This is a genomic window from Psychrobacter sp. AOP3-A1-26, assembly GCF_052378235.1.
In the GTDB taxonomy this organism is placed as follows: domain Bacteria; phylum Pseudomonadota; class Gammaproteobacteria; order Pseudomonadales; family Moraxellaceae; genus Psychrobacter.
On record NZ_JBQSXN010000012.1, the window covers coordinates 1 to 53,821 of the forward strand.

At 43.7% G+C, this 53,821-nt stretch carries 40 protein-coding genes and 1 pseudogene; 20 read left to right on the plus strand and 21 right to left on the minus strand.

All coding sequences use genetic code 11. The features are described 5' to 3' along the window. The 4 genes and pseudogenes from ACT3TU_RS03725 to ACT3TU_RS03740 form a co-directional block, all read left to right on the plus strand. A pseudogene (locus tag ACT3TU_RS03725) lies at window positions 1-1,084 on the plus strand (hypothetical protein); the annotation flags it as partial. Window position 1,085: 1 nt separating this feature from the next. Then, on the plus strand, window positions 1,086-1,595 hold the full coding sequence (locus tag ACT3TU_RS03730; RefSeq protein WP_444784029.1) for a type IV pilin protein: 510 nt from the start codon (window positions 1,086-1,088) through the stop codon (window positions 1,593-1,595). Between the two features lie 56 nt (window positions 1,596-1,651). Beyond that, window positions 1,652-2,122, plus strand: coding sequence for a type IV pilin protein (locus ACT3TU_RS03735; RefSeq protein ID WP_444784051.1), 471 nt, complete (start codon window positions 1,652-1,654; stop codon window positions 2,120-2,122). Window positions 2,123-2,434: 312 nt separating this feature from the next. Next, on the plus strand, window positions 2,435-2,917 hold the full coding sequence (locus tag ACT3TU_RS03740; protein ID WP_444784030.1) for a pilin: 483 nt from the start codon (window positions 2,435-2,437) through the stop codon (window positions 2,915-2,917). Window positions 2,918-3,147: 230 nt separating this feature from the next. Here the strand turns inward: ACT3TU_RS03740 and ACT3TU_RS03745 are convergent, their stop codons facing one another. From ACT3TU_RS03745 to mutS, 3 genes are all read right to left on the minus strand, one after another. Next, window positions 3,148-3,684, minus strand: coding sequence for an REP-associated tyrosine transposase (locus tag ACT3TU_RS03745; RefSeq protein ID WP_444784031.1), 537 nt, complete (start codon window positions 3,682-3,684; stop codon window positions 3,148-3,150). Window positions 3,685-3,952: 268 nt separating this feature from the next. Then, a complete protein-coding gene (gene fdxA / locus ACT3TU_RS03750) occupies window positions 3,953-4,276 on the minus strand; it encodes a ferredoxin FdxA (RefSeq protein WP_192524630.1) in 324 nt (107 codons plus the stop codon). A 92-nt stretch (window positions 4,277-4,368) separates the two neighbouring features. After that, on the minus strand, window positions 4,369-7,398 hold the full coding sequence (mutS, locus tag ACT3TU_RS03755; RefSeq protein WP_444784052.1) for a DNA mismatch repair protein MutS: 3,030 nt from the start codon (window positions 7,396-7,398) through the stop codon (window positions 4,369-4,371). Between the two features lie 687 nt (window positions 7,399-8,085). Between mutS and secA the strand changes: the two genes are divergently transcribed. Together secA and ACT3TU_RS03765 are read left to right on the plus strand one after the other, a co-directional pair. Beyond that, the gene (secA, locus tag ACT3TU_RS03760) at window positions 8,086-10,878 is read left to right on the plus strand and encodes a preprotein translocase subunit SecA (protein WP_444784032.1); all 2,793 of its coding nucleotides are present in this window, start codon (window positions 8,086-8,088) and stop codon (window positions 10,876-10,878) included. A gap of 430 nt (window positions 10,879-11,308) precedes the next feature. After that, on the plus strand, window positions 11,309-11,854 hold the full coding sequence (locus ACT3TU_RS03765) for a hypothetical protein (RefSeq protein ID WP_444784033.1): 546 nt from the start codon (window positions 11,309-11,311) through the stop codon (window positions 11,852-11,854). A gap of 267 nt (window positions 11,855-12,121) precedes the next feature. Here ACT3TU_RS03765 and ACT3TU_RS03770 read toward each other — a convergent pair whose 3' ends face one another. The 5 genes from ACT3TU_RS03770 to ACT3TU_RS03790 form a co-directional block, all read right to left on the minus strand. Then, on the minus strand, window positions 12,122-12,781 hold the full coding sequence (locus ACT3TU_RS03770; protein ID WP_192524736.1) for a YsnF/AvaK domain-containing protein: 660 nt from the start codon (window positions 12,779-12,781) through the stop codon (window positions 12,122-12,124). A 214-nt stretch (window positions 12,782-12,995) separates the two neighbouring features. Further along, window positions 12,996-13,844, minus strand: coding sequence for a DUF2382 domain-containing protein (locus tag ACT3TU_RS03775; protein ID WP_444784034.1), 849 nt, complete (start codon window positions 13,842-13,844; stop codon window positions 12,996-12,998). Window positions 13,845-14,307: 463 nt separating this feature from the next. Then, on the minus strand, window positions 14,308-15,489 hold the full coding sequence (locus tag ACT3TU_RS03780; protein WP_444784035.1) for a thiolase family protein: 1,182 nt from the start codon (window positions 15,487-15,489) through the stop codon (window positions 14,308-14,310). 96 nt (window positions 15,490-15,585) lie between these two features. After that, on the minus strand, window positions 15,586-16,974 hold the full coding sequence (locus tag ACT3TU_RS03785) for a homoserine dehydrogenase (protein ID WP_444784036.1): 1,389 nt from the start codon (window positions 16,972-16,974) through the stop codon (window positions 15,586-15,588). A gap of 332 nt (window positions 16,975-17,306) precedes the next feature. After that, window positions 17,307-18,161, minus strand: a complete 855-nt coding sequence (locus ACT3TU_RS03790; RefSeq protein WP_192524578.1) for a DsbC family protein — start codon at window positions 18,159-18,161, stop codon at window positions 17,307-17,309. Window positions 18,162-18,872: 711 nt separating this feature from the next. Between ACT3TU_RS03790 and ACT3TU_RS03795 the strand changes: the two genes are divergently transcribed. Next, entirely contained in the window at window positions 18,873-19,799 is a 927-nt protein-coding gene (locus ACT3TU_RS03795; protein WP_192524577.1) for a DUF808 domain-containing protein, read from the plus strand. Between the two features lie 106 nt (window positions 19,800-19,905). On the opposite strand, the gene ACT3TU_RS03800 is transcribed toward ACT3TU_RS03795, so the two are convergent. Further along, entirely contained in the window at window positions 19,906-24,186 is a 4,281-nt protein-coding gene (locus ACT3TU_RS03800) for an Rne/Rng family ribonuclease (RefSeq protein WP_444784037.1), read from the minus strand. A gap of 1,208 nt (window positions 24,187-25,394) precedes the next feature. On the opposite strand from ACT3TU_RS03800, the gene ACT3TU_RS03805 reads away from it, so the two are divergent. Together ACT3TU_RS03805 and ACT3TU_RS03810 are read left to right on the plus strand one after the other, a co-directional pair. Then, complete coding sequence (locus ACT3TU_RS03805) at window positions 25,395-26,405, plus strand: RluA family pseudouridine synthase (protein WP_192524575.1); 1,011 nt, start codon at window positions 25,395-25,397, stop codon at window positions 26,403-26,405. Between the two features lie 135 nt (window positions 26,406-26,540). Next, window positions 26,541-27,248 carry an HAD family hydrolase gene (locus ACT3TU_RS03810; protein WP_444784038.1) on the plus strand — a complete coding sequence of 236 codons (708 nt, stop codon included), beginning with the start codon at window positions 26,541-26,543 and terminating at the stop codon, window positions 27,246-27,248. A gap of 105 nt (window positions 27,249-27,353) precedes the next feature. Here the strand turns inward: ACT3TU_RS03810 and yihA are convergent, their stop codons facing one another. Next, the gene (gene yihA, locus ACT3TU_RS03815; RefSeq protein ID WP_444784039.1) at window positions 27,354-28,124 is read right to left on the minus strand and encodes a ribosome biogenesis GTP-binding protein YihA/YsxC; all 771 of its coding nucleotides are present in this window, start codon (window positions 28,122-28,124) and stop codon (window positions 27,354-27,356) included. 409 nt (window positions 28,125-28,533) lie between these two features. Between yihA and ACT3TU_RS03820 the strand changes: the two genes are divergently transcribed. From ACT3TU_RS03820 to ACT3TU_RS03835, 4 genes are all read left to right on the plus strand, one after another. Further along, complete coding sequence (locus ACT3TU_RS03820; protein ID WP_192524540.1) at window positions 28,534-28,881, plus strand: c-type cytochrome; 348 nt, start codon at window positions 28,534-28,536, stop codon at window positions 28,879-28,881. A gap of 322 nt (window positions 28,882-29,203) precedes the next feature. After that, on the plus strand, window positions 29,204-29,872 hold the full coding sequence (locus ACT3TU_RS03825; protein WP_192524541.1) for a c-type cytochrome: 669 nt from the start codon (window positions 29,204-29,206) through the stop codon (window positions 29,870-29,872). 246 nt (window positions 29,873-30,118) lie between these two features. Next, window positions 30,119-31,261 (plus strand): hypothetical protein, encoded by a 1,143-nt coding sequence (locus tag ACT3TU_RS03830; RefSeq protein WP_444784040.1) that lies wholly within the window; start codon window positions 30,119-30,121, stop codon window positions 31,259-31,261. After that, window positions 31,180-31,632: an RnfH family protein gene (locus tag ACT3TU_RS03835; RefSeq protein WP_444784041.1), complete on the plus strand. Its 453-nt coding sequence runs from the start codon at window positions 31,180-31,182 to the stop codon at window positions 31,630-31,632. The genes ACT3TU_RS03830 and ACT3TU_RS03835 overlap by 82 nt, the downstream gene beginning before the upstream one ends. A 47-nt stretch (window positions 31,633-31,679) precedes the next feature. On the opposite strand, the gene ACT3TU_RS03840 is transcribed toward ACT3TU_RS03835, so the two are convergent. Further along, entirely contained in the window at window positions 31,680-32,099 is a 420-nt protein-coding gene (locus ACT3TU_RS03840; protein WP_192524543.1) for an outer membrane protein assembly factor BamE, read from the minus strand. Between the two features lie 326 nt (window positions 32,100-32,425). On the opposite strand from ACT3TU_RS03840, the gene fur reads away from it, so the two are divergent. Next, the gene (fur, locus tag ACT3TU_RS03845; protein WP_192524544.1) at window positions 32,426-32,860 is read left to right on the plus strand and encodes a ferric iron uptake transcriptional regulator; all 435 of its coding nucleotides are present in this window, start codon (window positions 32,426-32,428) and stop codon (window positions 32,858-32,860) included. A 136-nt stretch (window positions 32,861-32,996) separates the two neighbouring features. On the opposite strand, the gene ACT3TU_RS03850 is transcribed toward fur, so the two are convergent. Next, on the minus strand, window positions 32,997-34,118 hold the full coding sequence (locus tag ACT3TU_RS03850; RefSeq protein WP_192529580.1) for a PilT/PilU family type 4a pilus ATPase: 1,122 nt from the start codon (window positions 34,116-34,118) through the stop codon (window positions 32,997-32,999). 91 nt (window positions 34,119-34,209) lie between these two features. After that, window positions 34,210-35,265: a type IV pilus twitching motility protein PilT gene (locus ACT3TU_RS03855; RefSeq protein WP_192524545.1), complete on the minus strand. Its 1,056-nt coding sequence runs from the start codon at window positions 35,263-35,265 to the stop codon at window positions 34,210-34,212. Between the two features lie 337 nt (window positions 35,266-35,602). On the opposite strand from ACT3TU_RS03855, the gene ACT3TU_RS03860 reads away from it, so the two are divergent. Further along, a complete protein-coding gene (locus tag ACT3TU_RS03860) occupies window positions 35,603-36,331 on the plus strand; it encodes a YggS family pyridoxal phosphate-dependent enzyme (protein WP_444784042.1) in 729 nt (242 codons plus the stop codon). 88 nt (window positions 36,332-36,419) lie between these two features. Here the strand turns inward: ACT3TU_RS03860 and ACT3TU_RS03865 are convergent, their stop codons facing one another. Both ACT3TU_RS03865 and ACT3TU_RS03870 read right to left on the minus strand, forming a co-directional pair. After that, window positions 36,420-37,697 (minus strand): hemolysin family protein, encoded by a 1,278-nt coding sequence (locus ACT3TU_RS03865; protein ID WP_444784043.1) that lies wholly within the window; start codon window positions 37,695-37,697, stop codon window positions 36,420-36,422. Window positions 37,698-37,935: 238 nt separating this feature from the next. Then, window positions 37,936-39,627 carry an NAD+ synthase gene (locus ACT3TU_RS03870; protein WP_192524558.1) on the minus strand — a complete coding sequence of 564 codons (1,692 nt, stop codon included), beginning with the start codon at window positions 39,625-39,627 and terminating at the stop codon, window positions 37,936-37,938. A gap of 909 nt (window positions 39,628-40,536) precedes the next feature. Here ACT3TU_RS03870 and ACT3TU_RS03875 point away from each other — a divergent pair. From ACT3TU_RS03875 to epmA, 3 genes are read left to right on the plus strand one after another with little or no spacing between them, the layout of a single operon-like run. After that, on the plus strand, window positions 40,537-41,664 hold the full coding sequence (locus ACT3TU_RS03875) for an AI-2E family transporter (protein ID WP_192524559.1): 1,128 nt from the start codon (window positions 40,537-40,539) through the stop codon (window positions 41,662-41,664). Between the two features lie 60 nt (window positions 41,665-41,724). Next, on the plus strand, window positions 41,725-42,861 hold the full coding sequence (locus ACT3TU_RS03880; RefSeq protein ID WP_192524560.1) for a 4-phosphoerythronate dehydrogenase: 1,137 nt from the start codon (window positions 41,725-41,727) through the stop codon (window positions 42,859-42,861). Between the two features lie 59 nt (window positions 42,862-42,920). Next, complete coding sequence (epmA, locus tag ACT3TU_RS03885) at window positions 42,921-43,958, plus strand: EF-P lysine aminoacylase EpmA (protein WP_444784044.1); 1,038 nt, start codon at window positions 42,921-42,923, stop codon at window positions 43,956-43,958. A gap of 274 nt (window positions 43,959-44,232) precedes the next feature. Here the strand turns inward: epmA and ACT3TU_RS03890 are convergent, their stop codons facing one another. The 6 genes from ACT3TU_RS03890 to ACT3TU_RS03915 all read right to left on the minus strand — a co-directional run bounded on the left by ACT3TU_RS03890 (window position 44,233) and on the right by ACT3TU_RS03915 (window position 49,577). Continuing rightward, on the minus strand, window positions 44,233-44,871 hold the full coding sequence (locus ACT3TU_RS03890) for an NAD(P)H-binding protein (protein ID WP_444784045.1): 639 nt from the start codon (window positions 44,869-44,871) through the stop codon (window positions 44,233-44,235). A 349-nt stretch (window positions 44,872-45,220) separates the two neighbouring features. After that, entirely contained in the window at window positions 45,221-45,670 is a 450-nt protein-coding gene (locus ACT3TU_RS03895) for a YaiI/YqxD family protein (RefSeq protein WP_444784046.1), read from the minus strand. Continuing rightward, window positions 45,670-47,043: a 5-(carboxyamino)imidazole ribonucleotide synthase gene (locus tag ACT3TU_RS03900; RefSeq protein ID WP_444784047.1), complete on the minus strand. Its 1,374-nt coding sequence runs from the start codon at window positions 47,041-47,043 to the stop codon at window positions 45,670-45,672. The genes ACT3TU_RS03895 and ACT3TU_RS03900 overlap by 1 nt, the downstream gene beginning before the upstream one ends. A gap of 195 nt (window positions 47,044-47,238) precedes the next feature. Next, window positions 47,239-47,799 (minus strand): 5-(carboxyamino)imidazole ribonucleotide mutase, encoded by a 561-nt coding sequence (gene purE / locus ACT3TU_RS03905; RefSeq protein ID WP_444784048.1) that lies wholly within the window; start codon window positions 47,797-47,799, stop codon window positions 47,239-47,241. A gap of 99 nt (window positions 47,800-47,898) precedes the next feature. Further along, window positions 47,899-48,864, minus strand: a complete 966-nt coding sequence (locus ACT3TU_RS03910; protein WP_192522644.1) for a metallophosphoesterase — start codon at window positions 48,862-48,864, stop codon at window positions 47,899-47,901. 104 nt (window positions 48,865-48,968) lie between these two features. Next, window positions 48,969-49,577 (minus strand): rhomboid family intramembrane serine protease, encoded by a 609-nt coding sequence (locus ACT3TU_RS03915; RefSeq protein ID WP_192522645.1) that lies wholly within the window; start codon window positions 49,575-49,577, stop codon window positions 48,969-48,971. Between the two features lie 388 nt (window positions 49,578-49,965). On the opposite strand from ACT3TU_RS03915, the gene ACT3TU_RS03920 reads away from it, so the two are divergent. Together ACT3TU_RS03920 and ACT3TU_RS03925 are read left to right on the plus strand one after the other, a co-directional pair. Further along, entirely contained in the window at window positions 49,966-51,591 is a 1,626-nt protein-coding gene (locus ACT3TU_RS03920) for a hypothetical protein (protein ID WP_444784049.1), read from the plus strand. 404 nt (window positions 51,592-51,995) lie between these two features. Beyond that, window positions 51,996-53,615: an OmpA family protein gene (locus ACT3TU_RS03925; RefSeq protein WP_444784050.1), complete on the plus strand. Its 1,620-nt coding sequence runs from the start codon at window positions 51,996-51,998 to the stop codon at window positions 53,613-53,615. Window positions 53,616-53,821: the final 206 nt, after the last annotated feature.

Consider the following 53,821-nt stretch of genomic DNA (forward strand, 5'->3'; position numbering starts at 1 on the left):
CAAACACAGCATCGTCACTCAAGTCAGAGCGATAGACCGTAACTACGATGGTCTGACCGATCATATCTACTTTGCTGACTTAGGCGGGCAAGTATGGCGTGCTGATATTAATAACAATAAAGATACGGATACCTTTAAAGTAGACCGAGTGGTAAAGGTGCTAGACGTTAGCGATCAAGCAAGTGGCAATGATGCTGATGCTGATGCGCCCCCACGTATTTATGAGCGTCCCCTTATCACGTTTTATAATGGCAAATACGACTATAACTATGCTGCTGATAGTACCGGCACTTACTCAGGCGTACAAGCGATGATAACGGTAGGGACAGGCGATCGCAGCAATCCAGTATCAGCCGAGAGAGAGACGCCGGATGCGCTATATACCATCATAGACAAAGACATCAGCCGCAGAGATTTGTTTGACTATAGTAGTGATGCAGCCTCTACGATTAGCTTACGTACTCCAGTCATTGAGGTTGGCGATTTTGAGGATGACGCAACAAATAATAAGCTCCAACCGCTGACCTTTACTGAATCAGATAGAGGTACAGACGGCATCAGACAAAACATGATTAACAATAAAGTACAAGGCTGGTATATGCCCTTTACTTACTGGGATGAGGGCGAGGTAACAGGTAGCAAATACAAGCTCAAGATGTTTAACGAGCCGGATGCTATTGCTGGCATATTGATATCCTCGACGTACAACCCTGACGAAGGGCAGGATATCCAATCCTGTAGTGCGGGTGTCATAGGCTCAACCCAGCGCGAGCGCACGTGTCTGCCTTATGGTAGCTGCTCAGAAGATGCAGATACACCACGCTCAACTTTCGTTGCAGGATCAGGTATTGTGGACAACATTATCAGTCAATATAATAATACGTCTGTATTTTCAAGTCTCGTCAATCGCTGTGAGGGCGATGAGTGTGAGCCTGATCTCATTTGCCCAAGTGGCGATTGTAATGACAATAAGGATAAAGATGGGAATGATATATTCAAGGAATGTGTCGGGCCAAATTGCGGTGTGGAGAGTGGTATCAATACCGACAAACGTCTCAACCCATTAGGCTGGTTGGAACATTGATATGTGTATAAAAGCGAACAGCTCTATCACTCGGCAGATGGGGTTTACGTTAATAGAGCTGATGGTCACAGTCGCAATCGTCGCTATCTTAGCAGCGATTGCGCTACCAAGCTATCGCGCTCTTGTCGTTCGCAATGCGGAAGCAGACGTACAGCGCAAGATGCTAGCACTGAGTAACGAGCTTGAGCAATGGCGAGCAAAAGCACTGACCTATAAAGGTTTTAAACCTCAGTCAGATAATATCGCCGACGCTACAGGCGCGATCAATCAGCCAGCGACCAATCCGCGCTACACTATCACGTTAGGTCATCTAATAGGCAATCCACCCTCAGCAACTTTCAGTACTCTACACGAAGGCAGCGGGCGCGCTAACAACTGGATCATGATGGCAACGCCCGTCGATATGGTAGGAGCCGATAGCTTTTTGCTCTCAAGCCAAGGCTTGCGTTGTGCAAGTAGTAGTACTTTTGATATCACAGAAGCTGATTGTACAGGAGCAACGATATGGTAACGTTGTCAGTAGAGACAAAAAAGATCACCCTAGATCGACGTCCATCTACTCAGACAATGCAGCAAGCAGGCTTTACGCTGATAGAGCTGATGATCGTCGTGGCCATCGTCGGTATCTTAGCGGCTATCGCCTATCCCAGCTATCAAGGTTACATCGAGCGTACTAATCGCGCGGATATGATGAGTGAGATGCAGCAGATAGCCAGCCGTATCGAGGCTAATAAGATAAACTATAGGCGCTATGATAGAGTGCCACTTTCCTCTATATTCTCATCTACTGTTGCTACTGATGGTAGCACAAATTTCCCTGTTTCGGGATCTGCGCTATATACAGTGACGATAGGTACAGGGTCATGGGGAGAGACAGACTGGACTACAAGTACGGATACATTAGGAGGCCGTGACTGGACGATTATAGCCACACCAGTCTCAAATCAACGTATGGCGGGTGATGGCACGCTCACCTTATCTAGTGCTGGGCAAAAATGTCGGGGCACAACCTGTGGTACAGGAGATGAATGGAAATAGTCAGTACGGCTGCTTTTTTGTGACAATTATTGTCAGTTATCGTGAGCCAAAGTAGCGGCCATTGACATAAACTGACACTTTTAGGTATGCTTAGCGTAACAATTAGTGTCAGTAGATAGCAGTATGGTAAGTATCTGCACGAAAATATCGATAAATAGCGATAAGAATTGAGCACTTAGCATATATAGCTACTGTGACTAATAATATTGGCACGCTATATGCATCTACTAGGGCATGAAAGACCAATACATTAAATAACAAAAGATAGCGCGAGCGAATATCCGTTATTTTTATCCCTCTAAAGGAGTTCTTATGAACACTCAAAAAGGTTTTACCCTAATCGAACTAATGATCGTTGTTGCTATTATTGGTATTTTAGCGGCAGTCGCTGTTCCTGCCTATCGTTCATATGTGTCTACAGCGTATGGTGCCGCCGCTATGGGCGCGGTAAATAACTATGTGCCAAAAGCGCAAGCCTGTATCCAAACAGGTATTGGCTGTGAGTCATTAAATGGTTCTACTGTTGAGCCTAAGTCTGATCCTGAGCTGGCCACAGCTGCAACCCCTTCTGACATAACTGTAGATTCGCAAACTAAAGTTTATAAAACCAAGGATGTGGCTGAACAGACGGATGTAATATTATATGCAGCTAATAAAGGGTGTCTCATAACAGCTACGCTTACTGCTGCCGGTGGAGCAACCTTTACTGCTACAGATGCGAAAACTGGCAAGGCTACAACTGCCGATGCTGCAGCTACTGAAAAGGAATGCAAGAAAGGTGCTAAGCTTGACTAAGTATAAGTAATTTTAGGCTAGGCTTTAGCCAACTCACAATCTCAATTCGCTACTTGCTACCAAAAAATCCAAACGTTATGTTTGGATTTTTTGTGTTTAAAGAAAATAAAAATTGTTATAGCAAGTGTAGGCAGGGAAAGCAAGCGTAGGCTGGGCTTTAGCCCAGCGCCAAACTTTGCAATATCATAATGCTGGGCTAAAGCCGCAGCCTACCAAACATGTCCTACCTGCTACCTATCATATCGAATGTTGACACCTTTATTATTCACATCCGTTCCCCAATCATCGGGATACACGCCTTTTTTAATCAACTTGTGCAACGTAGAATATTGCCAATCTTGAGGAGTGGTGACGTAGCCATGTTTGACAGGATTATAGTGAATATAATCCATATGGTTTTGATAGTCGATTTCATTGCGAATACGATGTTCCCAAAATCGTCGTTGCCAAATCCCACGTTCTCTTTTTGCTTGTCGTGAGGCAGTAATGGCTTCGGTTTTATTGAATTGTCTAGAGAATTGGCTTTTGATACTCGCCACTATGACAGCGTAATCATCAGAGTCTAACGCTAAAGTAATGAGCATATGCACATGATCGGGAAGCACAACCATTGCGTCTAAATCAAAGTGATGATGTTGAATTGTTTTAGCATAGGCGTCACGAAATTTATCAATATGGGTCAAGAGTAATTGAGAGTGTCGATTGGCTAAATTAAAGGTTAAGAAATAGCAGCCACCTTTAGTTTTATCACGAATGTAGTTGCTCATAGTGGGTTCAGTGTGTAGGCGAGGTTATAGATGTAGGTAGGCTGTGGCTTTAGCCCAGCGAATTTGCGTAGATCGTTCAATGCTGGGCTAAAGCCGCAGCCTACGAACCATTCAGCGTAATGCTGAGACACGAAAAAGGCTAGGTAGTTGAGGTAGGCTGGGCATTTTGCCCAGCTAAGTGATATAAAAAAGGCCGTAGCAAAAGCCACAGCCTTAAATTAGAAAGCATAAGCAAATACTATATAAGTAATTGCTGCCTAAAAAATAACTACTTCTCTAAATACTGAATCTTACCTTCCACACCATCCCACTTTTCAGCCTCTGGCAACTGACCTTTCATCTCGGTGATATTTGGCCACTTTTGTGCCAGCTCTTCATTTAATTGGGTAAATTGCTCTTGGCCTTTGGGTACTTCATCTTCTGAGAAGATCGCATTGGCGGGACATTCTGGCTCGCATAGCGCGCAGTCGATGCATTCATCAGGATCGATGACTAGGAAGTTTGGCCCTTCATAAAAGCAGTCCACAGGGCAGACTTCCACACAGTCAGTGTATTTGCAACGGATGCAGTTATCTGTAACGACGAAGGTCATAGTGCTGTCTACCTGTTATTGGCTTAAGGCTAAATAGAATAGTTTGGAATAAGGCATATTTTAACGCTTTTAGGGCGATTTGACAAACCCCTTTACTGACTAATGATTTTCTTCAGATGATACAATAAATCGTGCGCCTGTTTGGGCGTTAGGCTATCGGGATCAATTGCACCCAGCTCATCTTGCAAGCTAAACAATTGATTTTGCTGTGGAATATCCATCGTGCTTTGATCTTCCTTCACGCTTCTATCACTTGCTATCTCTGATCTGTTAGCATAAGCGTGCGAGCTTTTATCTGTTACTGACTTAGCTAAGTCATTTTTGTCATCAAGGTTATCAATAATAACTTTGTCGTTATCCGCTTTAAGGTTGTCAGCCTTTAAGTTATCTATGCTTAAGTTGTCTACCTTTAAGTTATCTAATAAGTAACGCTGGGCATCATTAAGCACCTGGGTCGGGATACCTGCCATTTTCGCCACATGGAGTCCAAAGCTAGAGCTTGCTGCGCCGTCCTTGATTTGATGCAGTAGCAGTAGTTGACCATCGATCTCACTGGCAGCGACATGGACATTACGAATACTGGCGTGGCTTTGGTGTTTATTATTTGCCAATTGCGTTAGCTCAAAATAATGGGTGGCAAATAACGTCAGGCAGCCAATCTCTAGTAGCCTGTTGACGCAAGCATGGGCAATGGCTAAGCCATCAGTGGTTGCCGTGCCGCGTCCAACTTCATCCATCAGTACCAGTGACTTATCGGTCGCCTGATTGAGAATATTAGCCGTCTCTATCATCTCAACCATAAAGGTTGATTTACCGCCTGCTAAATCATCCGCCGAGCCAATACGGGTAAAGATGCGGTCGATATCACCAATATAAGCACTGGCTGCTGGGACAAAGCTGCCACAATGGGCAAGCAGAACAATCAATGCCGTTTGGCGCATATAGGTTGATTTACCGCCCATATTAGGGCCGGTAATCATAAGCAGCCTTTCAGGATGTGCTTTGCTGCCAAGCTGACAATCATTAGCGACAAAATGGCTCGCAGGTTGAATACTGTTGCTCTGATTAATGCTATTAACGGTGTTTTGCGTATTGGCTGGACTTAGCGCCGCTTCGACCACCACATGACGACCTTGTTTAATATCGATACTGGTTTGGCTGTTATTGTTTATATGGTTGTTTGTATTGTTGTTTGCGCTATTGGTTAAACCGTCGTTTTCTAAGCCATGACTCATCACTGGACGCTGCCAGTTATAAACTGTCGCAAGCTGTGCCCAATTACTCAGCACATCTATTTGGGCAATCGCCGCGCTTAACTGTTGTAGCTCGGCCAAATGGCTGTTTAAAATGGATAATAGTTCATTATACAGCTGCTTTTCACGAGTCAATGCTAATGTCTGCGCGCTTAGATATTCGGTCTCGACTTCTTTTAAATCATCAGTGATAAAGCGCTCGCTGCTCTTTAGCGTTTGCCGCCTGATAAAGTGTGCAGGGGCGTTCTTTGCTTGCATCTTAGGTAATTCAAAATAGAAGCCGCTGACCTTATTAAAGCCGACTTTTAGGCTAGGTAATTGGTTATCTTGACGCGCACGCTCTAGCATCTCATCCAATGTTACTTGGATATTGTCATGGAGATGAGTGAGCCGATCAAATTCTTCATCGAAGCCTGCGGCGAGCATACCACCATCGCGGATATGGGCTGGTGGCTCTACAACAATAGCACGCTCAATCAGCTCAGCGACGGACTGTACCGCAGGCAGCTCGGCAGGTAATTGCTGCATAAGCATGGGCAACAGGCCAGACTGCTCGTGGCTAATACCTGAATTCGTCAGTAAAGTCGTGAGCTGTGCACTACTGGCAATGCCATCAGCGAGTTTACGTAAGTCGCGCGGCTTGGCGCTCATCAGCCCGATACGGCTACTGATGCGCTCGATATCACCGATAGCGTTTAGGGTTTCGCGTAAACTGGTAACTAATGGGCTGTTTCCTAAATTTTGGTTGGCTTGTTCAGTTTGATTGTCTTGATTTAAAAGACTGGCTATCGCCTCCAAACGCATATTGATACGCGTGTGTTGTCGCAGTGGGCGCTTCATTTGCTGCACCAGTAAGCGTCTTCCCATTGGCGTTTGACAATGATTGAGCACAGATATTAAGGACGTACCATTAGCACTCACAGGGGTAAATAGCTCAAGGTTTTGCTGGCTATTAGCATCGATAATCAAATAGTCGTTGCTATATTCGACGATGAGCTGGTTAAGCTGTGGTACATGACGCTGCTGGGTTTGCCGTGCATAATGTATCAGTGCCGCGCAGCTAGATTGGGCAAGTGGGACGTCATGAATACCAAGCCCATCAAGGCGTTGTACCTCAAACTGTTGACAAAGGGTTGCGCTGGCATGCTCACGGTGAAAGTCATTAGCCGCCACTTCGATAATAGGGCAGTCAAGATTTTGCCGTAGCCACAACGACCAATTTTCTCCAACTTGTTCGCCGAGTTCTTCACTAATAATACATTCACTTGGCGCAAAGCGTGCCAGCACCGTCAGCATTTGAGCTTGCAAGTCTTCGATATCGTCATTATTAGCGTTTACTGTTTGCGTCGTTAACGTCCCTGCGGCTAAGTCCATTTGGCTAATGGCCGCTTGTAACGGTTGCTTGCTATTCGCTTTTGGCAGCGCAATATCAATCGCAACGACAGTCGGCGTATGATTGGGCGCAATTAGGGCATCATCAGTGATGGTTCCGGCGGTCAAGGTTTTAACCACTTCACGGCGCATGATGCTACCAGCCGCCGATTTACTTTTATCTTTTTTCTGCTTATCGCCCATCTTAGGCGTATTGGACGGGTTGCTAGTAACTGAATCGTCAATTTGCTCACAAACAACCACGGTTTGCCCAGCCACAATCAGCCGCGCCATATAGCTATCGGCTGCATGGAACGGCACGCCAGCCATCGCAATGGTGTTACCAGCTTTATCGGTGCCACGGCGGGTTAGGGTAATATCGAGTATCTGCGCCGCTCGTTTGGCATCCTCAAAAAATAACTCATAAAAATCACCCATCCGATATAGCAATAATGCTTGTGGATAGTTGGCTTTCATGGTCAGATACTGCACCATCATTGGCGTATGGTCTGCTAAATGATAGACGGCATCGCCTATGACCAATGGTGCAGATGACACTGGCACAGATTTTGAATTGTTTCTTGAATTGTTTCTTGAATTGTTTCTTGAATTGTTTCTTGAATTGTTTTTTGAATTGTTTTTTGAATTGTTTTTTGAATTGTTCTTTGATGTCATTTTCGAAGTGTTTTTTAACGTAGTTTTTAATGTATCATCAGTGTGAGCAGAGGGTTTGACAGACATGCAGGATCTCTTATATCGTTTTTATCTTTCTTAAATAAATTTGGCTAAATAGCGAGTTTCAGATATATATAGTTGGTTTACTTTAAAACTGATACGAGTGTTACTGATGCTAATTTTTCGCCGCCTCTGTCGGCGTAGGCACAGCAAGCTAGAAAAATTAGCATCAGTAGCGCGTCATAATATAAGATATCTATTTTATTTGGTATCGACTATATAAGCACTATTTTAACACGTCCAGCTGCCTTTTTACGTCGGCAAATATCTACTAACTGCCCTTGTATCCATCGCCGTCATAACCATATATAATAACGTCACACTTAATTGGGCGATATTTTATTGGACTGTCTTAAATTGGACAGTAACTAGCCAAACAATGAAAAAGCAACGGACGACGCGTTGGCTAATGCGCACTAATTATCGAATATTTCCATAGGTCAAAAAATTATGTTATCAAAAATTATAGGCAGTGTCGTTGGCACTAAAAATGACCGTGAACTCAAGCGTATGCGTAAAGTGGTCAGCAAAATCAACGCACAAGAGGCTGAAATACAAGCCCTGTCTGATGAGAAATTACAACAAAAAACCGCAGAATTTAAAGAAAGACACCAACAAGGTGAAAGCTTAGACGCCTTATTACCAGAAGCGTTTGCCGTCTGCCGCGAAGCATCGTTACGCGTTAATGGCATGCGTCACTACGACGTGCAGCTCATCGGTGGTATCACCTTGCACGAAGGCAAAATCGCTGAGATGAAAACCGGTGAGGGTAAAACCTTAATGGGTACCTTGGCCATGTACCTCAATGCCATCAGCGGCAAAGGCGTGCATTTGGTTACGGTCAACGATTATTTGGCGGCGCGTGATGCGGAATTAAATCGCCCATTGTTTGGCTTTTTGGGTATGACGGTCGGCGTTATTTATTCGCAGCAGCCACCACAAGAAAAAATCGACGCTTATCAAGCGGATATCACTTACGGTACCAATAACGAATACGGCTTTGATTATCTGCGCGATAACATGGTCTTTAGCTTGGCTGAAAAAAAGCAGCGTCCGCTAAACTTCTGTATTATCGATGAGATTGACTCTATCTTAATTGATGAAGCACGTACGCCATTGATTATCTCGGGTCAAGCCGAAGACTCGTCACGTATGTACGCCTTGATTAATACCATTATTCCCGTACTCATTCGCTCAAAAGACGAAGAAGCCAATAAGAATAACGAAGAAGAAGATTTTTGGATCGATGAAAAGAATCGCCAGATTGAGATTAGCGAAAAAGGCTATGAGAAAATTGAGCGCTTCTTAATCGAAGTCGGCGAGCTGGGTGAAAGCGAAAGCTTATATAGCCCAAGTCGTTTACCACTATTGGCGCACGTCCAAGCAGCTATTCGCGCCCACCATGTGTTTGTCAAAAACGTCCACTATATCGTCGATGAAGGCGAGGTGGTCATCGTTGATGAAAATACCGGTCGTACCATGCCTGGTCGCCGCTGGTCAGAAGGCCTGCATCAGGCGGTTGAAGCCAAAGAAAACGTCGAGATTCAAGCGGAAAACCAAACCCTTGCGACCACCACCTTCCAAAACTTTTTCCGCCTGTATGATAAGTTATCTGGTATGACGGGTACGGCGGATACCGAAGCAGCAGAATTTAAATCAACCTATGACTTAGACGTCATCGTTATTCCAACGCACGAGCCGATTGCGCGTATCGATATGGATGACCAAATTTTCTTAACCAAGTTAGGCAAATACAAAGGCATCATCCGCGAGATTAAAGAAATTCAGGACAAAGGCGCACCAGTACTGGTTGGTACGGCGACGATTGAAGCCAGTGAAGAATTGTCTTATCTACTCGATCAAGATGGTGTCAAGCATAACGTCCTAAACGCCAAGCAGCATGAGCGCGAAGCCGACATTATTGCCCAGGCAGGTAGCCCAAAATCTGTCACCATCGCCACCAACATGGCAGGTCGTGGTACCGATATTATCCTTGGCGGTAACTGGCAGTCGTTTATCGAAGATATTGAAGCGGTTAGCCCCGATGAGATGGCGCGTCTAAAAGCACAATGGCAAGTCAAGCATGACCAAGTCGTTGCCGCTGGTGGTCTACATATCATTGGTTCTGAGCGTCATGAGTCACGCCGTATTGATAATCAGCTACGTGGTCGTGCTGGTCGTCAGGGTGACCCTGGTATGTCACGCTTCTTTTTATCACTCGAAGATGACTTGATGCGTATCTTCGCAGGTGATCGCGTGGTTAATATGATGCGCGCCATGGGCCTCAAAGAAGACGAAGCCATCGAGCATAAAATGGTTTCTAAATCGATTGAAAACGCCCAAGGTAAAGTCGAAAGCCGCGATTTTGATGCGCGTAAAAATCTATTGAAATATGATGATGTGGCCAATGAGCAACGTAAAGTTATCTACGGTCAGCGCGATGATTTATTGGCAGAGATGGATTTGTTAGAGGCCATCGAAGTGATGCATCATGAAGTTTATAATGCCATGATTAGCCAGTTTATCCCGCCAGGTTCTATCGATGACCAATGGAATGTCGATGGCTTAGAAGACGAGCTTGAGGAAGAATTTAAGATATCGATGCCAATTAACGACTGGCTCGATGAAGATCGCCGCTTGGATGAAGAAGGGCTGCGTGCCAAAATCATCCAAACCGCGCTCGATCATTATCATGGTCGCCGCGAGCAGATGGGCGAAAAAGATGCCGCTCAGCTTGAGCGTCACTTTATGCTGCAGAGTCTAGATAAGCATTGGAAAGAGCATTTAACCCAAATGGATCAGCTGCGTAAAGGCATTCATCTGCGTGGTTATGCCCAAAAAAACCCTGAGCAAGAATATAAGCGTGAGTCGTTTGAGTTGTTTCAAATGATGCTGGGGGCAATTAAATCTGAGACGGTACAGGATTTATCACGTGTGCATATCCCGACCAAAGAAGAGCTGGAAGCATTGGAAGAGCAGCAGCGTGAGAATGCGGCGCAGATGCAAATGCAGTTTGAGCACAATGACGTTGATAATATGGATAGTAGTGCAGCAGAACAAGCGCAAAATCGCAATGTAGCGGGTAGTGCGGCAGCAGCAGGTGCTATGGCGGGCGCTGGCGGTGCTAATGCTGGCAACAATGCCAATGAGCCAAACCCATACGCGGGTATGAACATCAGTCGTAACGCACCTTGCCCTTGTGGTTCGGGTCTTAAGTACAAGCAATGTCATGGCAAAATATAGTTATACCAAACCCAAAAAGTACGATTAGCTGTGTCAAACTCGTTTAGTCTACAAGGCGTAGTACTTTCACTCCTGTTCCTTAGCTGAATTCTATACAGCCCCTAATAAAAAGTCTCTGTCTATAATAGATAGGGGCTTTTTTTATATGCTGGGTGTTTTATATGCTGAATACTTTATATATATAGTTAAAATACTTTAAAAACGCTACGATACTGCTGGTATAGTTTTTTTGTAGCCTCTGTCTGCGTAGGCACAGCAAGCTAGAAAAATTTATAACAGTAGCACGTGGCTATTTACTTTATTACAATCGCATTTCTTTTATGTTGAACTGGCTGTATTATCGTTGTTGTAGTGATTACTTACAAATTCAGTGTAGGCGAGCATTTATGGACACGCTATAGTGTTTAAGATATTTATTTGGGAGAGTGTTATGAATTTAGAATTATTAAAACAGTTGCGTACCTCTGTGGTTATAACGGGTTTATTAGCTGGCGCCATGACGGTTAGTGCTTGTCAACAAAAACAAGAAACAGACCCAAGTTTAGAAGACGGTATCAGTGAAGAGCAGTCAGTACCAATGTCTGCTGAGCCTGCTGAGCCAAGCGATGTTGTCGTAGATGCACCGGTAAGCGACGTAGAAGATGATACGGTTGCTACCGTAAACAATGATGTGACTCAGATATCCTATCTGTGTGCACCTGAATTAGCAGTCGAAGCGACTTATAAAGATACTGACAACCAAGTAGTTATTGGTACGGCCAAAGGAACAGTCACATTGACCAAAACCAATGATGGCAGCAATCCTGAAGTGTTTGAAGGATCGACAGCTATTGATGGTAACGAAGGCTTTGTGCAGTGGCGCGTGGCCCATAAAGAACGCGAGACAGGTGTGATGCGTACTGCTGGTGCAGATGCCTCTAACGTCAGTACTTATGAATGTAAGAAAACAGAAGAAACACCAGAAGACGCGGTATAAAGTAAGCTTTATCAAACGAGCACGGCCTATAATCAATCTATTATAAAACAGGTACGTTCAAAATAACGTTCTGCTGGGATAAGTTTTCCTCGCTTGTTGTGCGCTTTGCACTCCAGAGGCTTCGAAAAATTTATCCCAGCAGCACTATATTCTTTTTAAGTTGGATTGACTATAGAGTAAGACCCAATAAGAAAAGCAACGTTCGCGTTGCTTTTGTTATGTCCAATTTTTCTTATGTCCAATTTTTAAAACTTGTAGGAAATAGCTTTATTTTCTTTGCGTAGTATCGCGCTCATGTGCCAAGAACCCTTCTTCTGCCACATCTAGCTCTTCGTGCTTAAGTTCTACTTGGATGCTATCGGTATGGGTATGGGTGGTTTTATTAATGTCTACTTCTTGAATCACATGGGTGTCTTTGGTGATAGTGGCTACTTGACGCGATAAGATGATCTCAATCGGCTCATCGCCAACCTCAATCTGTTTGCCGTTCACCGTAACCACGGCCTTACTATCTAACGATGGCTCAACGTGGCGCAGTATGTCTTTATCATCATAACTGCCCGATAATAGATCCTGACTTTCGCTATCGTGGTATTCCGTACGCACTGTAATATATTCTTCTACCAGCTCAATAGGGACCTCGATGGTCTTGGTACGTGCGTGCTTAGTAACGGTAACTTTGCCAACATCCAAGCGTTCCTTGTTGATAACTGGACGCTCTTCTAATAGTTCAAGATGACCACCGCTGCTGGTGTTTGTTAGTGCGTCATTTTGATTGGCTAATACGGTTGGCTCTTGATTGTAGTCTTGTTGCTGATGGCTATGCTCGGCTAACTCATCGAGGTTTGGGGGTACAGATGCCGTTGTGAGTTGATCTTCTTTGTCGACTCTATCATTTATAATGGGTTTATTGTCATCGGTATTCATTATTGTATTCCTTATTGTCAGGCCGAAAAGTTTGGGCTATAAAAGTACTGAGCTGTAAAGCTGTTGGGTATAAAACAGTCGGATATAAAAAAAGACCAGAGGCGTGCTCTGGTCTTATTCACTGAGTTCATAAACTCAGCTGCTAATTGCAATCACATAGCCTTTTAAAATAGCCTTTTAAAACAGATATTCAACTATGTGAACACATTGCTTATTACATACCACGAGCGCGGCGTACATCTTCTGCGGTAATGCCGTCACGGTCTACGATGTTACCTTCACGGTCTACGACGTTGCCATCATTATCAATGTCTAACTCTTCACGCTGGATGGTTTCGACGATAGTTTCAGTATGACGCTCGGTGGTTTTACCAACGTTGACTTCTTCAGATACATAAGTATCTTTACCGACGCGGGCACGTTCAGCTTCTAGCTCCACTTCGACAGTCTCGTTACCAGTCACATCACCGATACGGCGGTCTGTTGGGCGATCTACGTTGGTGCGCTGTATATCGGCATGCTCTTCTTCGAGCTCAACATCGACATTGCGTTCTTCGGTAACCACATGCTTACCGACTTTTACTAGACCTGCAACGATGCGGTCTTTATTAACGGTTAGACGCTCTTCGAGTAGCTCTAGCGTGTTAGGTGCATCATAGGCGGTATCTTTAATTTCCATACGCTCTGCGGTTGGAATAGTATCAGCCGTAAATGCTTGACGATCTTTTTCGTATTGGTCTTTATAGCTGTACTGGTAGTCATGATCATAGACTTCCATGGCTTCAACTTGCGCCTGCGTTAAACTATCAAAGAATACGTCATCACCTACGATACGCGCTAGGCCTGCTGGTACCAATACTTCTTTTGAGCTGAACCAACCACCTGCATCAACGATTAAATAGCGGATGCGACCAGTGGTGTCTTCTACCAGTGCGCCCTCGATTTTACCGATTTTCTCTTCATTGACGCCGTAAGCAGTTTTACCTGATGGGTCATAATAGTCATCACCAATAAGGTCGCGGTGAGTCGCTTGGATGTCTTTTAAACGAATTAGTTGGCTCATTATTATCTTCCTTTTTATGAGTTAATGGTTATTTTTTTAAATATTAAAATTTTTATCAAATCTAAGCGCTGCTAAATTTAAGCGCCATTAAAAATGAAATCAGTCATTCAGTGAATATCAGTTAATGGCTTTTAATAACAATAGCTTTAATAACTTCGTGACTGACCTCTGAATCAACTTGTATTAATCGTAACACCATGATTTTTTATGAGATATATGAGCTAGGTAGCAAAGTGTGCGCTTGAAGTAATTGCGTGTAATAGGCTGTAAGCGGGATAACATAGCTGGGGGTAGAAACTTACGCGTCTTTACACAGAGCAATATTCCACGTGATTTGAGAGGTGACAGACACAAAAAAACCGCAGAGCCATGAGCCCTGCGGTTTTTTAAATATTGAGAAATCTATAATAAATGATAATTACAAAGTCAGTTTCACAATTTTGAACAATAACTTGCTTGAGTATTAAGCAAGTTCGATAGCCACTGCCACGGCTTCACCGCCACCGATACATAGCGTAGCGACACCTTTTTTACCGCCAGTACGTTTGAGAGAGTTGATCAGTGTGATTAAGATGCGAGCACCAGAACAGCCAACTGGGTGACCTAAAGCACAAGCCCCACCTTCGACGTTGACTTTAGCATGGTCGATTTTTAGCTCGTCCATCGCCGCCATGGTTACCATCGCAAAGGCTTCGTTAATTTCCCATAGATCAACATCAGCTATCGACCAGCCAGCGCCAGCCAAGACTTTTTCAATCGCGCCAATCGGAGCAATGGTAAATTCGCTTGGGTGACGCGAGTTCGATGCTGTCGCCAAGATACGTGCTTGATAATCTAAGCCTTCGGCTTTTGCTTGAGATTCTTTCATGACCACGACAGCTGCCGCACCATCAGAGATTGAGCTGGCGTTTGCCGCAGTGATGGTACCCTCTTTGGCAAAGGCTGGGCGTAGAGTAGGGATGCGCTCAGCGTTGGCCAGCGCAGGTTGCTCATCGGTATCGACGGTTTGCTCGCCTTTACGGGTTTTAAAGGTAACTGGCTCGATTTCGTCTTTGAAGTGACCGTCCTTGATAGCGGTTAGGGCGCGGTTGAGTGACTCGATAGCAAACTCATCCATCTGCTCACGGGTATAGCCTTTTTCATCGGCCATTTCTTGAGCGAACATACCCATTAGCTTACCAGTTTCAGCGTCTTCTAGACCGTCTAAGAACATATGGTCTTTGATTTCTTTGTGTCCCATACGGTAGCCGCCACGCGCGCCTGGCATGATATAAGGGGCGTTGGTCATTGACTCCATACCACCAGCGACCGCTACATCGAAGCTACCCGCTTTGATACCGTCGTGTGCTTGCATCACCGCTTTTAGCCCTGAGCCGCACAGTTTATTGATGGTCACAGCACCCGTCGCATCAGACAAACCAGCTTTACGCATCGCTTGACGGGCAGGGCCTTGACCCAAACCTGCGGTCAAGATACAACCCATGATGACTTCATCAATATTATTCGTGCTGACGCCTGAACGCTCAACAGCGGCTTTAATCGCAGCGGCGCCAAGATCTGTTGAGCTCATATCTTTTAATACGCCTTGGAAGCCGCCCATTGGCGTACGTGCGCCGTTTAAAATTACAATTGCATCATTTGACATCGTTATTATTCCTTATTAGGTGTTTTATATAAAAGTATTTCGCTTTGGGTGAAAGGCTTGTTTTTTGATAACCCTCCCACTTTTTAGATGTCTGGCTTACGCAAGCTCATCTAAGCGAATACGTACTACTTTATCAGTAATAGTATCCAGTTTTTCAATTTTTTTGATGGCCAGATTCATTTGACTCTCGACCACAGGCAGCGTCAAGATAATCACCGGCACTTCACCGGCTTTGTGTGCAGGTTTTTGCAAAATAGCATCGATATTAATACCAGCGTCACTCAAGATACGGGTGATATCTGCCAATACCCCAGGACTGTCGTAAGCATGTACGCGCAAGTAATAACCCGTAGTCATCTGCTCAGCGCGCAATATTGGCGTGTCAGATAGCTGCTCGGGAATAAACGCTAAGTGCGGCACATGATGGCCCTTGTTATTTTGATTAGTGTTGTTTTGATCGCTGCTATTTTGATCGCCGCTGCTTTGGTCGTCGTTGTCTTTGCTACCCAAGACCCGCACCAAATCCATGACATCGGCCATCACCGCAGAAGCGGTTGCACCTGCACCCGCACCGTCACCGCAATACAGCGTTTGTCCAAGTGGGTGTGAGTTGACCAGTACCGCATTTTTTACCCCATTGACGTTGGCAAGTAAGGCGTCCTGTGGGATAAGCGTCGGGTGTACGCGCAGCTCAATGCCAGCGTTATCAGCATTACCTTGACCATCACGGCGCACCGCAAAACCTAAATGCTTGATACGGTAGCCAAGCTCTTCGGCATAGTTGACGTCTTGTAAAGTAATCCCAGTAATGCCTTCACAATAGACTTTGTCAAACTGTAGCGGAATACCAAAAGCAATAGAGGCGAGTAGGGCCAATTTATGCGCCGCATCAATACCTTCGACATCAAAAGTAGGGTCTGCTTCGGCATAACCCAATGCTTGAGCTTCGCTGAGCACGTCGGCAAACGGACGACCCTTATCACGCATTTCGGTCATGATAAAGTTGCCAGTGCCGTTGATGATGCCAGCAAGCCATTCGACCTTATTGGCCGCAAGCGCTTCACGCATGACTTTAATAATGGGGATGCCGCCTGCGACCGCTGCTTCATAAGCAACATGCACCTGATGCTGTTCAGCGAAGGCAAAAATCTCATTGCCGTGCTCAGCCAATAATGCTTTGTTTGCCGTAACGACGTGTTTGCCGTTTTTGATGGCGTGCATGATGACGTCTTTTGCTAGCGTAGTACCACCAATAACTTCGATGACGATATCGACATTGTCACTGGCAGCGGTTGCCATCAAGTCACTGTTTTGAATGATATTAGGGTCAATATCATCACGCTGACGGCGGGTACCAACTTCGGTAATGATAATATCGCGTCCGCTACGGCGTTTTAGTTCATTTAAGTTGTCATTGATTAGATTGATCACGCCCGTACCAACGGTGCCCAGACCAAGTATCGCTAGTTTGATGGAATTACTCACAGTATCCTCAAGAGGTTAAATACAGTCAATCCTATATAAATTGGATACAGCGTCAGGCTCGCTTAGTCTACTATTTGTAGTCCTTTCACTTGCTTGCCTTCCTTGTATCCAAAGTATATTTAATTAACTATAGTTGAATAGAAATACTCAAATAAAAAGTATGTGGCTGAATTTTTTATAGTGCTTTATCGTATCATACCGACAAGCCGTTGTGACGTCTACACAATGTCGCCATTGTCATAGCGATCAACATATCGTGCAAAGTTATCGTGAAAACTATTGCGCAAAACTATCATGAATAACTATCACCTGACAGACGATTAAGCAGATCGTTAAATCGCGCCGACTGCTTCTGCCAATTGAGCCGCTGGTAGATAGCCGCCCACTTGCTGTCCAGACTCAGTAAAGATGGCTGGCGTGCCCCGTACACCAAGCGCCATACCTAGATCGATTTGCGCTTGGACAGGGTTATTACAGCTCGGTGCTTGTATATTGGCACCCATTTTAGCTTGATCCATTGCTGCATTGCGATCTTCGCTACACCAGATGGCTTCCATTTTTGGAATACTGCCTTCGCTACGTGGCCAGGCCAAATAGCGCACTTCAATCCCGCGCGCATTGATGTCATCCATTTCTTCATGGAGTTTGGTGCAATAAGGGCAATCGGCATCAGTAAAGGCATAGACGACAGATTTGGTAGCCCCTTTTGCTGGATAAATAACCATGTCTTTTTTGTCTACTGCTTTTAGGGCATCTTGTGCCGTTCTAGCAACCAAAGCACCGCTGATATCAACGGGTGCTTCATCTCCAACAGCAATAATTTGCCCTTGAATAATATGTTTACCAGACTTATCGGTAAAAAAGGAAGGTAAGCCATCAGCAGTGACCCAATAAATATCATCCATGTCCGTTGGTACCGCTGAAATGATGTTTTCTTCAATACCAGAAGTATTTAAATTCGCCTGTAACGCTTTTACCACGGCAGCATCGCTATCAGTAGATGCTTTGGCCGTGCTGACTTTGGTGTCGCTATCATTAACAATGCTGGTATTGCTGGTCGCATCCGCTGCATTGTTTGAGCAACCAGCAGCGATAACCACGAGCAGCGCGCCCATCATAAAGCGTGATAAGTTGTTGCGAGTAAAGCGGTTACCAGCAGAGGTGTTTTTTGCAATGGGGGATGACATATGGGTGTCCTGTAGGCATCGTACCTAATCGTGAATTCATTTTGAGAAAGGCGGCAATAAACTTTTATATATAACAGTCAATGCAACGGGTGGCTTAAGGGTCTAGGACGTGTTGAACATTCGATCGTGGCACTGATAGCGACTATTTGTTAGCGATATCTGTGCATGTTCAGCACGCCCTAAATTTACAGGTTTTTTACCATTTATTGATGATAAAAGATAAATGGTAATACCGCCTATATTAACATATTTATGGTAAATAGCAGCCACAGGCTATGTGGCTACTTATAGGCAGTTCCGAATAAAATCGATATAGTTGGTAGCATGCTGTAATGGCTGTAGTCTTTTTATTCACGACTAACTATAGTCGATTCTAAATAAAACAGATACGTTATATTCCAACGCGGAACTGGGATAAATTTTTCTGGCTTGCTGTGCCTACGCCGACAGAGGCCACGTAAAATTCATCCCATTCCCGCTGTATCGTTTTAATATTGAATTCACTATATATAGGCAAATGTGAGCGGTCATCATAGTGCTATGGATAAACATCTATTCATAAAATAAAATACACTTGTACTACTTAATATTTAGGCTTGTATAGGTAGTCTACTGCTAATAACCTTGGTTTTTATAAAGTTTGATATAAAACCACATCTATCACTCATTTTAAAACCATTCACTTTAACAGTTTTGCCCTAAGGAGCACACATGGCAGGTGCCAGTTTATTAACCCTACTTGATGATATCAGTGTGATATTGGACGACGTTTCAGTCATGACTAAAGTCGCCGCCAAAAAAACCGCTGGCGTATTGGGTGACGATTTAGCGCTCAACGCAGAGCAAGTCACGGGTGTCAAAGCCAATCGCGAGCTGCCAGTTGTTTGGGCCGTTGCCAAAGGCTCATTTGTTAATAAACTTATTTTAGTGCCAGCGGCAATATTAATTAGCGCCATTTATCCGCCACTGATTACTTTTTTATTGATGTGTGGCGGTTTATTTTTGGTCTATGAAGGTGCTGAAAAGGTCATTCATCGCTTTTGGCCACATGTGTTACCGCATGACGAAGAACAAAATGCCCGCAGGCAAGCCAATGCCGATGAAAGCGTAGATTTAGTGGCTTTTGAAAAGAAAAAAATCAAAGGGGCGGTACGTACAGACTTTATTTTATCAGCGGAAATAATTGTGATTGCATTAGGCTCAACGGCGACTGCCACCTTGCTAGAGCGAAGCATTGTGCTTTCTATTTTAGCGATCGGTATTACCATTGGTATTTATGGTTTGGTCGCTGGTATCGTAAAAATAGATGATGCAGGCCTGCATCTGATGGAGAAGGAAGGGGCGTTTACGCAAAAAATTGGCAAAGTGATGTTTGCTGCTGCACCCAAATTGATGAAATTCTTATCTATTGCAGGTACATTGGCGATGTTCTTGGTGGGTGGTGGTATCTTGGTACACGGCATTGGTTTTTTAGATCATGGAGTAGAAGGGCTCGCAGACTTAACGGGTATTTTTGAAAGCCTGACGACCACGATATTGAATGGTGCGATTGGTTTTGTCATTGGTGCAGTAATCGTCGCCCTTTTTACCATCATTGGTAAAATCCGTGGTAAAGATGACAAGTCAGCAGCTCATTAAGTCATGTCCTAGAGCAGTGTGTTAAAAAAGCTATCTCCTATAAAAAAGCCCCGAAACTCGAAAGTTTCGGGGCTTTTACTTTAACGTGAGTGATTAAACCGTATGGTTAGCTTTCGCTATCTGAATCATCAGACTCTAGCTTTTCAGCTTGCGTCGGCTTTTTATGCTCGGTTTTAGGCTTACGACTGCGGGCCTTTGGTACTTTTGGGCTGGTCAAATTAAACATACCCGTTTGCGGTAGCAGTTGCTCAGCCACATTTTCGATCATGTTTTTATAACTGGCTATCGTGGTTTTAGACTTAGCAGCTTGACTGTCTTCTTTAGTAGGTTCTTCTACATGAGCGTCAGGTGCTTGAGTAGCCGCTTCAACATTATCTGTACTTTCAGCAGCCACATTTATAGCGTCAGGATTGGTATTATCCGATGGCTCAGCCGTTGTGTGTGCTAGCACTTGTTCTACTGCTAGCAGCTGCTCGCTTTCGGTACTGATGTCATCTGTCTGCGCTTGATTGGCCAAAGCGGTCGCCTCGACATCATGCGCATCAACGTCGTTATCAGATTTTTCAGTCTTAGCCGCCTGTTCAGCAGCAATGCTCAACACTGCTGGCTCCTGATAGTCAGGGTGCTGACCACGTGGATCGTTGCTGGCACGTTTGCCAATAGCGCGTGGCTCAACGTCTGTTTTACCTTGCGTCGCTGCAAACTGACTGACCGCTTGGGTCATGGTCTCAAAGCGCGCTAGGTAATCCGCTGCTAATGGCTGATAGCCATAGTTGCTAAAGTCAAAATTTCTGTTCTCAACTTTAGTCTCAGTAGTCGGTGTGACATCCGTCTCAACGTTAGCAGGCTTTACTTGCTGATGTGCTTCGATAGCAGCGATAAAGCAGCTGATGACACCGTCATTTTTCAAACGACTCTCTGCATCTGTTAATGCCTTGCGAACAAAATCACCAACCGTACCGCGAATGCTTGGTACGCTCACTACTGCTTGCTCGGTTGCCTGATTAGCGGCTTGGGGCTTTTGGGCAGCTTGTGCTTGCTGGCTACGAACGACACGTGGGTCATTACTAGCCTGACCGAACTTCTCAGCCGTTACATAACGCGTGGCAAACAATGCATCGTGCGTTAGCTCCAGTGTGGAAGCACTGGTGCTTTTTTCATTGTCATGACTAACGTTGAGACCACTGTTGGCGGTTTCAACATTGCTACCATCGGCTTGGTTAGTAGCATTTGATTCTTGAGCCTTTGGTGCTTTTGCTACGCCGTCTACATTAGAATCTGCAGGCTTAGCACTATCGGCTTGAGTGTCGTTGTTGGTCTTAGACACTGGCTGCTGATCTACTGCAGGTTTTTTGTTCTCAGCGTCACTGTCAGACTTTGACGCGTCGTTTTGCGCCTTGTCTTTTGTAGCGCTCGCTTTCGCATCATCAGCTTTAGAAACGTTATCTTTAGAGCCTTCAATGTTAGAAGCATCAGCTTTAGAGACAGTGTCTGCGACGGCGTTTTTATCGCTACTTTTCTCCTCAGAGAGCTGTGTATTAGTACTCTGGTTAACATTGCTTGGCTTATCGCTGCTCTGTTTATCATTGCTCTGTGGCTCTGGCTTTGGTGAAGTAGCTTCTTTTGCCACATCAGCTTTCACTGTTTCAGCTTTGGTAGCACCATTTTCTGAGCTTTGCTTATCAGTAGATGGATGCTTGGCCTGTACAGACTTGCTGTCATCTAAAGATAAGTGCACAACTTCTGGCGACTTAAGCTCGGCTGATGCTTCATTGACCTGTATCATGACTTCGTTTGGGTCTTGGTTGCGACGCGAGTTAGCGTGGTTTTTGCTGCCATTCGCACCTGTTGCCGTCTGTTGGTTGTGTTGCTTAACGCTATCAGCAGTTAGCGCTTCTCCACGCTCTAGTTTTCCGCGCGAGCCACGTTGGCTATGTGGTTTACGCTTGGCACGAGTTTGCTCGTCAGTGCTATTGTCTTTGTCATCAGAAGTATTGTCGCGCTCATTTGTCGCGCGGTTACTGTTCTGGTTTTGGCGGTTGCTGTTTTGCTGACTGCTATCTTGACGATTGTTGCGGTTACGATCATTTTGGCGTCTGTTGTCCTGCCCCCGTTTTTCTTGGTTATCAGACTGTTTGTCGTCAGCGTTATTTGCGGCGCTATTCGAGGCGCTGTTATCTGTGTCGCTGCTCAGCTCATTACTAGTCTCGTCATTTTGTTCTTTTCTTTGACGCGGTTTAGAAGATCTAGACTTACGCGGTTTACGTCTTCTTCTGTCTTCGTTATTACTGTCATCAGTGTCGCTGTCTGAATGGCGGCGGGTCTGCTGACGATTGGCATTATTGTCCGGCTGCTGGCTGTCATCTTTTTGGCTACCCTGCGGAGTGGTTTGCGTAGGGCTTGATGTATCAGTGACTGCAGTGCTTAAAGCATTGCTATCAACTTGGCCGAATGAACCCAAACTTTGCGCACCCGTGTTGACAAGTGCTTCGATGGCTTCTGCTGCGTCACGACTACTAACATTAGGCGTGGTAGTTGCTTGCGGCGCTTGCGCAAATAGGTTTGATAACCAAGCAACGGCTTGCGGCTGGGCAGGTGTTTCAACATTTGCAGTCGGTGTTGCTACTGGGGTAGTAGCGGCGGCAACGCTTTGGCTTTTGTTGGCTTGCGGTACACGCGCTGATGACACATTATTGGTGTTTTGGTTATGGCGATGATCGTTGCTGTGTTTGTTATGCTCAACCGTATTATTTTGTTTGCTAGCAGGTTTATTGGTAGCCTTACTATCAGCTGATTGACGTGGCTGGCGCGTTGGCTGCTGCTCTGGGCGTTCCTTTTCAGCGGTTTGCCAGTCGACATTGTAGCCAAGATCGCTATGCTCTTGCTGTTGAGTGTCGGTGATACGCTCATAGCTCGATGGGGCAAAACCATCACGGTTGAAGTGCAATTTAAAGTTTGGCGATTCTAAATGTGCGTGCGGCAATATAGTGATGCGCGTGCCACTGTCTTGCTCAAGATAGACCAAACTATCGCGTTTTTCATTTAATAAGAATGCCGCGATATCAGTAGGCACTTCTGCTTGTACTTCACCTTGACGCTCTTTTAGGGCGATTTGTTCAATCTGACGCATAATTGATAGTGATAAAGAACGCAGGTCGCGAATCATGCCATTACCATGGCAGCGCGGGCAGATATAACCGGTTGATTCTTCTAATGATGGGCGCAAACGCTGACGGCTCATTTCCATCAAACCGAACTTAGAAATATCACCAAATTGTACGCGAGCACGGTCATATTTGGTGGCATCAATCAGACGTTTTTCGACTTCTTTTTGATGCTTATTGTCATTCATATCGATGAAGTCAATAACAATCAAACCACCCATATCACGTAAGCGCAATTGACGGGCAATCTCGTCGGCGGCTTCTAGGTTGGTATGATAAGCAGTTTCGGCAACATCCGAGCCTTTGGTGGATTTGGCAGAGTTAATATCGATAGAGACCAAGGCTTCAGTTTGGTCAATAACGATTGAGCCACCTGACGGCAGACGAACTTCACGCTGATAGGCCGTCTCGATTTGCTTTTCGATATTAAAGCGCGAGAACATCGGCTCGTAATCAGTGTATTTGCGTAGTTTTTCTGCTTGTTTGGGCATCACCGCATCGATAAAGCCAGCTGCTTCGATATAAGCGTTTTCGTTATCGATCCAAATCTCACTGATATCATCACGCAGATAATCACGAACGGCACGCGTCACAACGCCTGCTTCTTGATGCACCAAGCGCGGTGAAGGATATTTTTGATTTTGTTCTTGGATGGCTTGCCAAATATTAAGCAAATGGTTTAAATCGTGTTGCAAGTCTTCTTGGGTTTTGCCAATACCGGCCGTACGGATGATGACACTCATGCCTTTTGGCAGGTCAAGATTGCTCAGCATACGCTTCATATCTTCGCGCAATTTGCCTGAGATTTGACGTGAGATACCGCCACCGCGAGGGTTGTTTGGCATTAATACCAGATAACGACCTGCCAAAGACACGTAAGTCGATAGAGCAGCGCCTTTATTGCCGCGCTCTTCTTTTTCGACTTGAACGATTAATTCATCGCCCTCTTTGATCAGCTTTTTGATATTTTCGTCGCGTGGATTACCGCTCAAGTATTCGGCAGATATTTCACGAATAGGCAGAAAGCCTTGACGTTGTGAGCCATATTCTACAAAAACGGCTTCCAGTGATGGTTCGACACGGGTCACGTGACCTTTATAGATGTTGGATTTTTTCTGCTCACGGGTACGGTTTTCTAAGTCGAAATCGTACAGATGGTTGCCTTTACAAAGGGCAACACGAATCTCTTCGTTTTGAGTAGCGTTGATTAAAATGCGTTTCATATTACTATCCTATGAGTACGCATAACAACGATGGGACGGGATTTAGGGCGTAGCGGCAAGTCTGGCTAAAGTCTAAATTAGCGTTGTCAGATATTAGTGAACGATAGAACGTAAGTCAGGGTTTTAATAAAGCACGTTGGCTTTTTCAATGGCCTGTTTTTACCTAAAATATAGTAGCGGTACTAATGTTGCTAGCGTGAATATAAGGAATATAGGGTGTAAGGCTATAGGGTCATATTCTATCATTGATCGATTTGGTCGAAATATTAATGCGTACTATGAGTTTTTAGTATCAGTAAATTTTACTGGTAGTCATGTCAGCGCACTTTGTAAAGGTGGGCGACGGTCAGTTACTGGTTTAAAAATACGGATGTTAAAAACGCATCTTGCTGCGGCACTCAATCCATCAAAGTCTAGCAATAATACCGCTATCATAAATACTTTTATATAAAACTATTGTATAAAATAGCGATATTCAACAATTATTTATTTAGGTAAAGCAATTGGTCACTCTTTATTTATCGTTCTGTCTGGTATAACGTCAATCATATCTTGGGTGGTTTAAAGTTAGGTATCGCGGCTTTGGTTATCGGCGGGGCGTACTTGGCAAACAGAATCATTGACCCGCTCATCGGCGTGGTGCTGTATTTATATCTTTATCTGTTTGACCACCAATACTTAGGCAGCTATCGATATACTTCTCGAACCTAATACTAAACAATCCATACTTGCTCAACTGCACTCGCGTAAAAGACCATCAAATAAAGTCGTTGCCATGCGGGTTGTGAGTCAATGTTGTGTCATTACGTCAATAAACAGGCGTCTTGCCAAGTTTATTAACACTAAATTTATGAGCACAAAGGTATTTAATGTCACTATTTATAATGTCATTATTTATTTTATCACACTGAATAACGTCAGTGCGGTTGTTGCTATTACTACTATTTATGGGCTCACATCTATAAATAACGACAAGTTATATCTTTAATTTATCATTAAATATAGTATGCGTCCTAAAATCAGATAAAACGTCCAACCTCGGCAGCATTTACAGCTTTACCCTCGTTACAAACAAGTCGTAAAAATGATGAAGCTTTATCTATGATAGCCATAGATTATTGCGGTAGCCGCTGCTTAATTGTCGCTCAACATGCTAAACTATAACAAATCTTTGTGTAAATACCTAACTAAAAATGACAAACTCAAAAATGACCGACGACGCACCTACCCATGAAGCCCCTGCTATCTTCAATAGCAAAACACGCCCGCAAAGCGCTGATGATGAAATCAGCAACTTTGGCAAGGTAAATTATCTTGAAGTAACCCGCCACCAGCACGATCAGCGTTTGGATAATTTCCTGCTCAATCGCTTAAAAGGGCTACCAAAACCACATATCTACAAAATGATTCGCTCGGATGAAATACGTGTCAATAACAAACGCTGCAAAGCACACGACAGAGTGCAGCGTGAAGACGTGGTACGTATCGCCCCTGTGGTACTCGCTACCCGCGAAAAACCGATTATCAGCACTGAATTTGCTAAAAGTTTGCTCGCACGCGTGGTCTACGAAGATGACGGGATGTTGGTGCTGAATAAGCCCTCAGGTATCGCTGTTCATGGTGGTAGTGGTTTAGACTTTGGTGTGATCGAAGCCATGCGTGAAGTGACGGGTAAAAAGTACCTAGAGCTGGTACATCGCATCGATAAAGACACCTCAGGGCTGTTGATGATTTCTAAAAAACGCTCAGCGCTGAAAGTATTGCAACAGCATCTGGTCGACAGAACCATTCAAAAGCACTATCTCTGTATCGCCAAAGGGCAACCTGCGCTCAATGAGCAACGTATCGATGCGCCATTATTACGTTATACGCTGGCTAGCGGTGAACGCCGTGTCAAAGTAGATACACAAGATACGCAATCTAAAGAAAGCCAGACGGACATTATCGTCCATGGGCGTTTTATGCTTGCAGCTCAGCCGGTCAGCTTGATTGAAGCTAAACCCCTGACAGGGCGCACCCATCAAATCCGTGTGCATCTGGCTCATATTGGTCACGCTATCTTGGGTGATGATAAATATAATGTGCATGACAAATCAGGCGTCCATCGTCTGTGTTTACATGCGTGGCGCTTAGATATTCCGGGCTATGAAACCATCACTGCACCATTACCAGATGAAATGGCAGACTGGTTGCCAGAAGATATTAAGCAACCTGAATAAGTTTGTAAGCTCATTTTTTTAGTCTTATCGTCAAACGTCACGAACTCTTATTATCACTAATAAGCCGCCGTGACGTTTTCGTATCTGTATCCATATCTACCATTTATTATCATCACCATCTTCTAAGGGTCATTCATGAGTGAACAATCTGCACCGCTACCTTCTGCCAAAACCTTTCAATCAGCCAATCAGCATCATTTAGCAGACAAGACTCTTATTATATTCGATTGGGATGGGACGCTGATGGATTCAATTAGTTTAATCGTTGATGCGATGCATGTGGCAGGCGAGGCGCATGGTTTTCAAACGACCGATAAAGCTGTACAAGATATTATTGGGCTGAGCCTAATGAAGGGCATTGAGATTTTATATCCGCAAGCAAATGAGACGCAAAAGCTCGCCATCCAGCAAAGCTATGCGGACTACTATATTGCCAATAGTCACAGTACGCCGCTTTTTGCGCCGATAGAAGGTATGTTGCAGACATTACAAGCGCAAGGTAAAAGTCTGGCGGTTGCCACTGGCAAAAAGAGAGTAGGGCTAAATCGCGTCTTAGATGCTTCTAATAGCCATCATTATTTTGTGATGACCCGCTGTGCAGATGAGTCAGGCTCAAAACCTGATCCGCAGATGCTTAACGATATTTTGGATTATACCGAGCAGCAAATCGCTGAAGCTGTGTTTATCGGGGATAGTGTCTACGATATTCAAATGGCAACGCAACTTGGTATGACTAGTATCGCGGTAAATTATGGTACGGCATCTCATACTGAGCTCGCCGCGCAGCAACCTACTTATCAGGTCGATACTCCGCAAGCGTTGGCTGATTTGCTGTGTGGATAATGGCCGTTTAAACACGCCTTAATAATGTGGCCATGATATTGTATCTGTAATAAAAAAGGGTTTATCGCTAATAACGATAAACCCTTTTTTTAGGACACGTTGAATTTATTCTGCGTCTTTTGAGTTGTCGGCTTTAGATTCAAAGTCTACGGATTTGCCATCTTCTCCTTGAACTTCATCAAACTCTACGAGATTTGACTCAACGATTTTTTCATCATTAAGTTGATATTCGTACCAGTTGCCCATGACCCCTGCCAATTCATCAAGACCTTCTTTTCTTAAGGCAGAAAATAATTGAATGGTACAGTCTAAGCCTATTTCTTTGAGTCTCTTGCGGGTGTTAAGCAAAGCGTTTTTAGACGCGCCATATTTTAGCTTATCTGCTTTAGTTAGCAAAATATGTACTGGCAGTTCACCATCTTTTGCCCAATGTAGCATTTGCTCGTCAAAAAACTTTAGTGGATGACGAATATCGGTCATCAGTACCAAACCTGCCAAGCTTGTACGTGATACCAAGTATTCTTCTAATTCTACTTGCCATTCTTTTTTCATCTCAAGCGGTACGGCAGCATAGCCGTAGCCTGGTAAATCAACCAATCGTCTGTTGCTATCGCCCACACTGAAAAAGTTAATCATCTGCGTACGCCCAGGAGTTTTGGACGAGCGTGCCAGTTGACGCTGGTTGGTCAAGGCATTGATAGCCGAAGATTTACCCGCGTTTGAACGCCCTGCAAAAGCAACCTCTAACCCCATATCAGCTGGGCAAAGGCGAAAAGTAGGTGCGGACATCAAAAATTCAGTTTGTTGAATCTTTTGACGGGATTTGGTATTAAACAATGTATGTTCGGCGGCGACATCAGTAAACGGGGTACTCATAAATGGCTCATTAATCTTCAAAAAATTGGATATGGTCGTAAAACTTTAGTTAGCTGATGGCTAAGGTAAGACATCAAATAAAAAGAGCGTAAAGGGTTATTTGTTATAACGATAAGCGTCGACTACTGACAACAATAACCGTTTTAAATTATCGACTATTCTATACTATTAATAGCCTTAGTTATTGAAATAACTGCGATTGGTAGCATATAAATGGTAAGGCGATGCTAAAATCAATGCATATTTGGTACAAATAATTTGCCTGATCAAAACGGGTTACCAAAGCCGAACTCGATTTATCTATATTTATATGACATATATTGTTACAATATTTGTTAAGACAGTTTTAATGATACACGTTTAATAGAAAGAGTGATTAAACGAATGAAACATCAAAAGGAGGTGTTCTATGTCTTCAATCACCACACTTTTTAGCCAAACCTACCGTATGATGATTGGTGGCGGTACTGCATTACTGTTAGCGCTATTCTTAAATAGTGCCATGATAAGCAGCGCAGGAGCTGCTAATATCGCAACCACTTATGATAACTCATGTGCGACCTGTCACGATAGTGGCGCGTTAAATGCCATCAAAAAAGGCGATAGTGCTAAATGGCAGCAGCTGATAAAGCAAAAAGGTATGCCAGCATTAATCAAGTCAGTTAAAGGTGGTATGATTCAAATGCCTGCCGGCGGACTTTGTGACAACTGTAGTGATGATGACTACGGAAAATTAATCGAATACATGAGCAAATAGTGGGCTTAATCATCAAGTTAAACCCTAAAAAATAAAGCGCTCGGTTTTATAACTTTTATGCGCTTTTTGTTTTTTAGTTACTATCCTAGCGTGTGTCGTTAGAAAAACTGCTGGATGTAACGATTAAGTAGGCAAATACTACAAAGTCTTGCTATAATAATCGAAAATAAACCCTGATGTTAGTAAGTACTTTCAGACTGTTTGTGTCCAAGACCTTAAAATATATGCCTACCTCGCTAATAGTAGTACGGTTTATATCAGGTATCTTAGCAGTACAATCACTCTAAATAATGCTTACGCCGAGCTAGTAGGATTTGTATCAATGAAAAAGTTAATCGCTGCTGCCAGCTTATGCGTTGCAAGTTTCAGCGTACAAGCTGCTATTATTGTTCCTGAACATGATGTCAATGCTGGTAAGCAAGTTGCAGAAACCGTTTGTGCTGCCTGTCATGGTGTTGATGGTGTGAGCGTTGTCCCTGCGCAGCCTAATTTGGGCGGCCAAAACGTAAAATACCTTTATAAACAAATGGTCGAGTTTAAGTCGGGTTACCGTAAAAACGGTATCATGCAATCGCAAGTTGCCAATTTATCTCAGCAAGATATGGCTAATGTGGCAGGCTACTATGCAAGCCAAGCGCCTTGGGGTGTGGGTTTCGGTAACCCTGCGACCAACCAAGAAGCCACTAAACTGTTCTTAGGTGGTGATAAATCACGTGGTGTCATTGGCTGTGCGGGTTGTCATGGTCCAGATGCCGCGGGTAATACTTGGGCAGCGTTTCCACGTTTAGGTGGACAGCATGCTGAATATATTGCCACCCAGCTAAAACTATTCCGTGCGGCGGGTCGTGTTGATGACATCGATAGCGATGATCAAAAACGAGTCAATGACGCGGCGAAAGAAGGCGAGATGGGCATGATGCAGACCGTCGCATCGAAGCTATCGGATCGTGATATTCGTATCTTGTCAGACTACGTCAGCGCTATTCATTAATTTTCAGTCATCAGCGCACATACGTGATGCGTACGTCGCTATAAAAATCAATGTGCGCTCGATTGACTGTATATCTATCATTATCTAGCTATTAAACCCCGATTTCGGGGTTTTTTTTATAACTTTTTATCCCATATATTGTAGATATAATATAGACATAATAATAAAGCCATGCAGAAGTGCCTATCATCGCCCTGTATAGTTATAAGTTATTGTTATTCACCTTAGATCGTTTGGATTTAGATTATGATGATCCGTTATGCTTCTTATTTTATCGCGGCACTGCTACCGTTGCTATTGTTTCGTTGGTTTGCACCTGCGTCCATTGGCGAGATTGACTTTTGGTTACTCTGGCTGTTAGCGATGGTATTGGTCTCACTGCCAGTCGTCTATGCAGAGATTGCGTTGGCCTATCGTAGTGTTGACGCACCATTGGCAGGCATGCAAAAGCTCACTCGTGAAGCAGATGCCAGCCCAATATGGCGTAGCTTCGGTTGGTTGGCGGCACTAGTCTCTATTGTCATTGCCGCATTAGTCATATCTGGTGCCAGCACTGGTATCTTAGCGGCATTGACTGAGCTCAATAGCGCCCCTGCTGTGCCAAGCTTCGCTGTCGCTGCGGGCTTGATGGTTATTGCGGTATTATTAAGCTTACTTGGCGTTGCACCCTTACCGATTGGACTGGGGTTGATGGTTATTGGTCTTGTACTGGGTGTCGCAAATGGCTTGCCCAATATTAACTTTGCCATGACTGACATCAGTTTAAGTGAATGGGCGCGTGCAGTGGCACTAGCGCTAGTCAGTGTGGGCGCAGGTACGGGCTTATACTGGTTTGGTCAAAACCTAGTGACCAAGCAAGGGCTCACGGCGGTAGATGCCAATAACTATAATGCACAAAAGCCAGCTCACAAACGTGTAGCCACTGACTATCGCGCAACCAAATTGGTACTGCCGATTTGGATTCTGCAGTTATTGGTTGGGGTCGTGGCTTTGTTTATCAGTGGTATGGCATTGCCGCCAATCGGGCAGTTGCTATATTGGACAGGTGTGCTATTTGTGGTCAGTTATTTGCTACATTATAGTACGCAACAGTTAGCGCATAAGTTTGGACTGTTAGTAAGCTTGGTTATAACTTTGGTGTTAGCACTGGCATTGGTCGTGGTCATACCAACGACTTGGCTGGTCGGCATCTTGGTCATCATTAGCAGCCTAACGGTGTTATTGTTATCCATCTTTGCCGGTTGGCAGATGAAAATAAGTCATCTGCGTAAGTCGTTGAACTTTGGTAATGAAGCTCTTTATAACTTATGGCGGATAGCGATTCGTTTAATCGTGCCATTGGCATTGTTATTAGCGCTGATAGGTTGGGTGATGCAGTGGTTGAGCTAAGAGAAAGTGTCAATAAAGTTGATAGCAATGATGCTGCATCGCCGTTAGAGTCAGCTCGTTTGATGACGGTATATTTGGCGTACGCCGAGGATGCACAGCGCCAGCATTATTTAGCTTTACAAGTCAGCCGTGAGACCAGTCTATATGAGGCGCTGATGCAGGCAGGTTGGTTAGCAAAATTTGTAGCGTTAGCAACTTGGTGTGAGCAGGTAGCAGATGTTGCCACACCAACGGCTAAACGTTGGCATGTCGGTATCTATGCACAAAAACAGCCGCTTAGCTATCGCTTGCAGCCCTTTGACCGTATTGAGGTATATCGCAGCTTAAGCGCTGATCCAATGTCTCAGCGCAAGAATAAATCTCGAGGTTAAACAGTTAATTATTAAATTTAGTTATTAAATCTAGTTGACTGTCTTAACTAAGAAACAGGCAGGCTATCTATACCTTCGATACGATTGACCACACCGTTATCATCAAAATAAACAATCAAATGCTGACTGGCATTTTTGACATCTGCAATACCTTTGCGGCTACCTTCTGTACCCGCTTTATAATCATAAATATAATCCCAGCGCTTAGGCTCAAGGGTGTCTTTAATCGCTGGGCTACCAAGGATATAAAGTACTTGGTTTTGATTCATACCCACTTGCAGTTTTTGCGCTTGCGTTTGAGTAATCGCAGTACCTTGTGGCAAATCGATTTTATAAACACTCAATAATGAGCAGCCGGACATAGCAACAGCAGCGCTCAGCATGCTGGTCATAGCAATCTTGCGTAATACGCTGGTACGGCTCAACGGACGAAAAGTTAATGTCTTTATCATGGTAAGATGGCTCATTAGAAATAAATTAGGTGCAGCCAAAGTTGGTTGGTGCTCGTCTGGCCGACAATCTTGGACAAATGATACGTCATTTACTTGCAATTTCCTACCACTTACGACATTATTTACCAAACACTACCCGAGCGATTTTATTATTTATATTTTAAATTCATAGACTTGCATTGCGATTGTCGGGGAAATAACAAATTGAAAATTTACTTAGCATAAAGCAATTTGTTGTTCTTAAGATATTTTATATTCGATAAAAAATAATCATTAGCGATTATCTATTTCATATTTTCGGTTCTTTATTTGCTAAGACTGTCACAGTCAGAAGGGATATTATGGCTTCTTTTACCAATCAAGATTTACGTAAAGCAGGGTTGAAGGTCACGTTACCTCGTATCAAGATTTTGGAGCTGCTGGAGAGTGCAGAGTTGCATCATATGAGTGCAGAGGAGGTGTACAAAGCGTTGATCGAACAAGGTGAAGATGTGGGTCTAGCGACTGTCTACCGAGTACTTACGCAGTTTGAACAAGCGGGTATCGTCGAGCGCCACAACTTCGAAAATAACTTATCGGTGTTTGAGATTACCCAAGAAGAGCATCACGACCATCTGGTTTGTGATAACTGCGGTAAAATTGTAGAATTCCACAATGAATCTATCGAGGAACAACAGATCAAAGTTGCAGAAGAGCACGGTTTTAAACTATCAGGTCATTCACTGGTGCTATACGGTATCTGTGATGATCAAGAGTGTAAGGACAGTGTTAAATAATCAGTGATAGCAGTGGCGTAAAAAATAGAAAAAAGCCCTCATATCAATAATGAGGGCTTTTTTTGTGCTCAACGACTGGTCATTGTTTCTTATTGTCTCGTAAAATTTTAGGATATAACCAAAAAAATAGTAATGCTTAATTGATATCTAACGATAAGTTATCGGCACCTTCATCGAGATTGACTGTGCTATTTTTACTGCTAAGCTTGATTTTTAGGCGTAAATCATTAGGAGAATCAGCATGGAGAATGGCCTCTTTATAGGTGATTTCTCCTTGTTCATACAGATCAAACAGTGCTTGGTCAAAGGTTTGCATGCCGCTATCACGTGAGCGCGTCATGACCTCTTTAATCTCATGAATCTCACCTTTACGAATGTAATCACTGATCAGCTGTGAGTTTAATAGAATCTCAATAGCGGCACGGCGCCCTTTACCGTCGGGAGTGGGGATAAGCTGCTGGGCGATGATGGCTTGCAGGTTAAGTGATAAATCCATAAATAACTGATTATGACGGCTGGTTTCAAAAAAATGAATAATACGGTCAATCGCTTGGTTGGCATTGTTGGCGTGTAAAGTTGCAAATACCAAATGCCCAGTTTCAGCATATTGGATAGCGTAGCTCATAACTTCACGATTACGAATCTCGCCAATCAAGATAACGTCAGGCGCTTGGCGTAAGGTGTTTTTTAGCCCTGCTTCAAATGAATGAGTGTCGATACCGACTTCACGCTGAGTGATAATACAGCCACGATGCTGATGCACAAACTCGATGGGGTCTTCGATAGTGATAATATGCCCATGGGAGTTTTGATTACGGTGTCCTATCATGGCAGCAAGGGTAGTTGACTTACCAGTGCCTGTGGCACCAACCAATAAAATGATACCGCGTTTTTTCATTGCCAGCTCTTTTAGTGCGGGCGGCAGACGCAGCTCCTCGACCGTTGGAATTTTGTTCTCGATTTTTCGTAAAATCATCCCCGCCATATCGCGCTGTATAAAAGCACTGACCCGAAAACGTGCCTGCTGTGCTTCATCAGCAATGGCAAATTGACATTCGTTGGTCTCTTCAAATTCTTTTTTCTGGCTTGGCGTCATTACCCCTTTAACCAATTTCATGGTTTGCTCAGCGGTCAAAGGCGTTTTACCCACAGGCAGAATTTTACCATTCACTTTCATGGAGGGCGCTACATCAGCAGTAATAAAAAGGTCAGAGCCGTTTTTATTGATCATTAACTGCAATAGTTTATCAATGTCCATAACGTACCTGTGTTCGATGTAAATCGATTAAAAAAATATCTAAATTCATGTTTTGGTGTTCACTTACCACTATCAATACAAATAAATAACGCTACAAAAATGCTTCTGGTTGTTTGGCATAAGGACGGGCCACGTCTTTACTAATAGTGCCTTTTGCCACTAAGTTTTTGAGTGTTTGATCGAGGGTAATCATTCCGTCGCCTGCGCCTGTTTGGATAGCAGAGTACATTTGGGCGATTTTATTCTCACGTATTAAGTTACGGATGGCAGGGGTGCCGAGCATGATTTCATGGGCTGCAATACGACCACCTGTTTGACGACGCAACAGTGTTTGTGAGATAACGGCCTGTAATGATTCTGATAGCATCGCCCGAATCATGTCTTTTTCTGCTGCGGGGAATACATCGATGACGCGGTCAATGGTTTTAGCGGCTGAACTGGTGTGTAGGGTGCCGAAGACTAAGTGTCCAGTCTCTGCGGCGGTCAAGGCTAAGCGAATGGTTTCAAGGTCACGTAGCTCGCCAACCAAAATCACATCGGGATCCTCACGTAGTGCAGAACGTAGCGCAGGCTCGAAGCCTAAAGTATCTCGGTGAACTTCACGCTGGTTAATCAGGCTCTTTTTAGAATCGTGAACAAATTCAATCGGGTCTTCAATGGTTAAAATATGTTCTTTACGGCTTTCATTAATATAATCAATCATGGCCGCCAGTGTCGTTGACTTACCTGAACCTGTGGGGCCCGTGACCAATACCACGCCACGCTTAAAGTCTGAAACGCGTTTGAACACATCGCCCATTCCTAAGTCCTCCATGGTCAAGACTTTAGAAGGAATAGTACGGAATACAGCGCCAGCTCCCCGGTTTTGGTTAAAGGCGTTTACCCGAAAACGTGCTAGATTGGGAATCTCAAAAGAGAAATCTGTTTCAAAGAACTCTTCAAAGTCAGCGCGTTGCTTGTCATTCATGATGTCATAAATAAGCTGATGTACCACTTGGTGGGTCATCTCTGGCATATTGATCCGGGTCATTTCACCATCGACACGTATCATCGCTGGCATACCGGCTGAAATATGTAAATCTGATGCTTTATGCTTAACGGTAAAGCGCAGTAAGTCTTCGATGCTTAAATTATTTTTTTCAGCCATAATCAGATATTCCTATCAATTAATAAGAGTAAGACAAGAGAGTACAAAAGCACGTGGTAGACTATCAATAAATAACAGTATTTGAATCAATCACTTCAAAGAATTAGGATACGCCCTAACCAAATTACAGTCTTTACCATTACTATTAACTTCAGTAGCATATGTTAAACGATGTAACAATATCATAACAAGACTATAGACATTTAACCATCAACTCCGTTAAGAAAATGCAAGTATTAAGTGTCTAATCATTTTTTAATCAAAGTATCGGTCAAGTTACTAAAAAATCTTAAAAAATTTTAAAAGTCACTGAATACATTATCCTTGTGAGTCATATATGAAAGATATCAAAAATAGCAAAAACCATGTGGATAGCCAAAACTTAATTGATAATTGGCAACAAGTAAATAAGCAAGTAGCGCAGGCTTGTGAGCATGCTGAAAAACAAGCAGAAAGCGTTACTTTATTAGCAGTTTCTAAAACCAAACCTGCTGACATGATTGCCATTTTAGCGCAGCAAGGGCAGCGCCACTTTGGTGAAAATTATCTACAAGAAGCCATCGAAAAAATTACCACTCTAAAAGAGCAGTCTAAAGGCGAGGCGATTGTTTGGCATTATATTGGTAGTATCCAGCGCAATAAAACCCGCGATATTGCGGAGCATTTTGATTGGGTACAAACGGTTGAGCGTGACATTATTGCCAAGCGCTTAAACGATCAACGACCCGCTGAGATGCCGCCGTTAAACGTATTGATTCAAGTCAATATCGATGACGAAGACAGCAAATCTGGCTGTCTGCCCACACAGCTTCCAGAGTTGATAACCGTTGTCAAAGGTTATGAGCGTTTAACACTACGCGGCTTGATGATTATTCCAGCCAAAGCCGATACCGATGCCTTTGGGCGCACCAAGCAGTTATTTGATGATATCAAACATGCACATCCTGAGCTGAATGGCTGGGACACACTAAGTATGGGTATGAGTGGAGATATGGGTGAGGCGATAAGCAATGGCTCGACGATGGTGCGTGTTGGTACTGCCATATTTGGTGCGCGGGCGTTATGATATTTGCTTGCCTTCTATTTAGGGTATGCCCTAGTAATCAGTCTAATATCAAGGTTACGGATCAAATGCAGCGTTTCAAATACAGCAGTTATTCATTAATTTCTTCAAATTTTGTGACCAATAACTGCGTAATTTTAAGATTGTCGGTGGCGATAATCTCAAATCGGTAATTGGCATACTCGATAGTGTCTGTCTTCTTAGGGATTTTGCGCAGCATATACATCATAAAGCCACTAAGGGTTTCATAGTTTTGACTGCGTGGCAGATTGACAATATCTAAAGCGCGTACTACATCCTCAATAGGAGTCATTCCTTCGATGAGCCACGAGTTATCAGTACGTTGGACGATAGGCTGCTCCTCTAACGTCACAAGCTCGCCCATGACAATACTCATCACATCTTTAAGAGTAATGACCCCGACCACCAAGCCATACTCATTGACGATGACCGCAAAGTCAGACCCTGTCGATTTAAACATCTCTAACACTTCGAATAAAGACAAGGTATCAGGCACGAAGAGAGCGGGCTTGAGCAAGGCTTTGTCTCTTAAGCTGACCTGTTGTTGGTTAAGCACTAAGGCTAAAAAGCTGCGTGACTCTACATAACCAATGATGTGTTCTAAATCATCGTCATGACAGACCAAAAACTTATTATGTGGCTGGTCAATCATAATTTGCACGACTGCTTCAGTACTCGTTTTGGTGTCAAAATAAACGATATGTTCGCGTGGGTTCATCACTGAGGTGACGGTACGCTCCTGCATATCGAAGATGTTGGCTATTAAATGATGTTCTTGCTTTTTGAGCACGCCAGCTTCAGCACCGGCATCCATGACGGCATAAATATCTTCTGGCGTCATATCGTCTTGACGTACAGTTGAGATACCCAACAATTCAAAGATAACGTTTGCTGCCCCATCAAATATCCAGATAACGGGTTTGAATATGAAAATCAACAGCATCATTGGTCGTACGAGGCGTATAGCGATAGTCTCAGTGTTGGACATTGCCAGCCGTCTGGGCATCAAATCGGCGAGTAAAGAGAATAAGCTGGTAATCAAAACGAAGGATATAACCGATGACGCTGCTTCATTATTAACCAAAAGCTGTAAGTAGGGGCTAATTGCCGACTCACCCACGGCACCCGCTGAAATAGCGACTGCGTTTAAAACCACTTGTACAACAGTGATAAAGCTACCAGGGTGCTCTTGCATTTTAAGGACGTCAAATGCTCGAACATCGCCTTCTTTTGCGATGATTTGCAGCTTAATTTTGCGCGCTGCTGCGATTGCAATCTCGGCAGCGGATACAAAGGCGCTTAAGGCCAGCAATAAAAGGAGAAAGATACTAGCGGTTAGCAAACTCATGACATACTCGGTAAAAAAGGTATCGATTGAAAATAGTAATAATTGATTGGCGTGCAAACAGACAGGGTATTTATAAAATACTTTGATTTTTATCTAGGGGCTGTATAGAAACTAAAAAAGCTGGGTAAGCACCCAGCTAATGATAAAATTGTTTGATTTTTTGTAAAAGGGTTAAGTGGTCAGTGTCGCCCAACCACTAAGCAATAGTCGTTGGGCAAGTACTAACGTTTCAATTTGCTTAGCCTTTTACTGACCATTTATTCACCAATGGATAGCGGCGTTCGCGGCCAAAGGCTTTGTGGCTGATTTTGGTACCGATGGGTGCTTGCGAGCGTTTGTATTCGCTGTTATCAACCATTTTGATAACTTTGGCCACTAAGTCTGCATCAAAACCTTTATCAATAATGTCTTGATAGCCCATGTCTTCATCGATGTAAGACATCAAGATACCATCTAACACGTCATAGTCAGGCAAGCTGTCTTGATCTTTTTGATCTGGGCGTAACTCGGCCGATGGCGGGCGAGTGATGACGCGCTCAGGGATGACAGGGGTATCTTCTAAACGGTTGCGATAGCTGGCCAGTTTATAAACTTGTGATTTATAAACGTCTTTTAGGACATCAAAGCCACCTGCCATATCACCGTACAACGTCGAGTAGCCAACCGCTAATTCAGACTTATTACCCGTAGTGATGACCAAATGCCCAAACTTATTGGACAGTGCCATCAGAATAACACCGCGCGCGCGTGCTTGGATATTTTCTTCGGTGGTGTCTGCTGGCGATTTATTGAATAAGGGGGCTAGAGTATGACGGATGCCTTCGACCGCATCAAAAATAGGACAGACGGTATAAGAAACGTTTAAGCGACGAGCTTGCGCTTGGGCATCTTCTAGGCTGATTTGAGAGGTATATTCATACGGCATCATCACCGCGTATACTTTATCAGCACCTAAAGCATCAACTGCGATGCATAGCGTCAATGCCGAATCAATCCCGCCTGATAGCCCAACGATGATACCTGCGAAGCCTGAGTGATTGATATAGTCGCGTAAACCAACGACCAATGCTTGATACATCTCTGACTCGCGGCTCAGCGTTAACGGTGTTTTGGCTTGGCTGTCGAACGTGGCTGTTTTGACATCCAAAGTAGCTAAAAGCAACTGATTCATAAAACGTGGCGCTTCGTGTGCAACGCTACCGTTAGCCTGTACCGCCATAGAGCCACCGTCAAACACCAAGTCATCTTGACCACCAACAGCATTGAGGTAGATGATAGGTAAGTTGTTTTCGCGGCTACGTTTGGCCAGCATTGTTTTACGGTTGTCTTGTTTTTCGACCTCAAAAGGTGAGGCGTTTAAGCTGATAACCAGATCTGCCCCTTGTTTTTTAAGCTCAGCAATGGGGCCTTTTTCCCATAAGTCTTCACAGATGAGCAGGCCGATAGTAATGCCTTTGTAGTCAAACAAAACTTGGTTGCGACCTTTATCAAAGTAACGACGCTCATCAAACACGCCATAGTTTGGTAAAACTTGCTTGTGATAAAAGCCTTTTTGATGACCATTATGTAGGATAGCCGCTGAGTTAAACGTACCGTGATGGTCGACATGGGGATAGCCGACAATCATAACGATGTCGTCGATATCACTTAAGGTCGATAAAGCGCTTTTGATGCGGCCTGATAGGCTTGGACGCAGCAACAAATCTTGCGGTGGGTAACCTAGTAATGCAAGCTCTGGGAAAATAATGACATCGGCACCTTGCTCGCGGGCTTGCAACGCTAGTGTGCGCATTTTTTCGGCATTGGCAGTGATATCACCCACTAAAAAATGTGACTGCGCCAAAGCAAAAGTGACGGTATCTTGTGTTTTATTGGTTTTACTGTCCTCATTTGAGGTATTAAGGTTGGGGTTATCATTGTCTTTTGACATTGTTATTGTTCCTATCGATATAGTATTTAAAATTTGGTGAGTCAGTATTGGTTTAAAATAAACTTAAAGAAAATCCGAAAATTAACTCAAAATAGCGCTTTTTTATATCGAGTTCGAATAGTGAACCGATACGCCGAGCTTAAATCCTGCATAAACCTGTAGCTAAATAAGCGATAAACAGTGTCTATATAATTAGTGCTTATATAATTAGTACTTATAAAAAGTGCTTATAAAGGCTAGGCTTATGCGTAATAGCCAAAATTATAGTGCTGCTCTAAAAGTTGGTTCTTATATGGTTTAGAGTAGGACGATAAAAGCGGGTTTTGGCACAGGGTTTAAAAAATGCTGTGTCTGTATAACGCCCAAAATAAATGAGGTCAAACCAACTTAGCCGTATTAAAAAGCCTAAAATAGTCGCTTTAGTATAACATCAATTGTCGTGACAAATAGAACGCGCCAGTGAATTACCTTGCAAGATATCCGTTTAGAGCATGAATATAAAAAAGGGTTTTCGTTCCTTGTTTATACTTACTAAAGCCATGTATTAGCCTCTCATTGGGGGTGGTATCAGCCAGTAAACTTATATGAATAAAGTTGTAAGTAAAGGTTACAACATAGCGTTATATAAATATCCTGTTTTGTTGCATAATGAGTCGAGATAAATGCTTTGTTATTACTTTATTTTAATAAAAAAGATAGCTCGTAAATATGTTACGGTATTCTATGAATTCATGCGATTAAAGCAGTTCTTTACCTGTATATTGATGACTCTCTACCCTCGTAAATGAATACCGTTTATGGATATACTCTTTTATAGGTATACTCTATGAACTGATATTCATCACCCATTTATAAACTTGTCAGCGAAGCCACGATAGGTCTTTGCTGTCTTCCCTTGGTTTATACGCTATGATTGAAAACTGGACAAAAGAATTTATTATTCAGCGCTTGCTGGCTATTACCTTATTGGTTGTACTGTTCGTATTGTGTTTTCAGGTGATACAGTTCTTTATCGTGCCAGCACTGTGGGCGGCGATTTTAGCGTATGTGACCTTTCCTGTTTATAACTTTTTTTACCAAAAGGTAAAGCTGAGCCCCAGTTTTAGTGCCGCTATTATGACGGTAAGCATCTCTTTAATTATAGGTTTGCCACTGGTCATTGGGATTTTTATTTTACAACAAGAAGCTTTGAGCCTAATCAGCAATTTAATCTATCGTATCAAAGTGGGTTATTTGGATGTGCCAGACTCCATCAAAGATTTACCAGTGATAGGGCAGCAGGTAAAAGATATATTGTGGAGAATTAATAAAAACCCTGAGGGAACACTCGAAGCCTTTCGTATTTGGGTGCAGTCACATTTATATTATGGCAAAGTCGCGTTTGATGTGGTGTTTAGTGGTCTTGCCAAGCTCGGTATGGCGCTGATGACGCTGTTTTTCTTTTATCGTGATGGGACGAGCTTGGTGCGACAAATCCGCCAGGCATTGCGTAATATCATCGGTAACCGTATCGACGGCTATATTGATTCTGTAGGTACGACCACGCGTGCGGTAGTATATGGTATTGGCCTAACGGCTTTGGCACAAGCCATGCTAGCGGGCGTTGGTTATTATTTCGCCGATGCGCCTAGCCCTATTTTGCTGACCATTGTGACGTTTATCATTGCATTGATTCCATTTGGGACGCCATTCGTTTGGGGCGGCGTATCGATTTGGCTACTCAGCCAAGGGCACACCGTAGAAGGTATTGGCTTGGCATTATGGGGTATATTTATTATCAGTTGGGTTGATAACCTAATTCGTCCTATCGTCATTAGTGGCGCCACCAAAATTCCTTTTATTATTATTTTCATTGGGGTTTTAGGGGGGCTAACAGCGTTTGGCTTCGTTGGGCTGTTTATTGGCCCTGTGGTGTTGGCAATCGGGCTTGCGGTGTGGCGTGAATGGATATCGCAGCATAAAAACGAGATATTTGCCCCACAAGAAGTAGAATTATCTGCGCCTCAAGCCATGCCGCCAGCAAATGAAACAGAGTAAACAATACATCCATAGCAACGTGCTACTGTTATAAATTTTAATAAAATGGTTACCAATACTATGAAAAATAGGCTCGATACAACTAACAATATTACTATTGTGGCTGATAGTAATATCGCCAGCTTGGATGCATTTTTTAATGCCTCTACGCTTGGACAAATGACTGAACAGACTGTGAATATTATCACGGTTGCTGGACGTGATATCAACGCGCAATTGCTTGCAGATTTGCAGCCAGACATGTTGTTGATACGTTCTGTGACCCCAGTAGATGAAGCATTGTTGGCTAACAATGATAGTGTAAAGTTTGTTGGCTCTGCAACTATCGGCACTGATCATGTTGACCAAGATTATTTGGCAGCACGTAATATTACTTTTGCCAATGCGGCAGGTTGTAGCAAGCACTCAGTCGCGCAGTATGTGGTGACCGCTATATTGACTTTACGTCCACAGTATTGGCAGCAATCTATAACGCCATTAACGCTGGGTATCATCGGTATTGGCAATATCGGTAGCACACTTGCGCAGTACGCGAGTGATTTGGGTTGGCAGATATTGGGCTATGATCCTCTATTGCCGTCTTCAGATATCAACAACGCCAGTCTCGAGCAAGTGCTTAGCCAAAGTGATGTGGTCAGCCTTCACGTCCCGTTAACAGATAAAAAAGGTGAGGATAAAACCAGCAACGGTAGTGATTATCCAACGCGGCATCTTATCAATGCAGAGTCTCTAGCAATGATGTCGCCGCATACCATGCTTATTAATAGTGCGCGAGGCCCTGTGGTTAATGCAGATGACCTTGAAGCCGATATCAACTCTACTAAGCGGCAAGTGGTGTTAGATGTGTTTGAGCATGAGCCGCAAGTGGCGGAGAGTTTGCTTGCCAAGCTCGCTATCGCTACGCCGCATATCGCAGGATATACGGTCGAAGGAAAGCTGCGTGGCACGCAAATCATCTATGATGCTCTATGTGAGAAATTGGATGTCACACCCACTCAAACTATGCACAATCTACTGACGCTTAATATGTTTTTATGGTCTGAGTTAAAAGCCCATCCAGATAGGTTGATAAAATTCTACGATATCATGCGAGACGATGCTGCATTGAGGAACAAAACAGTGAATGGTCAAGTAAGGGGCGCTGACTTTGATCAATTGCGCCGTGATTATCGTCTGCGCCGTGAATGGCAATTTTAAGGGTTAACAATACCGTTTAGAATCCTACTTTTATAATTGATGAGGCAGTGTAGATAGCAATGAGCCAAGCAAGTAACCAAGTAAGTAGTTCTCCTACTCAGCCTAGCTATGCTCCCACCATAACTTTAGCCATGGCGCAGCAGCGCGCGCAATTCATAAACGATATCCGTCAGTTTTTTACCAGTCGCCAAGTATTGGAGGTACAGACGCCGCTACTATCACAAGCAGGAAATACCGATACTTTTTTGCAGTCAGTCGCCGCGCAAATCACTTATCAGGATAAACCCTGTACCTATTATTTACATACCTCGCCTGAATTTGCCATGAAGCGTTTACTCGCCAGCTGGCAAGTACCTATGTATCAGATTTGTCCCGTCTTTCGAGATAATGAAATAGGCGTACGCCATAATATCGAATTTACCATGCTCGAATGGTATCAGCCCAATTATAGCCTAGATGATATGGCCGCTGAGCTGGGAGAGCTATTAGAGGTGCTTTATGGGCATCCAATAGTGATGAGTCATTACCGTTATGTTGATGCGTTTATGGATTTTGTGGGCATTCATCCACTAACTGCCAGTCTTGAAGCACTACGAGCGGTGGCAGAAGACAAAGGTTTGATAGGTTTTGATTTTAATAATGATGTAAATAGCACAATCGATAGCAAAGACGATATCCGTCAGAGCTGGTTGGATTTATTGTTTAGCCACGCAGTAGAGCCCAATCTGGGTCATGATTTACCGACGCTGATTATTGACTACCCGCCAGCGACTGCCGCTTTGGCTAAAACTGCTTTGGACAAAGACGGTAATAAAGTTGCTAAGCGCTTTGAGCTTTATATTAATGGCATTGAGATTGCTAATGCTTATGACGAACTGGCAGATGGCGCGGCATTGAGGGCGCGTTTTGAGCAAGACAATCAATTGCGTCAGCATCATAATCTGCCGAAAATGCCCATCGATGAGCAGCTATTGGCGGCCTCTGATGCTTTAATACCTTGTAGCGGTATTGCAGTCGGTGTTGATAGGCTGCTGATGGTGCTCACAGGCGCGAAGAGCTTAGAGGAAGTAATTTCGTTTCCAAGTGGCTTGGCATAGTTATTGATTGAATGGCTCTAAATAGAATCGATACGATTATAATAAAGTAAATAGCCACGTGCTACTGTCATAAATTTTTCTTGCTTGCTGTTCGCCAGCGTGACAGAGGCTGCGAAAATTTATTCCAGTAGCACGTGTACCGGTTTTAAAGTGAATCAACTATATTGAGTAATTAGCTATTAAGTAGTTATCTATTTGATAGTCATTAAAAAGAGCGAGTAAGCCGAAAGGTCTACTCGCTCTTTTTATTTAGAACTAACTATTTTAAAACGAACTATAGTTTTGCGATAGCGTCATTTATAGCTGTTTCGCCATTATGCATGCTAAATACTTTGTTGATAGTATTATCTGCTTTTAGTACAGCGGCTAAAGTCGTGGCGACATCTTCAATTGAGTTTTCACCCGCATTATCATCATTGATGGCAACTTTACCAGTCGCTGCACGTTCTTTTAGCGCGCCTGCTTGAACGATGGTGTAGTCAAGATTGCTGTCATTAACCAACCACTGATCGGCGTAGTGCTTGCAAATATAGTATTGTTTTAAATCACCAATTCCCGGACTGTCCCATTTGCTGGTGTCTAACGAAAATACTGTGCTTAGCATGATGTAACGCTTAATACCTTTATCCTGTACTGCTTGGATGGTTTTGACCGCACCATGTAAGTCTACTTCTAAAACATCTTTACCGCCAGAGCCTGCGACAAAATAGACCGCGTCGATATCTTTATCAATCTGCTTTTGAATCGCGTCTTTATGAGCGGTAATGTCTAAATCTAGCTGACTATAATTCTTATCGTCAAATAGCTTTTTTTCTTGGCGGGTGGTGCCAACCACTTGATGGTTATCCGCTAATAGCTGCTTAACCAAATCCGTACCCACTCGACCACTTGCACCAATCACTAAAATTTTCATAATCATTCCTATTGTTATATGGGTTGTTATACACGTTATCGTTGTTAAAAACTGAATATAGCGTAACAATAATGGTCGGCATACTTCGTTATGAAGCGTGCCGATTGCATAGTGTTTAGTTATGGAATGTATACGGTTTGCAAGAAAGCCCAGAGTGTATAGTTAGGTTAAAATGAAAGAAATACGTTTCTAACAACGTGCTACTGCTATAATTTTTTTTGCTTGCTGTTCGCAGGCGTGACAGAGGCTGAAAAAAATTCATACCAGTAGCACTGTATCTTTTGTAAATTTGCTCAACTATTTAAGAAAATGTAGAAAAGTTAAGCTGCAAAATTAGTTGCTATAAAAACTAACGCACCAAGCGGTTAAGGCCGTCGGCAAGGGCCTTTTTGTCGCGGTCACCATAAGGTTTCTGTCCGCTCATCTCTTGTAATTCGATCACGCCTGTACCGCGCATGGTGTCCATAAAGTCGCGCATATTAAGCTTTTGCTTGATATTGTTTTTATCGTAGACCACGCCGCGCGTCGTTAATACCATACCGCCTTTGTCCAAAATATCATTGGCCAAAGGAATATCGCTGGTAATCGCTAAATCGCCTGATTGTATCTGCTCGACGATATAATCATCGGCTTTATCAAACCCTGATGGCACCACTGTCATAACCAGCAGTGGTGACTTACGCAGTTTAATCGGTTGATTGGCGACGAATATCGCCATGGTTTGTGTGCGTTCAGCGGTTTTGATAATCAAGTCTTTAGCAATCAATGGCACTGAATCTGCATCCACCCAAATTTGCATTATTTTTTGGCCTTATCTGCTTTAGTCGAGGTTTCTTTAATCGGGGCTACTTGAGCCTCTTTTTGCTGGTTATCGTTATTGACTGAGCTTGTTTTATTTTTAACATCCGTTTTAGATTTTTTAGCATTAGCTAAGTCATCTTCAGTTTTTGGTTGGCTATTTATAGCAGTCGTCTTTTTATCAAGGCCCACTTTATTAGGCAAGACCGCGACAAGCTTGGTCAATGCGGGCTCTAAATCGGCAACATCGTTGGGCATCAAAGTAATATGAGCAATTTTACGGTCGTCACGCTCAGCTTTATGATAGCTATGATAATGAGCACCGTCGATATTTAGTACTGCGCTGATATCAGGATACTGACCCAAGACATTAAGCATAATCGCTGGATGGACATTATCGGTATCGCCTAGTGGTAAATTGACCACGGCTCGGATATGATTTTCAAACTGGCTAGTGATTGCGCCTTCAATACTCCAATGCCCAGAGTTGTGCACACGCGGGGCAATCTCGTTGGCCAGTAATGCATCATTACCGCGTGCGTCTTTGGTCACGAATAGCTCAAGTGCCATTATGCCGACATAATCGAGATGATCCATAATCATGGTAATGGCATCAGTTGCTTGCTTAAATAAATGACTGGTACCAACGGCAGGAGCTTGGGTTTTGGCTAAAATACCATGGTGATGATGGTTTTCGACCAAGTCATAGCAGCGAACTTGCCCGTTTTGTGCGCGCGCAGCGATAATAGAAACCTCACGGCTAAAGTCAATAAAGCCTTCTGCAATTAATGGGGCAGGTGTTGGTGTCAGTGAGCCTTTACCGCTGACCGCATCTTTGAGTTCATGCCAAGCAGCTTTGATATCGCTGTGTTGTTTAATAACGAACTGACCTTTTCCGTCATAGCCGCCGCGGCTGGTTTTTAGGACGATAGGCAATCCCAAATCAGCACAAGCCTGATTTAATTCGGCTTCAGAATTGACTTCTATAAACGGTACAGTGGCAATATCAAGCGCGTTAAACATCTGCTTTTCTTTTAAGCGGTCTTGGGCGATATCAAGCGCAATCAGCGGTGGAAACATACCTTGTTTGCTACCAGACTTTGACAAGTCAGTCAGTTGTTTGACAGTCGCAGTCGGTGTGTTTTCGAATTCTAAGGTAAATACATCCGCTGCGGCAATGAAGTCTTCTAATTGCTCACTGCTAAACACACGACCATATAAGCTGGCCGGGCAGTCAGTATTGTCTTCTAAAAATACGCATTGATAGCCCAGTGGTATGGCTGCTTCGGCAAGCATCATACCAAGCTGACCACCACCTAAAATCCCGATGGTACGAATGGTTTGGGTAACAGGGTAAGCGTTGGCTGTAGTCATGGTAGGCTCTTTGAGTTAAAAATGAATAATGTGTTGGTGTATTAAATCTAAAAATTAATCGATTAAAATAGGAAAAGGTGCACTGCATGCACCTTATATTAAGTAAAGCTCATCTAAAAATAAATATCAAGTGACGTGTATTTTTAGCCCATTTAGGTATCATCGTTTAGATTGAGGACTCGCCCTAATAGGTCATTAGTTATTGATAATACCAGGTGTTGGGCTAGCAAGAATGGTGTCGGTTTGCGCTTGACGCAGATTATCCAGCTTAGTCGCAATCGAGTCATCATGCAAGGCTAAGACCTGAATCGCTAGCAGGGCAGCGTTATAAGCGCCAGCTGTGCCAATCGCTAAGGTACCAACTGCCACACCTTTTGGCATTTGCACGATAGACAGCAAACTATCCCAACCACTGAGCATGGATGATTTTACAGGAACCCCAAAAACAGGCAGCGGTGTTTGACTGGCACACATGCCAGGCAGGTGCGCTGCACCGCCAGCCCCAGCGATGATCACTTGCAGACCGTTACCTTTGGCGCTCTTAGCGTAGTCAAACAATCTGTCTGGGGTACGATGTGCCGAGACTACTTCACAATCAAAAGCGATATCAAAGTCTGCGAGCAACTGTGCTGCGGCGCCCATGGTCGCCCAATCAGATTGTGAGCCCATGATGATGCCAACTTTTGGTTGACCTGTAGGAGAGGTAATAGGGCCGTCTTGATCTATCGCGTTAACAGTAGCTGATGTGGTGCTCATGCTTTGATATCCTCAAAAAGACCATCATACAAAAGTTTTGCTACATTCGTAAAGCCAAGATTGCTGTTTAATAGTGAAGTAAAATAAATAACATTACTCTTATTGATGATTACTGGCAGTATTATCATGACGATATTGTACAAAATTACTAGATTTTAATGGCAATGGCTGTTCGGTATCGAGCTGGTAGCACGTCATATAACCACTGTCTACCGCTGCCGAATAATCGGTACAAGCGACTTGTGGACTCAAGGGTTCAGGCGCGCCAGTCAGCCAATAATGACCGACAAATACCGGTTTATCGGTTTTTAGCGCAAAATCAATATTTTCAGCCAGCAGCTCATTTGGAATCTGAGCCAATGCAGAAGTAGGGGCGCGAGCAACTTCATGAAGTGTGCGTTTATTTAGCTCATCCAGCCACCAACGCACTCTGACTCGTGTGCGCTTCGTACCTTCTTTATCGACCATTACAATACCATCAGGTAGCGATGTTTCGACCCCTTTTAACACACGCTCTAGCGCATCGAATGGTGCGGTGCCTTCTTTAGAAGTCGCGACTAAACCATGCGGCGTTAGGCAGTTATTATCAGTCAACAGGGGTTTAAGTATCGCCATACTATCGACATCCCAGCAAGCGTGTACAAAGCAAGCGTAGTCTGTTTCGAGCCATAAAGGAATCTCATATAGGCGTTGTAGCCAATACTGATGTCGCTCTGAGCCAAATGGTACTTCGGCTAAAAACGCCTCATGCTGACGATTATGTATCTCATTATGGGAGCGTAAATACTGGCTAGTATTATCGGGATCAAGAGTAGAAAATGCCAACGCATTATATTCGTGATTGCCCATCACTGCATCGGCCACGTCAGCATCAAGCATGGAAAAGACAATCTCTAGCGTCTCCACCTGCTGCGATCCACGGTCAATCAAATCACCGATAAATAACGCTCGATGACCTGCTGGCGGCACAAAATGTTGACCATTATGTACGTAACCCAATTGTTTTAGCAGACCGACTAGCTTGTCTGCATAACCATGAATATCACCGATAATATCTATAATCATAATAAATCATCAAATTTTTAAAGTTAACATTGTACAGGATATCAAGCGCCATCAACCGATAGCCAACTATTCAGACAGCGATGAAAAATAGAAACGAGCCAGGTCTAAAAACCAGGCGACAGCAAGGCATTTAAGAAATGTGGCAATACTTGTGGCTGTAAAATAATCGTGGCTATTACCCCAAATGCGCCGCCCCATAGATGCGCCATATGATTGATATTTGAGCCACCACGTTTATCGGCATAGATGCTATAAGCAACATAAGCGACCGCGAATAGTATCGCAGGAATGGGGATTATCGCAAATAGATAGATTTTTTCCCATGGGGCCAGCAAAATAAAAGCAAACAACACCGCCGATACACCGCCTGACGCGCCAAGGCTTAAATAACTGGCGCTTTTTTTATTCTTAAGGTAGCTTGGAATCATCGCAATAATAATGGCCAATACGTAAAAAACCACGAAACCATAACCGAATAAGAATGGCTTATACAATCCTTCGATGGCACGACCAAAAAAGTATAAGGTAAACATATTAAACAGCAGATGCATGCCATCGGCATGGATAAAGCCATGCGTTACAAAGCGATCCCATTGCCCATTGTTTATCGCTGGTGGATAAAAAATAAGCCGATTAAAAAACGTCTTGTTTTGCCACGCTATTAGGCTGACAATAACCGTAATAATGATAATAAGTGTCGTATGATTGAACAAAGGAAAGTCCTTAGGCCGCGCCTGGTGTGTGCCAATATTATCAATGGCAATGTTATAAATGATGGCAATGTTCAGAGCCTAGTTCAATGCCTAAGTATTAGCATTAGGGCTTAGTCAAAACTAAATATGACCAATAATGAAACAATACTAACAGTAGTTATGAGGAGGCGAAAACTTATTGTGTGACAAAATAGTGCATTTCTATGCTTTTATAGTGAGTAATGTAGTCCTGCGTCAGGCAGAATGAGTAAAGCTTCATATACTGACGATCACGATGTCATGAATGCCAGCAGTTTTCTAGGGTAGGTAATGTATTACTACATAAAACAAAAACGAACCATTCATTCTTTTATAAAGTTAAAGTGCAGGTCGAAAAAGGCAGTCATCTATGAGTATTATTGAGCAGTTGGAACAAACCGTAACCCCCGCTCTATTAGGCGACCATGATAACCAAGGCAGCAGTGATAACCAAGGTAGCGTGGCCTATATTAGCTTACTTGAGCAGTTTTATGCCATTTTGGCAGCACGTCTGGCATTGCCACAGATTTACTCACAGTTAATTCGCGCTGAGCAAGTGATGGCAGCTGATATGGTCACAGAACGTCCATTGTTTGAACAACTATGGCACGACCCTAGGATGCAGCAGGTTATTGTTCAAGAGCTGTCCGCCACCCATCATATAGATGAGGTTAAGACCGCGCAGTTACTCATTAATGCCGCTCCATTGGCTTATCGTGAGCTCAAAATATTGGCCGATGGACAGTTTCTACCCGCATTTTTGCAAGCAGAACAATCTGCGCTGCGTAGCTATTTACCTATATGGTCGGCTCCCGTTATCACAGCGACTCAAAGCCTTGGTGAAGACACCAACTCAAATAATGTAGTGAATGCTGGTACTGCCACAAGGAATGATCGTGCGCTAGATAAAGCTCAAGATTCTGATGGAAGTACAAGCGCGATAGTGGCGGCGCCCACTACCTCATCGACGGTAGCTGATATAAACAACACTGATGAAAGTACAGGTATAGAGAGTACGGGTATAGAAAGTACTGATGCCATCCATGCCAATCCAGCTGCGCATCATTTGGCAGAAAACGACAACATGAAGCGAGTCGAAGTGCGCACTCGTAATCAACGTAACGACCTACTAATACGAGTGTTTTTGTTAATAGGAGCGGTGGCAGCGATTGGGTTGGCTGTTTGGGCTTTATTGATAAAGCCTAGTAATACTGTGCCAGTGGAACCTGTTGTGACAGCGCCTGTGGTCGTACCACCTGCGCCAGCAGAGCAGACTATGACCCCAGTCGAGCTCATCATTGGCATGGACGATAGCGGTAATCTCTATACCTGTAGTGCCACTGTGGGTGATGAAGCATTACAAAGCACCTTACAAAATGCATTAAATACTAGCTTTGGTGAGCAGGCGAGCATTTGCACATTGGCGGTACAAACAGACACTGCAACCAGTATTGCTAACATTTCTGTAGAGAAGTTACCCAACATCTTGACCATGCTTAGGTCAACGCCGTTTGCACGCTTACAGTTGCAAAACGACCGCCTTACGTTAGAGGCACCAGATAGTATGTTGTTGCAGCGATTGGTTACGGATATAGGTGCTTTGGCACCAGCAATGACAATCGATAGTACGGCACCACTACCATTGCCCGAAAACAATGATGTCAATGCGATGAATGAGGAAGATAATCAGTTTGAAAATGAGGGTGCGGGCACAAATAACCAGTATGGTAATGATGACAATGGGGCTGGAGAGTATCAGGCATCAGATGATGATACAGGTGATAACGTGATACCTGCTCCTGCTCCAAATAACAATGATGTTAATAATACTAACAATGCTGCTGATAGTATTCCTCGTAACGTACCGAGCAATACACAAAGAAATCCACCGAGCAATAACCGACCGACCAGACCACCAGGTCCTTTTTCGCCAGAGGAAGTCGATGAGATGGCCAGTACAGTCATCGTCGCTGAGCCTGCACAGGTAAGGCAATAAATGATTCGATCATAAAGAATATTTGGCGTATCGGTTTTAAAGTGAATCAACTATGTTGCTGTATTACAAGGCAAAGGACTTGATAAAGTCTCGGTCATAATCACGTATTGGCATGTTGATAATTTATATTTTATTGTATACATGGTTACGTGTGACAACTGAAACATTACCTAACGTAGCATTTGCACAACAACGTGTTGATTGTTAATACTCGCTTAATACTTTTATAATGATAAAAATTGAATATAGCTCGGACGATGGTTTTTTCAACCATGGTCGTGGCTTTCAGCTCATATACTTTAATACCACATACTTTCATACCACATAAAGGTTTCATTGAGTCATTTTTTAAGCATTCTAATTATACAAATAAGCCAAGTAAGCATTGATAGGAGAATTATATTATGGATATTATCAGTCATTTGACGCGCACAGTCAGCCCAGCAGTACTAGAAGATGACCGTAGCCCAGCTAAGAAAAATCTACTTGAACAGTTTTATGCTATTTTTGCCGCCCGTCTGGCAGACAATGATACTTACGACCGCTTTGCCAATGAGAATATCGCCCGTGACGACCAAGGGTTCTATGATCGCGTGTGGACAGATGGCTCGCACCGTGACCAAATCGCGCGTGAGTTGGCTGGCAAGCATAATGTTGATGTAACAGCCGCTCGTGGTTTGATTGCTATGGCAGCACCGCTGGCTTTTCACGAAATTAAAAGTTTGGCTGGTACCACACCTGTCCCACAATTTTTGAGTGATAATCTTGCCAATTATCAACATCATATTCCTGCATGGGCAAGTACCGTGTTGCCCGCAGGAATGTTGGCTGCTACGCCTGCTGCTGGAGCGCGTATTTCTGATACGGTAAGTACGGCACCATTGCAACATGAAGAAGAGCCGCAAGGCAGCTTTATGAAGGCGCTGTTACCCATCATTGGCTTGATTATTTTAGGGGCCTTGGCTTGGGCGTTACTGCGTGGTTGCCAAGAAACTCCTGAGCCTGTCGCCACACCAGCTGCTACGACGCAACAAGCGGCAGATGACGATGGACAAACAGCGGTTGCTGCTGATGTTGAGCCTGCGTCATTGCGTATTGCCACTGGTGAAAACAGTGAACTGTACGCTTGCCGCATGAATGTTGGTGATGAGACCTTACAGACCAATGTGATGGATGCGTTAACTGGCGTCTTTGGTGATGAAACCAGTAAATGCCGCGCCGATGTTGATGACCATTTTGCAATAGATATGCCAGCGGCTGCCCAGCTTGCCACTATACTGCCTATCGTCAAAAATGTACCAAACGCCAGCATGGTTATCAAAGGTGATAATATTATTGTTAACGCACCCGATGCTGCAACATTAGATAAGTTGGTCGATGACTTACAAGCCGCTGCTCCAGCGATGACGGTAAAAGCCGAAGGTCCGTTGGATGAGCAAAGCGAGATTGATAATAGCTTAACAGCATCGCAAGCAGCTATGGATGATCTTGGTGACAATCCAGATCCTCGTGATGTTGCGCGCGCTTTAAGTTTACAAGTCGTTAACTTTGAAGTAGACAAAGCAGTGATTCCAGATGCTAACAAGCCATTGTTAGACAATGCTGTGGCGCTTATGGAACAAGTGCCTAACATGAAATTGATGATTATTGGTCACACTGACAAAACGGCTGACGCGGATTATAATATGAAGCTATCGCAAGAGCGTGCCGAATCTATGAAGGAGTATTTGGTCGCCCAAGGCGCCGACCCAAGCAAACTTATGACTAAAGGCATGGGCGAGACAGATCCTATCGCTGATAACTCAACCGAACAGGGACGCTTTCGTAACCGCCGCATTGAGTTCATGGTAAATGATGAAACAGTCGATGCCAATGCTAGTGCTGATGCTGATGTTAATGACGGTATGGCTATTACTAACGATGCGCTTGATCCTGATTTAAACCCTTTAGACAGTAACAACGATGATTTATTGCCAGATGGTGATGACGCAACTCAAGGTAGCGCCATTGACCCAACAAATTAATCCAAGGGTTATGAGGTTAAAAAGCTTCTAATAACGTAGCAATAAAAAACCGCATCTTATAAAAGGTGCGGTTTTTTTATTTTGCTAAGGCTATTATTTATAAGTGACTATTTATAGCCAGTGAGAAGTAATATCGCTACATCACGTACTGCAGGTACCGTTTTTTCTTGCTTGCTATGCCTACGCAGACAGAGGCTGCAAAAAAA

Coding starts and splice junctions, on each gene's coding strand:
- ACT3TU_RS03730 (WP_444784029.1), top strand. CDS start 1,086: ATGTGTATAAAAGCGAACAGCTCTATCACTCGGCAGATGGGGTTTACG.
- ACT3TU_RS03735 (WP_444784051.1), top strand. CDS start 1,652: ATGCAGCAAGCAGGCTTTACGCTGATAGAGCTGATGATCGTCGTGGCC.
- ACT3TU_RS03740 (WP_444784030.1), top strand. CDS start 2,435: ATGAACACTCAAAAAGGTTTTACCCTAATCGAACTAATGATCGTTGTT.
- ACT3TU_RS03745 (WP_444784031.1), bottom strand. CDS start 3,684: ATGAGCAACTACATTCGTGATAAAACTAAAGGTGGCTGCTATTTCTTA.
- fdxA (WP_192524630.1), bottom strand. CDS start 4,276: ATGACCTTCGTCGTTACAGATAACTGCATCCGTTGCAAATACACTGAC.
- mutS (WP_444784052.1), bottom strand. CDS start 7,398: ATGATGGTGCAGTATCTGACCATGAAAGCCAACTATCCACAAGCATTA.
- secA (WP_444784032.1), top strand. CDS start 8,086: ATGTTATCAAAAATTATAGGCAGTGTCGTTGGCACTAAAAATGACCGT.
- ACT3TU_RS03765 (WP_444784033.1), top strand. CDS start 11,309: ATGAATTTAGAATTATTAAAACAGTTGCGTACCTCTGTGGTTATAACG.
- ACT3TU_RS03770 (WP_192524736.1), bottom strand. CDS start 12,781: ATGAATACCGATGACAATAAACCCATTATAAATGATAGAGTCGACAAA.
- ACT3TU_RS03775 (WP_444784034.1), bottom strand. CDS start 13,844: ATGAGCCAACTAATTCGTTTAAAAGACATCCAAGCGACTCACCGCGAC.
- ACT3TU_RS03780 (WP_444784035.1), bottom strand. CDS start 15,489: ATGTCAAATGATGCAATTGTAATTTTAAACGGCGCACGTACGCCAATG.
- ACT3TU_RS03790 (WP_192524578.1), bottom strand. CDS start 18,161: ATGTCATCCCCCATTGCAAAAAACACCTCTGCTGGTAACCGCTTTACT.
- ACT3TU_RS03795 (WP_192524577.1), top strand. CDS start 18,873: ATGGCAGGTGCCAGTTTATTAACCCTACTTGATGATATCAGTGTGATA.
- ACT3TU_RS03800 (WP_444784037.1), bottom strand. CDS start 24,186: ATGAAACGCATTTTAATCAACGCTACTCAAAACGAAGAGATTCGTGTT.
- ACT3TU_RS03805 (WP_192524575.1), top strand. CDS start 25,395: ATGACCGACGACGCACCTACCCATGAAGCCCCTGCTATCTTCAATAGC.
- ACT3TU_RS03810 (WP_444784038.1), top strand. CDS start 26,541: ATGAGTGAACAATCTGCACCGCTACCTTCTGCCAAAACCTTTCAATCA.
- yihA (WP_444784039.1), bottom strand. CDS start 28,124: ATGAGTACCCCGTTTACTGATGTCGCCGCCGAACATACATTGTTTAAT.
- ACT3TU_RS03820 (WP_192524540.1), top strand. CDS start 28,534: ATGTCTTCAATCACCACACTTTTTAGCCAAACCTACCGTATGATGATT.
- ACT3TU_RS03825 (WP_192524541.1), top strand. CDS start 29,204: ATGAAAAAGTTAATCGCTGCTGCCAGCTTATGCGTTGCAAGTTTCAGC.
- ACT3TU_RS03830 (WP_444784040.1), top strand. CDS start 30,119: ATGATGATCCGTTATGCTTCTTATTTTATCGCGGCACTGCTACCGTTG.
- ACT3TU_RS03835 (WP_444784041.1), top strand. CDS start 31,180: ATGGCGGATAGCGATTCGTTTAATCGTGCCATTGGCATTGTTATTAGC.
- ACT3TU_RS03840 (WP_192524543.1), bottom strand. CDS start 32,099: ATGAGCCATCTTACCATGATAAAGACATTAACTTTTCGTCCGTTGAGC.
- fur (WP_192524544.1), top strand. CDS start 32,426: ATGGCTTCTTTTACCAATCAAGATTTACGTAAAGCAGGGTTGAAGGTC.
- ACT3TU_RS03850 (WP_192529580.1), bottom strand. CDS start 34,118: ATGGACATTGATAAACTATTGCAGTTAATGATCAATAAAAACGGCTCT.
- ACT3TU_RS03855 (WP_192524545.1), bottom strand. CDS start 35,265: ATGGCTGAAAAAAATAATTTAAGCATCGAAGACTTACTGCGCTTTACC.
- ACT3TU_RS03860 (WP_444784042.1), top strand. CDS start 35,603: ATGAAAGATATCAAAAATAGCAAAAACCATGTGGATAGCCAAAACTTA.
- ACT3TU_RS03865 (WP_444784043.1), bottom strand. CDS start 37,697: ATGAGTTTGCTAACCGCTAGTATCTTTCTCCTTTTATTGCTGGCCTTA.
- ACT3TU_RS03870 (WP_192524558.1), bottom strand. CDS start 39,627: ATGTCAAAAGACAATGATAACCCCAACCTTAATACCTCAAATGAGGAC.
- ACT3TU_RS03875 (WP_192524559.1), top strand. CDS start 40,537: ATGATTGAAAACTGGACAAAAGAATTTATTATTCAGCGCTTGCTGGCT.
- ACT3TU_RS03880 (WP_192524560.1), top strand. CDS start 41,725: ATGAAAAATAGGCTCGATACAACTAACAATATTACTATTGTGGCTGAT.
- epmA (WP_444784044.1), top strand. CDS start 42,921: ATGAGCCAAGCAAGTAACCAAGTAAGTAGTTCTCCTACTCAGCCTAGC.
- ACT3TU_RS03890 (WP_444784045.1), bottom strand. CDS start 44,871: ATGAAAATTTTAGTGATTGGTGCAAGTGGTCGAGTGGGTACGGATTTG.
- ACT3TU_RS03895 (WP_444784046.1), bottom strand. CDS start 45,670: ATGCAAATTTGGGTGGATGCAGATTCAGTGCCATTGATTGCTAAAGAC.
- ACT3TU_RS03900 (WP_444784047.1), bottom strand. CDS start 47,043: ATGACTACAGCCAACGCTTACCCTGTTACCCAAACCATTCGTACCATC.
- purE (WP_444784048.1), bottom strand. CDS start 47,799: ATGAGCACCACATCAGCTACTGTTAACGCGATAGATCAAGACGGCCCT.
- ACT3TU_RS03910 (WP_192522644.1), bottom strand. CDS start 48,864: ATGATTATAGATATTATCGGTGATATTCATGGTTATGCAGACAAGCTA.
- ACT3TU_RS03920 (WP_444784049.1), top strand. CDS start 49,966: ATGAGTATTATTGAGCAGTTGGAACAAACCGTAACCCCCGCTCTATTA.
- ACT3TU_RS03925 (WP_444784050.1), top strand. CDS start 51,996: ATGGATATTATCAGTCATTTGACGCGCACAGTCAGCCCAGCAGTACTA.